This window comes from Nostoc sp. 'Peltigera membranacea cyanobiont' 213 (assembly GCF_002245975.1).
Classification (GTDB): Bacteria; Cyanobacteriota; Cyanobacteriia; order Cyanobacteriales; family Nostocaceae; genus Nostoc.
The window spans coordinates 1-43,386 of sequence record NZ_NOLI01000063.1 but is presented as its reverse complement, the minus strand read 5'-3'; the positions used below and the strand labels follow the sequence as shown (position 1 = coordinate 43,386).

The following is a 43,386-nucleotide window of genomic DNA, read 5'->3' as shown; positions in this document are numbered from 1 at the left end:
CATCTTGCCCGTCCCCAATATTAGGACGGGCAAGATGCCCATCCCACAAATGAATAATTTATTTCTTGGAAAGCCCTAAAAGGCTACAAGCGTTGTATCTGCTCTTGTTAGGTCTGTATTCTATGCAATTGAGAACCGCTATATTACAAGTAATTGAGCGAACTCAATATAAACAGGTAGACGCAAATGATTAAAAATAGTGTATAGTCTGTTGCAGGCTCTGTAATGCACTGCAAACCTGATAAAAAATCTTGGATTGTCGCTAACAAGATTTTCCCTTTGACTCCTAACTCATAAATTCTGCCGGATTTTAATTATTTAATTTTTTAGCTGAAATATTAGCTCAAATTATACAATTTATACGCTACTCAACCACTTAATAACACATGATTTCTAACACTAGGATGTCATGCTGAAAATAATTAGCAAATTACACATAACCAAGTGAAATAAATGGCTGATATTACTGATACTGCCGTTAACGCTGGTTCTTTTAGCACCCTAGTTGATGCAATCAAGGCTGCCAATCTGATAGATACTCTCAAAGGCGTTGACTCGTTCATCGCCTGTGCATCTACAAGCCAAGCGTTTGCAAAGCTTCCATCTGGTACTGTAGAGACGTTGCTCAACAATATTAATAAAATCCAGGAACTCCTGACGTATCACGTTGTTTCCGGTAAGGTAATACCCATAAAGCCGATTGAAGGTTCAAGTTTTAAAATTGATCCTTTCAATAGTATTAATGCAGATTACGATCGGCAGCCTCAAGACTCGATGCTGCTGATGATAACCGTGTCATCCACATCATTATTGATTCCTCAGTAAATATATAGATAGCGAGTAACATCTGTGGGGTAGTGACTATAGATAGTTTCTACCTCATTATTGTCTAGATATATTTTAAGGAACTCAACTTTCATCAAATATCAGACCTCTCTCCTAAGAGGCAAAAGTTTACACACAAGTCTTCTAACAATTGAGGCTTTGAAAATGAAACATTTATTTACGAGTCAAAATAATTTGATTACTGGTTCCAGCCAGAATCATATATCTCCAGAAATCAGTCAATCTATGAAGGCAAAGTATACTTGTCTTTGCTGTTCAAATACTTTACTCCGTCACGTGAGTTCAGGGGTAGCTTACTGGCGTTGTAGCTACTGCTATCAAGAAATGCCAGTTTAGCAATAATGTCTTTAATCAAGTTCAATTAATTATTGGTATCCCTCATGAATTTATTTCAATCTAATCAATCAGAGTTTGCTTGGTGGGTAGAAATTAATACGGCTGTTCCGCGCTGTACTTATTACTTTGGCCCTTTTGATAGTGAAAAAGAAGCACAACTTTCTAGAAGTGGCTATGTCGAAGACTTATATCAAGAAGAAGCCAGAGACATCATTGCACTAGTCAAGCAGTGTCAGCCTGATGTCTTGACGATTTTTCACGAGAAAGAAGAAGTCCATGTATCTAGTTTTTGAAGCCCGTTCCGCAGATATTTTGCTAAAAGGGGTCTTTCGATAATATAAGTGGTTGCATAATTTTGAGGTATAAGCTCTACTACTTGTTTAACCAGATTTAGGAAGTCTTCTAACTGTCCATCTGCTATACCTCGACCTAGCCACATCAGAGCTATTAGCTCTGCTTTTTCTTGCTGGGAAAATTCGTCAATATATTTGTGTAATATATTTACTGAAGACCTTCCTGTAATGTTGAAATCCTCTAAGTAGTTAGATAATTTATCTATAAACATTTCAGGTTTATTTGTTATCCCAGATTCCATTTTTCCATAAACTAATTCAGCAATTTCGATAACGTTACGTATTTTTTTGATTGATAAAAAATTCATGTTTTATATTGATTATGGAGTCAATAACTACAAATTAAAAAATAGAGATTATTCAGTTATTTCTCTGACGATAATTTTCTAAATATAAAGATATATTAAACTAAAACAATGCTTATATAAAGCAATTATAAAGTTGTTCGATAGCAAGTAACCATCTACTAAGCGTTCAAACTGGATTTAAGCATTACAGACAAATGTTTGAATTCAGGTTTTCTAAAAGGTTGAAATGTATAAGATGAATATATAATGTTTGATTTCAACACAAAAGGTTAAAAAAATGAGAGTAGACTTTGGGATTTTGTATAACTTTAAGTGCATAAAATGCTAGAATCACACAAAGGCTATAAGATTGCAGATATTAATAAAAGTTAAAGTCCATGATTTGAGGAGCAGGGTTTTTGTCCTATGGCCAAGCGATCGCTCCAGGCATCACTCATCGGGATTCAAGAAGCTAAAAGAGCATTTGCTCTCAAGGGGTGGACTCAAGATAATCTAGCAGGGGAAGTAAACCTCAAGACTAGACAACCGGTTTGGAGGTTTTTCAGCGGCCGTCCGGTTGAACGTCATACCTTTATTGAAATTTGTTCGGTGTTGTCACTGAATTGGCGGAAGATTGCAACTAATCCGCCGGCAGAATTCATGGAACTAGAAGAATACAGCCAGATCGGTGGGCTGGATATTGATATATTAGTCGAAAAAGTGCGATCGCAACGCTTCGACAAAATTCAAGACCAGTGTGGGATTTTGCAGTTATTGGATATCAGCCGTCCTGTTGCGATCGATGATATATATATTGATGTAAATATTTTAGAGTCAATTGCCAGTCTTCAGTCGTTAGAAATTACTGAACTGCAAAACCTCGATCCAAAAGAATTTAACCGTTTTGGCTTAGGTGAAGTTGACCAAAAACAAATACCTGGTACACAGGCAGTTAAAACATACTCCAAGCTCAGGGTGCTAGGCAAACCAGGAGTAGGTAAAACTACCTTTTTGCAACATCTCGCCATTCAATGTAACCAAGGTGAATTTGCGGCGAATCAGGTGCCAATCTTCATTACCCTAAGAAATTTTACTGAAGAATCTAAAGTAACCAACGAGTTCAGCCTATTAAAATACATCCGCCAGGAGTTCCTCACATCGGGAATTTTAGATCCGTCAGTCATTGAAACTTTACTTAGTGCAGGCAGAGTGTTAGTGTTGCTTGATGGCATGGATGAAATTCTGAACCAACAAAGCAACACTGTCTTAAGCGAAATTCGCAGATTTTCAGATAAATATCACAAAAATCAATTTGTGGCCACTTGTCGAACAGCATCTCGAAAACTCAGCATCAGAGGCTTTACCGATGTTGAGATTGCCCCATTTACCTCAGAACAAATCCGAATCTTCGCTCAAAAATGGTTTGTGACATTTACCAAGACCAACATTCCAGATGGTGAGGCGGAGTCTGTTGGGTTTATTCAGAAGTTAGACTTAGATGAAAACTGGCAATTTCGCCAACTTGTAGTTACACCCCTATTTCTGCATCTTGCTTGTTGGGTGTTTCACGGTCAAGAAAAATTTCCGACTAAGCGGACTGACTTTTATAAGCAAGGTTTAGACCTGCTATTAGGCAAATGGGATGAAGCCAGAGGCATTGAACGGGATGAAGTTTACCGAGGGTTTTTATTACCACAAAAGCTCAAGTTATTGAGTCAGATTGCAGCAGCAACATTTGAGCAAGGTCAGTACTTTTTTGAGCAACGCACTGTTGAGCAATACATTAGTGATTATATTCAGAATTTGACTAAGGTGCCGATGGATGCTGAAGAACTGCAAATAGAAAGTGAAGCGGCCCTGAAAGCGATCGAGGCTCAACATGGGCTACTAGCAGAACGGGCGCGGGGAATTTTTTCCTTCTCCTATCTGGCGTTTCAAGAATACTTCACGGCGAGAAAAATCGTTGCCAGTTATAACCTAGAGGCGTTTGGGCAAGCTCTAGAAGGATTAGTTAGTCACATTACAGATCCGCACTGGCACGAAATTTTCTTGTTAACAGCTACCATGCTCCGAAGCGCAGACTCTCTGGTACAGTTGATGAAACAACAAATTGATGCACTCGTTGCTCAAGACTCTCATTTACAAGAGTTTTTGACCTGGGCGAGCCAAAAATCTCTCACTATTCCAAACCAACCAAAAGAGGCGACAACTAGAGCATTTTACCTTGCTTTGAGTCGGACTCCTCACATAGCTTCTCACTTTGCTCTAGCCAGCAGCCTCGACCAGGGAATGTTTCTGGATGCGGCATTAGATGACTTACTAGTGCAGTGTGCAATTGATGGGAGCCAGGACTTTGCCCACATCCACGCCTGTGGAGATTCTCTAAGCAACATTATGGGCATTGTTCTGGATGTTGGACTCTATAAATCTCTGCAACAACTCTCTGACCAATTCCCAAATTCTCGTCAAAGTCAAGAACGATTGCAACTATGGGGGCAGACAAACTATTCAGCTTGGGCTGAACAGTTAAAGATGACGGTCATTAATTATCGCAACATTAACCACCAGTGGCACTTTAGCCCCGAACAAGAGCAAGTACTGCAACGATACTACGATGCCAATCAGTTACTACTTGATTGTTTGCATAGCAATTGTGAAGTGACGGCTGCTATCAGGCAAGAAATTGAAGCCACCTTATTATTACCTCAAAAGGAACTTGAGGATAGGGAATGGCAATAGCTCTCTTGCTTAATTCCTCAAAGAGGTTTGGATTGCAAAAATAATTTTGATTACATTTTATATCGTAGTTAATCAACTCATTCACAAAATCAAACATCACCATGTTTATAGTATTTCAACAGAACCATTCAAGTGATTGGTTATTTAGTGCCTTTGAAATTAACTATATCTAAGGTAAGTAGAGCGGCGTGAATAATTCAAGGTTTGTAGTGAGGACTTTAGTCCTCTTTTGAGGGCTGAAACCTTCACTACAAAATCATCTCAAGAATTTTTACATTACTTAATCTACTTTGATTTATTCTCGCCTACTTACTTAGACTTTATCCATTTTGCAATGCGATACTCCTGCGGAGTGGTTGTACAAACACCTAAACAGAAACCTTTGCAACTTCATCGAGAATCTGTGACTGAGAAACAGTATTTGCTAAAAAGCCAGGGGTTTTGCCGGATAAAGAAAAATGAATTCTTAATTTTGGATAAAGTTGGGCTAAGGCGAACCTGATAACCTACTCTCAAAAATTTGGATTTTCGCTATCAGGATTTTTATATGGATGACTACAATCAGTTAAACAAAGACAATTTCCTCTATCACCACCATCCATACCTAGGTGAATTCACACCCCAAAAGCTTATATTCAATGCTAATCTTCAAGAATTTTCTCAAAGCGTCTGTTACATCTCTAATCTACAGAATGGAGAGAAACTTTCTTCACAGGAGTGCTACGAAGAAATTGAGTTACTCTGGCAGCAGTTAACACAAAGCTTTAAGGCACTAGGAATGGACAAAAATACAACTGGATGATTCGCTGTTGAGAATTGGATATTTTGGTAAGAAGTAGGATCTGTTACGCCCTTCTCTTACGCACCATCCCAGATTCTCAGTGTATTATGCTAATGTACGCTACTAAAACTACGCGGGTTACATAAGAGCTTAATTTTCTGTTAATCAAACTGGGCTACCCTATAGGAAGCCGCTTTGCATCGATATTTATGCTCACCGCGAATTCTATTGCTCTGGCTCTAAATTGACACTAATGGGCATTGCCATCCATGCCCTTATATTAAAAAGTTTCCTACGTTTTGTGTCGTAGTTAATCAACTCATTTAGGAAATCAAACAACACCCGCCCATAGTACAAGAACAGAACCTAGTAATTTTAACCATTAAATGGTTCTCTGCTAATTTATATCTGACCTATATGGTTGTCTCACCTCCTTAAAAACTACAGATTTTTCAGATTGCTTTGCACTGAAAGTCCTAATCGCAGGTCTTGTTATGAATTTAATCAATGGCTTTTGCTTGACAGATGGGATACTCGAAGGTGTACAAGTACTCGTTGTAGAGAACGATCGCGATAGTAGGGATTTGTACGCCATTTTTCTTCAAGGTCTGAGCGCAAATGTTATTACTGCTGGTTCAGTAAAAGAAGCTTTAGAAATCTTAAGTTGGTTCAGACCCAGCATCGTCGTTTGTGAAATCAGGTTCTTAGGTGAAAGTATTTATACATTACTAAACAAATTGACTGCGATGGAAGCAGACAATGGAAATCATATCCCAATCATTGTGACTTCAACATCTACCACAGGTACTCACGATCAAATTCCAGATGTAGAGTTTGAAGAATATTTACTTAAACCATTCGACCTTGACAAATTTGTTTCCACGATTAGGAATCAAGTACAGAAAAATGTGGCGGAAAATTTTTGCACTGATTTAGTAGTTTTACATCCAGTAGAGATTTTTCCCTTGTGCTATAAAAGTTAGCTTAGTGCTGCAAGCAGATTCCCCCAACAACCCTTAAAAAGCGGTTAGCCACAGGCGGGGGGATCTGCTCGTATGGGGAGCAAATCAAACTATGTTACGCACTAGTAGTCTGTCAAATTCATTTTGACGGTTAGAGAGACGCGATAAATCGCCGTCTCTACAGGAAATTTATCCATCAATTATTTATTGACAGACTACTAGTGGACTTCCAGAAAATAAATTATCCAATTTCATTCCTTCAAAACGAGTTTACCTCCCCCTGCTCCGCTGCTTACACAGCGGTTGATTATCTTTTTTTGGAAGTCCCTAGTGGCTAAAGTCACCCGTTCAGGTGAAGACATACACAAATACTAATGCCTAGTATGAAGTAATATTAAGCAACTATGAAGCTTAATTATGCGTCTAGTTGTTAGTTTAGTAATAAAAATTTAATCCCAAAGTACCGACTCCGTATTCTGCACTTGCCCTTTAACTAAAAGGTACTAGTACCCAACAATATTTACAGGCTTCTATATAATATGGCTACTCACATAGAAATTCCAGTTATTGGCAAAGTTAAGTATCCATTACGCTGGCTAATTGGGGTGATAGCAGGCGGTGCTTTGGTTGTGGGTACTGTGACAACTTACACCCTGGTGAATCAAGGGAGAAGTAAAGAAGATATTGCTCAGTTAACTGTGCCTGTGGCAGCGCAAAACGTTACTTTGCTGATTACAGCTAGTGGTAAAGTCGTGCCGGTTCAGAGCGTAAATATTAGTCCGAAGAACCCCGGAGTTTTATCGCAATTATATGTCGAACAAGGCGATCGCATTCAACAAGGGCAAATCCTCGCCCGCATGGATAGTGCGAGTATTGAGGCTCAAAGGAGTCAGTACCGAGCTAACTTAGCCCAAAGTCAAGCACAATTAGCCGAAGCCCTTGCTGGTAGTCGTCCTCAAGAAATCGCTCAAGCAAAGGCGCGGTTAGCACAAGCTCAAGCCCAGCTAGCCGCAGCGAGAGCCGGTAATCGTCCCCAAGAGATTGCCCAATCTCAATCCCAAGTGGATGCGGCTCAAGCCAAGGCGAACTATACCAGCGAACAGGTAAAGCGTTACCAATACTTATACCAAGAGGGAGCAGAGAAAAAACAATTACTCGATCAAGCTATCAGCGAAGACAAAAGTGCTAAAGCCAGTTTAGAAGAAATAAAAAAACGATTGTCGTTAGTCCAAAGTGGCACTCGAACTGAGGAAATCGACCAACGTCAAGCTGCTGTAAATGAAGCACGGGCGGCATTGACCTTGTTACAAGATGGCACTCGTTCTGAGGAAATTGTTCAGCGCCAAGCGGCTGTTGCCAGCGCTGAGGCTCAATTGAAGGGCGTGCAAGTGCAGTTGGAAGATACAATTATTCGCGCTCCCCTTTCGGGAATTGTGACGCAAAAGTATGCCGAACCAGGGGCCTTTGTGACACCGACAACTTCCGCTTCTACGAGTGCGTCGGCAACTTCCAGTTCAATTGTCGCTGTAGCACGCGGTTTAGAAGTATTAGCTCAAGTTCCCGAAGCCGATATTGGCAGAATTAAACAAAGGCAGCAAGTGGAAATTGTCGCTGATGCCTATCCCGATCGCATTTTTAAAGGTCATGTGCGCCTGATTGCTCCAGAAGCAGTGGTGGAACAAGGTGTGACATCTTTTCAGGTGCGGGTTGCTCTTGATACTGGCATAGATAAACTGCGTTCTGGCTTAAATGTGGATCTGACTTTTTTAGGCGATCGCGTTAATAATGCCTTAGTGTTACCAACTGTGTCAATTGTCACCGAAAAGGGCAAAACTGGCGTACTTATACCAGATGCAAAGAATAAACCCCAGTTCCGCGAAATTACCGTTGGGGCACAAATCAAAAACCAAACTCAAATTTTAGAGGGAGTTAAAGAAGGCGATCGCATTTTTGTTAATCCACCCAAAGACTACAAAATCGAAAAGGCCAAAGAAAAACAGAATAATTCGTAATTATTAAGATATGAATTTTTTAGAAAGCGTCCAAATGGCGGGGAAAACCCTGTTATCAAATAAGCTGCGTAGCGCCCTCACTATGTTGGGTATAGTTATTGGCAATGCCTCAGTAATTGCCATGATCGGTATTGGCGAAGGTGGGCAAAAGTACGTTAATAAACAGTTGGAGTCATTAGGGCCAAATGTGCTATTTGTACTGCCAGGTAATCGAGAAACTCAGCGGATCTCTTTTGAAGTACCAAAAACTCTGGTGTTACAAGATGCGGAAGCGATCGCCTCTCAAGTCCCAACAGTAGTGGGAGTTGCACCAGAGTTAAACACCAGACAGGTAGTTACATACCGCAACCGAAACACCGATGTCAACATCATTGGCACAACTCCCAGCTTTCTATCGGTGCGAGATTTTGAAACTGCTAAAGGCAGGTTTTTCTCTGAGGTAGACATCAAACGAAGTAACCAAGTCGTTGTGCTGGGTGGAGATTTGGCAGAAAAACTATTCGGTAATAGTAACGCGATCGGTCAGCAATTGCGACTTGGAAATACTAGCTTTCAAGTGATTGGGACGTTAACAGCCAAAGGTTCCAGCGTGGGAGCAGATTATGATAATGCTGCTTTAATACCAATCACAACCTCAGCAAACCGACTTGTAGGAAAGAATTCTCCCTATGGTATTTCTTTAGATTACCTCGTTGCAGCCGCTCGTGATTCTGAGAGCGTGGATGCAGCAGAGTTTCAAATTACTAATTTGTTGCGTCTACGGCACAAAATTAATGGTGAAGATGACTTTACTCTTCGCTCTCAAAAGGATGCCTTGCAAACTGTTGGGCAAATTACAGGTGCATTGACAATTATGTTAGCTGCGATCGCAGGTATATCATTATTTGTTGGCGGCATTGGCATTATGAATATTATGCTAGTCTCCGTCACCGAACGCACCCAAGAAATCGGATTGAGAAAAGCGATCGGTGCAACTGAGCAAGATATTTTGCTCCAGTTCATCATTGAGGCAGTGATAGTTTCGGCAGCTGGCGGCTTAGTTGGGACTGCGGTTGGTGTTAGTGGCATTCTGTTAGTGGGAGCTTTGACTCCTTTAGAAGCGAGTCTTTCTCCTCTAGCAATTACTATGGCAGTTGGTGTTTCTGGGGGTATTGGTTTATTCTTTGGCGTTGTTCCTGCCCGTCGTGCGGCTCAACTTGACCCCATTGTAGCTTTGAGGAGTGCCTAGTAATTGCGATGTTTATTCTTCCTGATTCAATTGAGTCAGGGAGATATTCGCTAGGTAATTCAATAAATCACTTTGACTAAAGAAATCCAACATAAGATTAAACCTGCTAATGTTTCAATTATTTGCGAAAGTAAACAAGTTAAAATAATCGACTTCAGTCTTGCATCTTTATTGGATTACTACAAGCTAATCATTCTGTAAAGCCAAATGGTGATTAACCTATATATCTTAATAATAACTCAGTCCAAATCCAATCAGAATAGTATTTTTATCGGTAGCTAATACAGTTGTAGAGATCAATCAAAAACTCGCTCTACCTGTCAAATTATGTCCTTCGCTGAATACATCAATAATTGCCGAAGGAGTTCACTAAAATAGTTATTGCGGCAATTACATACCTGCCAGTTAAACAGACCTAAGAATAATAGTAGATTAGCGGGTTACAATGCAGCTTTAGTAGTAGTAGCATGGAAAAAATGTATGTTATTCGTTGCTACTAACCAGTAATAAAATGCCCTGCCGTTGATGAAAGCCTCCTATACCGTAAACGCCAAAAATACAATTGTATACCTAAATTATTTTTACTCCGTTGAGTCAGGATGGTTTTAGCGGTTTCTACGCCAATGCAGTCTTGAGCTTGGCTTTTAGTTCTAAGACTGCATTGGCTCCTGATGAGGGCGGAAAGCCTGCGGCGAACAACTCAAAGAAACAGTATATTTTTTTATCTATCCTACTCCATTGCGTTTAGTTATGCTCAGGATTGAGCTTAAACGAGAATAATATTGGGTAAGTAGGTAGGCACAAATAAACCTAACTATGTAACAAAATGTAAAAACCTCAAAACCTTTGTGATTGCTTCACTTTGCTGCACTCCGTTCGCAATGACATAGTTATAAATTTTCCCGCATACCTGCTTAGTTAATCGTCTCCTAATAAGTATTTTAAAATCATAACCAATGCTTACTAATTCCAAATACAAAATTATAGAAAAGATTTCAGATGGTCTAGATACTGTAGTTTATCGAGCGCTGGAATTTGCAAATGAAAGAATGGTTATCCTAAAAAGTCTTAAGCAGGAATATTATAATCTTGAATATGTAACAGAGTTTAAACATGAGTATGACATCTCTAAATCATTAAATTTACCAGGGGTTATTAAGGTTTATGGATTAGAGAATTATCAAAATAGTATTGCTTTAGTTTTGGAGGATATCGGAGGGCAAAATCTCAAACAATTTATTGATAGTAGTAAATTGAATATAATAGATTGTTTAAAACTAGCTATTCAGCTTATAGATATTCTTATAGATTTGCACGAGCAACATATTATTCATAAAGATATTAAACCACAAAATATCATTATTAACCCTAAGTCAAAGCAGGTAAAAATTACTGACTTCAGTATTGCATCACGCTTATCAAAAGAAAATGTAATGCTCAGTAATCCTAATTTACTTAAAGGAACACTGGCTTATATGTCTCCAGAGCAAACAGGTCGGATGAATAGGTCGATTGACTATCGCACAGACTTTTACTCTTTAGGCATAACTTTTTATGAAATGCTGACTTCTCAGTTGCCATTTAATTGTAACGATCCCTTAGAAATAGTTCACTCTCACATTGCAAAACAGCCTCTACCTCCTCATCATATCAACTCAGAAATTCCAGAGGCAGTATCTAATATAGTAATGAAACTATTATTGAAAACTCCTGAAGAAAGATATCAAAGTGGTTTAGGGCTAAAAGCAGATATAGAATTTTGTTTAAAACAATTATTAAATAATCGAAAAAACGAAAATTTTATTCCTGGCAAATTAGATAAATTTAGTCAGTTTACCATACCTCAAAAACTCTATGGACGCGAGGAAGAAGTAACATCTCTATTGTCAGCTTTTGAGCGAGTGAGTATTGGAAGAAGTGAGATGATACTAGTTTCAGGCTATGCAGGTATTGGTAAATCTTGTTTAGTTAATGAAATTCATAAACCGATCCTCCAAAAAAGGGGATATTTTATTTCTGGTAAATTCGATCAGTTTAAGCGCAATATTCCTTATGCGGCTCTAATTGAATCATTTCAAGAGTTGACGCAACAGCTATTAACGGAGAGCTACGAAAAAATAGTTATTTGGAAACAGCAGCTTTTAGAAGCATTTGGTGAAAATGGTCAAGTTATTATTGATGTTATTCCTGACATTGAAAAAATTGTAGGTCAACAGTCACCTGTAGCACAATTAGGGACAACTGAATCACAAAGTCGCTTCAATCGAGTATTTCAAAAATTTATTCAGGTATTTGCTCAGAAAGAACATCCTCTTGTTGTATTTTTCGATGATTTACAATGGGCAGATATAGCCTCTCTCAAGCTGATTGAGATGCTGATGGGTGATGATAGCCAATATTTTTTGATGATTGGAGCCTATCGAGATAATGAAGTCATCTCAACTCATTACTTTAATCAAAGCTTAAATGAAATTCAAAAGTCAGGAGCAATTATAAGTAATATTATATTACAGCCTTTAAATATTAGTAATGTTTCTAATTTAATATTTGATACCCTTCATAGCACAACAGACAAAACAAAAATATTAGCTGAATTTGTTTTTAATAAAACTCAGGGTAATCCTTTTTTCTTAACTCAGCTATTGCAAACGATGTACCAAGAGAAACTATTGAGTTTTGATTTTAATCGTGGGGTATGGGAATGGGAAATTAACCAAATTAAAACCATTAGTTTGACAGATTGCGATCCTGTAGAATTGATTACTAGAAATATTAAAAAGTTACCTCACAAGACACAAAAAATCTTAAAATTAGCTGCTTGTATTGGCAATCGTTTTAATATAAATATTCTAGCTATTGTCAATGAAAAGTCTCAGCTAGAAACCGCATCGGAATTATGGGAAGCACTTCAAGCAAGCCTAATTCTGCCACTGAGTGATAACTATAAAGCTCCGCTGCTTTTTGACGAGAATAAATCTATACCCTTAAAATTTCAGGAATTAAAGGTTTCATATAAATTTTTGCACGATCGCGTCCAGCAAGCAGCTTATTCCCTGATTCCAGAATCACAAAGAAAACAAACCCACCTGAAAATTGGGCAATTATTACTAGAATCACTTCCAACAAAAGAAATTGAAGAGAATATTTTTGATATTGTTAATCATCTCAATCTGGGAACTGAATTTATCCACGAGCAATCTCAAAAAGATCGGGTAGCTCAATTAAATTTGATAACTAGCCAAAAAGCAAAAGCATCATCAGCATACGAAGCGGCCCTTAGTTATTCAACGGTCGGCCTAGAATTACTGACACCATCAAGTTGGGAAAGTAATTACGACTTAATGCTAGCACTTCATCTAGAAAGCGTAGAATTAGAGTATTTAAATACTAATTTTAACCGAGCAGCCATTCTCACTGAAACTATTCTAGATAAAGCTAGCAATCTACTCGATCGAGTCAAGGCTTATCAATTACAAGTCCAGTTTTATATGGCTCAAAATCAGATGCTTAAAGCCATTGATACTGGACTAGAAGCGATCGCAAAATTAGGTATATCTCTATCACCAGCACCAAATCAGCAAAGCACTGTAGCTAATTTACCTCAGCTTCAAGATTTAGAAAATTTTCCAGTTGTAAAAGACCCTTATATACTGGCGGCTTTAAAAATGCTTGTTACTGTTGGTGGTGCTGCTTTTATTACTGACACAACAGGTACAACTTTTCCCCAGATAATCTTGACTGTTGTCAATCTCTGCATTCAACACGGTCATTCAGCTTTGGCTGCTGCTGGATATTCTTGTTATGGCATGGTGTTGTGTAGCTATCTAGAAAATATTGATGCTGGATATCACTCTGGTCAAATAGCTTGGCAGATATTAGAGCAGTTTCAAGCCAAGGAACTCAAAAGTAAAGTATATGCGCCATTTTATGGTTTCACCTTTCATTGGAAAGAGCATATTAGGGAAAGTATTACTCCTTTACAGGAGGGGATTCAGAGCGCGTTGGAAATTGGAGATATAGAATATGTTGGCTATTGCTCTATCCACTATTGCGGTCATATATTTTTTACAGGAGAACAACTCGAATCAGTAGATCAACAGCAAATATCATATATTAATTTACTACAAAAATTTAAACTAGATTTTCCCATAAACTACATTAAAATTTGGCATCAATTGACATTAAATTTGCAAGGAAAATCACAAGAAAAATATCACTTAATTGGCGATAGTTTTAATGAAGTAGCAATGCTGCCATATCTCCAAGCTACTAATAATGTTACTTCTTTATTTGCTGTTTATGTTGCTAAATTGATTCTCCTTTACTTATTTAAAGATTATCCTCAAGCAATTGATAATGCCAAACTAGCTTCGGGATATATAAGTAGCGTCATGGGGATGGTGACAGTTAGCATCCACAACTTTTATTATTCTTTAGCTATGCTTAGGTTATATCCCAATGTTGAACCTAACACTCAACAAGAATATATAAATGCCATTAATTTAAATCAAGAAAAAATGCGGGTATGGGCTCGTCATGCTCCTACTAATTATCAGCATAAATATAATTTAGTGGAAGCAGAAAAAGCCCGGGTTTTAGGGCAACCCTTTATAGCTATGGAGTATTATGAGCTAGCTATTCAAGGAGCAAAAGAACAGGGATATTTTCAAGAAGAAGCACTAGCCAACGAGTTAACAGCAGAATTTTACTTTTCCCGTGATAGAGATCAGCAGGCGAGCTTCTACCTGAGAGAATCTTATCATGCTTATGTACGTTGGGGAGCCATTGCCAAAGTAAGTGATTTAGAGTCCAAATACCCTGATTATTGCCCATTAATAGTAAATCAGGAATCATCTAGTTGGAAGGCTAACTTAGTAACTACTTCAAGCAAAATAAACAATTTAGCATCTTTTGATTTGTCTACAGTTTTTAAAGCTTCGCAAGCTATTTCTAGTGAAATTATGCTAGATGATTTGCTAGCCAAGTTAATGAAAATTGTAATGGAAAATGCTGGAGCACAAACTAGTTGCTTGCTTTTAGAGAAAAACGGTCAAATGGTAATAGAAGCATCCGTGGGAGTTAATAAAAATAAGATCCTTTTGGAAACTTCTATGCCTCTAGAAAACAGTCTATATGTACCAATCTCTATATTAAATTATGTTATTAGAACTAAAGAAAGTGTCATTATTGGTGATGCTAGCATTGAAGGAAGATTTGTTAACGATTCTTATATTATTAAAAATAAATGTAAGTCAATTTTATGTACACCAATAATTCATCAAAGTAAACTCATTGGTATTTTGTATTTAGAAAATAATTTAACAACCAATGCATTTACTACTGAACGGTTAGAAGTTTTAAAGATTCTTGCCTCTCAGGCAGCTATTTCTATTGAGAATGCCAAGCTGTATTCTAATCTATCTAAACTAAATGATAATTTGCAAGAGGCTAAACAGGACTTAGAGATTTATAGTAAAGCTCTGGAGCTAAAGGTTGAAGAGAGAACGCAAGAATTACATGATAAAAATTTCCGTTTGGAAGAACAAGCACAACGCTTAGAACTTACACTAAAACAACTACAAACTACACAATTGCAGATGATTCAAAGAGAAAAAATGTCTGCTTTGGGTCAACTAGTTGCTGGTATAGCTCATGAAATTAATAACCCAATTAATTTTATTTATGGCAATATTTCTCATGCTAGTGAATACATTGAAGATATATTATATCTAATTAAAATGTATCAGCAAGGAGCGCCAAACATGACTCCTCAAATGCTGGCTGAACAAGAGGACATAGATTTGGAGTTTTTGCTTCAAGACTTACCTAAATTACTATCTTCAATGAAGGTTGGAGCCGATCGCATCCGTCAGATAGTTCTGAGCTTACGTAACTTCTCCCGTTTGGATGAAGCAGAAATGAAGCAAGTTAATATCCATGAAGGTATTGACAGTACTTTGTTAATCTTGCAGCATCGACTCAAAACTGAATCATTAAAATCTAAGATTCAAATTATTAAAAGCTATGGCTCTTTACCATTAGTAAATTGTTATCCAAGTCAGCTTAATCAAGTATTTATGAATTTATTAGCTAATGCTGTTGATGCTTTAGAAGAATATAAATCTCAGTCTTCATTGGAGGAAACTGAACTTAATTCAAGTTATATCAAAATAACTACTGAATTATTAGATAATAGCCTAGTAGCTATTCGCATTGCTGACAACGGCTCTGGTATGACATCAGATGTACTTTCTCAGATATTTAATCCTTTTTTTACTACCAAACCTATTGGAAAAGGTACGGGATTAGGATTATCTATTAGCTACACAATTATTGTGGAAAAGCATGACGGTAAAATAAGTTGCCAGTCAGTATTAGGAGAAGGAACTGAATTCTTAATTGAACTCCCAATCTATCAAACTAATTCTAAATTACTCGATTAATTCATTATGATTAATGATGTTTCTTCTATCTCAATTTCAGAAGTTCTGATGGCTCTGGTAACAGGAACTATACTAAATGAGCTTTTTGAGCCTTCAAGTATTGGCAAAATATCACGACTAACAACTACACAAAGAGATTTATATCTGGATAATATACTTTATCCTGATAGTAATGTATTTACTTTAGGGATGTCGGTTAAGCTATCACAAAATGTAGACAGATTTGTTTGGGAACAGGCAATCAAAATAGTATGTCAAAAAGATGATATTACAAAAACTAGATTTGTTTTTTATAAAGGCGAAGTTTTTCAATTTGTAGATAAAAATGCTGATGTCAATTTTGAATTTATCGATCAGAATAATCATCATTTTAAGAGTTTAGAGCAAGTTGTCGAAGAAAAAATTAAAACTAAGTTAGAGTTGCAAAAAAATAACTTATTTAAAAATATTTTAGTCAAAGATAGAAAAGGTAACTATACTGCTGTTTTAGGTGCGCCTCATATCCTTTTTGATGGATATTCTGGGAAAATTTTCTTTGAAAGGGTAGGAAAAGTCTACCAAGCTTTAAAAACAGGCAATAATCCTCAAATATTTGAAGGTAATTCTTTTTATGATTTTATTGATGATTATGTTATCCGATTTGATCCGCCAGATATTCAGCAGTACTGGTTGAAAACTTTAAGTAATGTTATTCCTATTACACCTTATACAACAATAGAGAGAAAAAATAGAGCTAACTCAAGAAAAATACAAATCACTGGAGATGAATTAGTACAAATTAGAACATATTGCCAATTAATTAATTGTAGTCTTTCGACATTTTTTAGAGCTATTTATGGCATTTATTTGAGTAAATATTTACAAACACCAGCAGATTTTGTATTTTACGACATTATTGGTAAAAGAGATGAGCCGTTACTGAATGTTCTAGGTTGTATTTACCAAGTAGTTCCCGTTGTTGTACCCCAAAAGAGTATAGATAAAAACTCAAATATTATAAGTTATATTTCTTGGATCAAGAATTATCGAAAAAATCTAGATCGGTTACAAAATATTTCTGTTCTATTCCAAAGAAATTATTTAAAAGACGAACAATTGAAGTTTTTTTATAATTTCTATAATTTTAGTATTATTGACATATTTATAAACGAAGAAGCTTCTAAATTAATTATACATAATTCATTTGCAGAAAATGAAATACATCTTATTGTTAATGACTTTAATGATAATTTAGAAATAGAGCTATTTTACAATGAGAAATATTTTGTTTATCTAAACTCTTTAGAAAGATTACTGTTTATAGCTAATCAAGTTAGTCAAGGAGTCGAGTATTTTGAACAACTGAATATATTACTAGAAAATGAGCGTCAAGAATTAGTAGAAACTTGGAATGATCCCAGTACAGATTACGCATTAGATAAATGCGTTCATCAATTATTTGAAGCACAGGTAGAGCGATCGCCAGAGTCCATAGCATTAGTCTTTAAAGAGGCGCAAAAGCACGAACAATCTTCACTCACCTACCGAGAGCTAAATCAACGTGCAAATCAGCTAGCGCATTATCTGCAATCGCTAGGGATGAAACCAGATATGCCGATAGGAATCTGTGTAGAGAGAACGCTGGAGATGGCGATCGCAGTTTTGGCAGTTCTCAAAACTGGTTGTGCTTACGTACCAATAGATCCAGCCTATCCCCAGGAACGTTTAGCTTTTATGCTTGAGGATACTCAAGTATCAGTATTGCTCACTCAACAACAACTATTAACAAAGCTTCCCGAACATAATTCACAGGCTATCTGTCTAGATACTGACTGGGACAAGATTAGCCAATACAGTCATAAAAATCCTGATAGTGAAGTCACATCTGAAAATTTAGCTTATATCATCTACACTTCTGGTTCTACAGGCAAACCAAAAGGTATCTGTTTAGCTCACCGTCCTTTAGTGAATTTACTGGAATGGCATCTAAACTCACTATTAACAGGTGCACGTACCCTGCAATTTGCTTCTTTAAGCTTCGATGCTAGCTTTCATGAAATGTTTGCTGCTTGGTGTTCGGGAGGGACTTTGTTTCTGATCTCAGAAAACCTACGGCGGGACACTACAGCCTTAGCTGACTTTATTCACAACCAAGAGATTGAAAAAGTTATCTTGCCTGTTGTTGTATTAAAACAAATGGCAGAACTAGCAATATCTCAGTTGGAATTATTTACTAGCTTAAAAGAAGTTACCACCACAGGCGAGCAACTGCAAATCACCCCAGCCATTATCAAATTATTCAAATCGCTGCCATACTGCTCATTTCACAATCACTACGGGCCATCAGAAACCCATGTAGTAACGGCTTTGACATTAGATAAAAATCCTGATTTCTGGCCAACTTATCCCTCAATAGGTCGTGCGATCGCTAACACCCAACTTTACTTACTTGATGCAGACTTAAAACCAGTTCCTATCGGTGTTGCAGGAGAATTATACATTGGTGGCGATAGTTTAGCTAGAGGTTATCTCAATCGACCCGATCTGACTGCCGAACGTTTTATTTCCAATCCTTATGCAAAATCGGATCGCTTGTATAAAACAGGTGATTTAGCTTGCTATTTACCAGACGGGAATATTGTATACCTTGGTCGGATTGACCAGCAGGTGAAGATTCGTGGCTTCCGCATTGAGCTAGGTGAAATTGAAGCAATGCTGTTGCAACATCCTGACGTGCGCGAAGCCGCAGTCATGGCGCGGGAGGATGTACCAGGGGACAAGCGCCTAGTTGGTTATATTGTTTCCAATCTAATTCCAGAGCGAGTACCTTATCAAAGTGTTTGTCGAGTGGAAACTGATGACAACCAGATAGTAGAACTACAAACAGAGGATATTTCCAATGGCGGTGTTTGTTTGGCAGGGGTATCCTTTAGTTGGGAAACAGGTAAGCGCGTCCGTCTTTGCCTACGCTTGCCAGTGACATCGGAAGAACTATGGTTAAATGGCAGCGTTGCTTGGAGTCAGGGTAAACGCGCTGGTATTAACTTGGTTCTAACTCCCACTGAAAAAGTCCTGTTTCACCAAAGCATAGAGCATATCTTAGAAACCCAACATCTATGGAAAATTTTGCAGCGCACAATCAGTGGCAATCTCCGTAAATTTCTTAAGGAGAAGCTGCCAGATTACATGGTGCCTTCCAGCTTTGCGATGTTAAATAAATTGCCACTAACACCAAATGGCAAATTAGATCGGCGGGCATTACCAGCACCCGATCGCACCGGACGGAATCTGGAGCAAGATTTTGTTTCACCTCGTACCCCTGTTGAAGAAGTACTAGCAAAAATTTGGCTGCAAGTTTTGAGATTGGAGCAGATCGGTGTCCACGATAACTTTTTTGAGATTGGGGGACACTCACTGCTAGCCACTCAGGTAATTTCTCGGATTCGGGATACCTATCAGTTAGATTTGCCATTACGGCAGTTATTTGATGCACCTACTGTTGCCACGTTGGCGGAAAGTATGGAGGCACAACTCAAGGAAAATTTAGAATGCCACACTCAAACAATTGTACCTGTAACGCGTAACCAAAACTTGCCCCTTTCCTTTGCCCAGCAGCGATTATGGTTTCTGGAACAGTTTTTACCTAACAATCCCTTATACAACCTACCGCAAACTTTTCACTTGGTTGGTCAGCTAAATCTGAATGCCTTAGAACAGAGCATTAACGAAATTATTCGCCGCCATGAAGTTTTACGCACCACTTTTTCTTTTTTAAATGGGCAGCCAGTACAAATTATTGCTCCTACCCTAACAGTACCTTTGCATCTAAAAGATTTAAGATCGCTGTCTGACTCGCAAAAAGACATAGAAATCCAGCGATTAACGATCGCAGAGTGCCAACGACCCTTTAACCTCGATCGCGGGCCGTTAGTACGAACTACCCTGTTGCAGTTAGGTGCAGAAGAATATGTACTACTTTTGAACATTCACCATATTGTTTTTGATGGTTGGTCTGTCGGGACATTTTTCCGAGAACTGAGACTGCTATATCAAGCCTTCGCCAACGGTCAACCTTCTCCCCTAACTGAGCAAACGATTCAGTATGCAGACTTTGCTCTTTGGCAACGGCAATGGTTACAAGGAAAAGTATTATCAGAGCAACTAGACTATTGGAAGCAGCAGTTAGCCAATCTACCCATTTTACAGTTACCGAGCGATCGCCCCCGACCAGCAAGCCAAACTTATCGCGGGACGCGCCAACCTTTAGCACTCTCGAAATCTCTCAGCGAGACACTAACTCGCTTCAGCCAAGAGGAGGGAGTGACTTTATTTATGACACTCTTAGCAGCGTTTCAAACGTTGCTATTCCGTTACACGAATAGCGAAGATATCCAAGTTGGTTCCGTAATTGCTAACCGTCACTATCAGGAAATTGAGGATTTAATTGGATTCTTTGTTAACACCTTAGTACTACGCAGTGATTTTTCAGACTCTCCCACTTTCCGCCAGTTGCTCAAGCAAGTGCGAGAAGTGACCTTAGAAGCTTATGCTCATCAAGACTTACCCTTTGAAAAATTAGTAGAGGAACTAGAACCAGAACGGGATTTGAGTCGCCATCCCCTGTTCCAAATCGGCTTTGCTCTGCAAAATGTCCCCATACCAGTTATAGAACTTTCTGGTTTGATCGTTAACCATCGTTTAGAACACAATGGCACAGCCAAGTTCGATCTGTTTTTAGAACTATTTGAAACGCCAGATGGGATTAGTGGTTGGTTTGAGTACAGCACCGATTTATTTGACGCTGCTACCATCTCTCGCATCGGAGGACATTTTCAGACTTTAGTGGCAGGTATTGTTGCTCATCCCGATCGGAAAGTTGCAGATTTACCCTTATTAACAGCTACTGAGCGCCAACAATTCTTAGTGGGATGGAATCAAACTCAAGCAGATTACCCGGAACAAAGTTGCATTCACCAACTATTTGAAGCGCAAGTTGAGCGATCGCCTGACTCTGTAGCAGCAATTTTTGCCCAACAACAAATAACTTATCACGACTTGAATGCCAGAGCCAATCAACTGGCGCGTTATTTACAAACTTTAGGTGTACAGTCAGATGTATTGGTAGGGATTTGTGTAGAGCGATCGCTAGAAACGATCGTAGCTTTATTAGCGATTCTCAAAGCTGGTGGAGCTTATGTACCTCTAGATCCCGCCTATCCACAGCAGCGTTTATCCTTAATGCTGACAGACTCTCAAGTAACGGTGCTATTAACCCAGCAATGTTTGTTGGAGCAGCTTCCCGAACATCAAGCTACTATTGTCTGTTTGGATAGAGACTGGAGGGATATTGCTACCCAAGCCCAAAATAACCTGGATATTAATATCCATCCTGACAATTTAGCTTATGTCATCTACACCTCCGGTTCTACTGGTAAACCAAAAGGTGTAGCGATGCCACACCGTCCCTTAGTCAACTTAATTTCTTGGCAATCGCAAACTTCTACAGTTGGCTTTGGCAGCAAAACACTGCAATATACACCGATTAGCTTTGATGTTTCCTTCCAAGAAATCTTTGCCACCCTGACTATAGGCGGAACATTGGTATTGATTTCGGAATCAATGCGTCGCGAACCCACACACCTGCTGCAATTTCTGAATCAAGTAGGGATTGAGCGATTGTTCCTACCCTATGTCGCTTTGCAACAATTAGCCGAAATAGCAAGGATAGAAGGCATAGTACCCTGGAGTTTACGCGAAGTGATTACGGCTGGGGAACAGTTACGCATTACAGATGCGATCGCACATTTATTTCACAAATTACCTAACTGCACTCTCCACAACCACTATGGCCCATCTGAAACTCATGTAGTGACTGCTTTTACCCTTGCCAATTCACCTACAGATTGGTCAGTTTTGCCACCCATTGGACGACCCATTGCTAACAGTCAAATTTATCTATTAGACTCTCAGTTACAACCTGTTCCTGTAGGTGTACCTGGAGAACTTTACATTGGTGGTATTGGTATAGCACGTGGTTATCTCAACCGCTTCGATCTTACAGATGCTCGGTTTATTCCCAACCCCTTCAATAATTCAAAATTATATAAAACAGGGGATTTGGCACGTTATCTACCAGATGGCAATATCGAGTATCTCAGTCGTATCGATCGTCAAGTGAAGATTCGCGGCTTCCGAATCGAGTTAGGAGAAATTGAAGCTTTACTAGCACAACATCCCTCCGTCAAGACAAGTGTTCTCATAGATCGGGAAGATGTACCTGGACAAAAGCATTTAGTAGCTTATGTGGTGCAAAACCAACAATATGAGAATGACAGCCAACTGACATTAGAACTCCGCCACTTTCTCAAACAAAAGCTACCAGAATATATGATACCTACAGCTTTTGTTTGCTTAGAGAAGTTGCCACTAACACCCAGTGGCAAACTAGATCGGCGAGCATTACCTGCTCCCGATCGATCCAGACCAATTCTTGAAGTTGCATTAATTACACCTCGGACTATTAGTGAGCAAAAAATGGTCGGTATCTGGATTAAGATACTTGGCATTGATCGGGTGGGTATTCAAGATAACTTCTTTGAACTTGGCGGTAATTCTCTATTAGCAGCACAGTTAATGATATATGTGCGAGAAACTTTTCAAGTCCAGATGCCTGTAAGATGTATTTTTGAGCAGCAGACTATAGAAGGACTGTGCCAGATAGTTGATAAATTACATCACGGAGGAACTGCTGCTCTCAATACTGTTATTAGTTTCAAAGCTGAAGCCGTACTCGATCCAAACATCTATCCCCAAGGAGTGCTTGTTAAGGACATCAGTCAGCCAAAGCATATTTTCTTAACAGGTGCTACGGGCTTTCTGGGTGCTTTCTTACTACATGAATTGTTGCAGCAAACTGAGGCTAACATATATTGCCTTGTGCGTGCTAATAACGAAAGTGAAGGTTTTAGAAGGTTACAGAAAAACCTAGAAAAATATTTAATCTGGGACGCAAGCCAAAGCTCAAGAATTATTGCCATCCCAGGAAATTTAGATCGGCCTCGTCTAGGACTGTCTTTAGAGCAATTTGGGAGGCTAGCAGAGCAGATTGATGTCATTTATCACAGTGGTGCTGAAGTCGGCTTTGCTAAACCATATTCTCTAATGAAGGCGGCAAATGTTTTTGGCACTCAAGAAGTTCTGAGATTGGCATGTCATGCTCAACTCAAGCCAGTACATTACATCTCAACAATTGCCGTTTTTAGCACAATTGCTTGTTTTAATGGGTTGAAAGTCCTTTATGAGGACGATGATATCGATCCTAGTGAAACTTATCTTTATCAAGACATTGGTTATATCCAAAGTAAATGGGTAGCTGAAAAACTTGTTTGGATTGCTAAATCAAGAGGTATCCCTGTAACAGTCATTAGATCGGGATTTTTAATGGGTCATTCAGATACTGGCGTAACTAATACAGATGATTACATGTCTAGATTGATCGAGGGTTGTATACAAGTAGGTAGTTTTCCAGATTTAGTCAATCAAAAACAAGATTTAATTACTGTTGATTATGCTAGTAAAACTATTGTTCAAATATCTAAAAAAAAGCAATCTCTGGGTAAAGCATTTCATTTAGTGCCTTTAGCTTCGCAAAATATCGATTTAACTAGATTATTTGAGTTGATATCAGCTTGTGGATATCCAGTTAAAAAAGTACCTTATCCTCAATGGACAGATGAGTTGATCGATCGAGCTCGATCCTCTCAGGAAAATTCTTTGTTTCCTCTTATCCCGATGTTAACTGAACAAGTGCATCGAGGGCTGACTGCATGGCAACTATATCAAAATACCCCTGATTTAGATTGTCGCAATACACTAGAGGCAATTGCTGATATTTCCCTTTCCTGTCCATCAATGGATACTGAATTACTCAGTAAATATTTAGCTTATTTTCTAAGTAATAGATTTTTGAATATAAAGAGTATATAGCGAATCTTTAGAGGTTGAATGAATAATTATTTGGCTGTGATTTTAGGCACTTAGTTTGCGATATTCACAAACTAAGTAGGAGTGCTATAGCAGATAAATTTACTAAATAGTTGCACTACATCCTAATGAGAAATACTTAAATCAGTCATGAACAACTTCACAATTTTGTAGTAGTTTAACTCATAAATAAAATATTATTTTTTAAGTATTTTTTGCAATGACTCTATGCTTTAAAAGGTTTAGATTTTAATTATTCATAGAGACAAGATTTTAGTATGTATTTAACAACAGAGCAATTAATAATCTATAAAAATCAAGGATTTATTTTATTACCAGAATATTTTTCTCGCGCCGAAGTTGGAATTATGAAAGCAGAATTATCCACTTTGTCTGTGGAGGATTCACCCAAAAAAATCCTTGAGAAAGATGGTAAAACTGTGCGATCGCTTCATGGCTCCCATGCTAACAATGATGTTTTTAATTCTCTAACACGTCATCCATTTATCGTTGAACCAGCTATGCAAATAGTTGGGAGTCAAGTATATATATACCAGTTCAAAATCAATCTTAAAGCAGCATTTAGCGGCGACCTTTGGAAATGGCATCAAGACTATATTTATTGGCGTAAGGAGGATGGGATGCCAAGACCACAAGTAGTCAATGCTATGTGCTTATTAGATGATATGAATGAATTTAATGGGCCGCTATTTATTATTCCTGGTTCACATAAAGAAGAGATGATCGATGTTTTGGAGCATAATCCTATAGGAGAAACCACAACTTCTCATAATTCTGGTGAGAGTTCTACATGGATATCGAGCTTTAGTGTTAATTTAAAGTATTCTTTGAACCAGAAAACAATTACTAGTTTAGTATCCAAGTATGGAATTACTTCTGTAAAAGCTGCGGCAGGTTCAGTTCTATTTTTTGATAGTAATATTGTTCATGCCTCAACAAATAATATCTCACCTTTTGGGCGTTCTACTGTGATTATTACTTATAACAGCATTGAGAATATTCCTTTAGCGGTTATAAATCCTCGACCAGATTTTCTTGTTGGTCAAAATTATCAAGCAGTTACCCCTCTAGGATCTGATGCGTTATCTCAGAAGAACGGCGAACTCCATACTCAAGATAAACTAGATCGTCGTAATCTTCATCCTCTGCCACATTAGTAATAGTGGTTGGTTTTGGGAGCTTGTTTTGAAGCAAGGGTTAATTCGCCTACCGACGGTATTTGTCGCAAAATCAGGGTTAATCCCGCAGCCACCATCTGTGTCAGGTTGAGAATTCGCGTAGTTTATCGCCGCAGGCATCGCAATCCCAAGCTACTCAAAAACAGTCATAACTAAAGCAGAATGTCTACTGCAAATGGAGTTAAGAAGCTGATGCCGTGGTTTGTCAAAATTGAAGAAGGCAAAGTCGATAAACCTACCTTTGACCAATATGTACCTGCCCACAAAGCCTACATTCAAGACTTGATAGCGAAAGGACACAAAGCGCGAACAGGCTATTGGGCAGAGCAAAGAGGCGGGATGTTGTTGTTTGAGGCTGCCTCAAAGGAGGAAGCAGAAGCAATTGTAGCTGATGACCCGTTGGTAAAACACGGCTGCGTCAACTATCAGCTTTACGAATGGCGAATTGTTTTGGAATAACACACATCTTACTGATTTTTCATGTTATGCTTTTAGAAGACCTGGATCTATGCGATCGCAACACCCAAATCTTGTCAGAACCGGAAGGTAGCAGCAACACGGGAGGCTTGTGGTAGGCGTAGTCTCCGGGTCGCCCTATTTTTAGGAGCGGTCAGCAACAATGCCTGGTTTTGGAGATATTGTTCAAAAAGCTTTTTACCTCGGTGTTGGATTAGCTTCTTACGCAGGTGAGAAAGCAGGGGGAAAATTAGCGCAAGTGCGATCGCAAGTCCAAAAACTGGCAGATGAAATGGTTGCAAAGGGCGAAATGAATACAGAAGAAGCCCGCCGCTTCGTTGAAGATATGATGAAGCAAGCCCAACAAGCCCAAGCATCTGGTGAAACCTCCGAGAAAACACCTCCTTCTGAACCTCGCCGGATTGAAATTTTAGAGGAAGATGAAGAACCAACGGTGAAAGAGGGATCGAGCGATCAGAATGTAGATAAGTTGCGCCAAGAAGTTCTAGACCTACAAAACGAGTTAAAACGATTGCAACGCGATCAATAAAAATTATTCTTTGATCGAGACCATCGGTAATAAGTGGCACTATCAGATGGCACTTTATATAGAAATTTGATAAGATACATTGCCTAGTGTGTATTCTATGCTTCAAGCCGGATAACACAAATCGTCCTGTTTATAGCCTGCAAAGGTGTCAAGTTTATGGAACAGTGGCAAAAAGATTTAGCAGAAATCGTTGAAACAGTGGCTGATGAAGTAGAGCGTTTCTTCCTCGGAATGAGTGAAATGGTGGACGCTTTTTTTGAGCTAACGGAAGAAATCACTGAGCAAGTCCCTAACATTGTTACTGAAGTCGATCAGTATTTACAAGATTTAGCTGAACCAATGTTGGAGGCTTACTGGGAATTGGAAGACATGGTAGCAGATGTAGATCCAGGTTTTCCTTATTCAGTTGAACCTACAGCCGAAAAAAATCCTGCCTGTATCGGTTGTACTCACTATCACGGTCAAGTTTATAGTGGTAATTTGTTAGTTTGTGCTATGCATCCCCACGGTTGTGAAGATGAGAATTGTCCAGATTGGGAGAAGGAAGAGTATTGAAAGGGAGTTAGGAAGCTACAAAATTCCTAAAAGGACGTAAAAATAAGTAAAATAACCAATGACAAATGACAACTGATAAATTCTCTGAAAGTGTATCCCAGGCAAGTCAAGAAATGAAGTATGGCGAACGCGATATTGCGGAAGGTAAACTAATTACCTTTCCTAATCCGCGTGTGGGGAGGCGATATGACATTAACATTACTTTGCCAGAATTTACTTGTAAATGTCCGTTTTCCGGCTATCCTGACTTTGCGACAATTTACCTTACATATATACCTGATGAACGGGTAGTGGAATTGAAGGCGCTTAAGCTTTATATTAACAGTTACCGCGATCGCTATATTTCTCACGAAGAATCTGCCAATCAAATTTTGGATGATTTTGTGGCTGCTTGTGACCCCTTAGAAGCCACTGTGAAAGCAGATTTTACACCTCGTGGCAATGTACATACTGTGGTTGAAGTGCGGCATCATAAGTACCCATAATGAAAACTTGGGTTTTGTAGTCAGGACTTTAGTCCTCTCTACGAAGGTTTTTTACTCAGGTTGATTAACCAGACAGTCCGAGACTGCAATTGCTATTTGAGCTTAGAATCCCCCGTTTTAATAAACGGGGGAGTATGTCAAGAAATACTACGCTTCCAAGTCAACCCGGTGCGCGGAGTCTGCCTGTGTCGCAGCCACAGTCCTAGCAGCAAACCAATTACCACAATTCCGGTGAAATAAGTCAGCGAAATCAACCGAACAGCCATCGGCGGAGCGACACCTTCAACTGGAATATTCTCTGCAACTTGGAATGGCTGAAATTGCTCTTTTGCCTTTGCTTGCGGCGCTACCTCGACAACAACGCTATGGGGGGCACCGTCAAAAAATTCCTGCTCCCACACCAATTTTCCGTTGCTGTCTGGAGTCCCCTCATAAGCAAACGCCACCCAATTATTTTCGAGTTGGGTGGTTGTTACCTTCAACACTACATCTGTCACGGGTTGGCTGGTTTTAGGATCGCTGACGCTGACCTGCAATTTGGCAGGTTGACCCACTGTTGCACTTTTGTCACCCGATAGTTGCATATAAAGTCCTTGAGACTGCAATTTAGCGGGCTTACTAGAGGATGGAACTTCTTCTCCCATACCTGGCATCGACATGTGCGATTCGGCAAGTTCAGCGCTGATATTGACGAGCAGGAGTGCAGCGATCGCTACTACAATCAATCCACTCAACAACAATCGCACCTGTTGCGGGGCAATTTCTCCCGGTTGAATCGGTTGTCTGCCCCCAATCACCCAACCTCCTAGTAGTCCAACTGCCAGTAAAATCACAACCAGGATGCCAAAGTAGCGAAACTTTAAGGGATTTTCCGGCAGCGTCAGCGTCAGAGTTTGCTTTATCGGCTCAAAGGCATTGGCAACGAGCGGAGTAACTGCTACCAAGAGTTGATATGTTCCCCGGATCGGCAGGGTTTGTTGAACCTGCAACTGACCCGTTGGGGCATTGCCCTCAATGTCCAGCAACTTTGTCCCTTCGACGATGGGAAAATCTGTTGTGAACCAAGGGTTTTTAGGAGGGGTGAACAATTGCAAGTGGATTTTGGCATCCTTTAAAGATTGCCCTTGAGCATCAAAGGCTTGCAGCATCAGCTGCACTGGCGGATTGTAGTGCCCCGATCCCAGCACTGTAGTGGCTTCAGCCTCAAGAGGTCGAACCTGATTAATCGGTGGATTAGTTGTTAGCCGCACCGATGGTTGAGGAGATTGGGCAAATCCGATCCAACCATACAGGATAATTGCGATCGCACAAATCGCACCGATCGGTTTAGACCACTTAAATAAGGTCATTTGATTTCTTCACTCCTGCTAATCATTGACTCAATCAACTAATGGCAACTCACCATCAGGGTGTGGTGACGCAGAGTATGAGTCGTGTCATGGATAGCGGGGTATGTAGTGAAATAAATTGTCCACAGAGTCAAAGAACACAGTGCAATATAGAGCGCTGATTGTACAGGCACTGATAGCACTTGAGTGGTGACTTGTTGCTGAATCGAACTAGAAGATTGAACTGTCATTTTGTACCTCGCATTAATGGTTGATTCGGTAGGCATTCTGACTTATACAGTCAGCAGTGAACGGTAAATGACTGAAAACAGATGAATAAGACTCTGTATGAGCCGTCTTAGCATACTGAGCCAGCTATTTCGTTGTCATTCATGAAAATTACTTATATTGACATCGACGTAAGGTTTAGTAAAACCTATCTAAATGACAGACGTATTGCAATCTTATGTCAAAAGTGTGACTAACTGGACAACTGCACTCAGAAAGAATTCCCTAGACAAGCCAATTAGGGATTAGCAAAAAAATTTAGGACTGGGATCGGCTATGCTACTTTTTAGGTTTTATCCTAAAAAAGTGTTAAGTAGAACCGCCGAACTACATATAAGGAAATATACCTGTGAAAAAAACTTTGTTTCTCAGCCCTCCTTCCTTCGATGGTTTTGATGGTGGAGCCGGTTCCCGATATCAAGCCAAGCGTGAGATTACTTCTTTCTGGTATCCTACATGGCTGGCGCAACCCGCAGCCCTTGTGCCTGGTAGCAAGCTTATCGATGCACCTCCACACGGTCAAACAGTAGAAGATGTCATTGAAATTGCTCAAGATTACGAGCTAATTATCATGCACACCAGCACGCCTTCGCTGCCTAATGATGTGAAGTGCGCCGAGACAATCAAGGCTCAAAACCCTAATGTCCAGATTGGTTTGATTGGAGCGCACGTAGCAGTATTACCAGAACAGACGCTGATTGAAAACCCGATAGTTGACTTTGTGTGTCGCCACGAATTCGACTATACCTGCAAAGAAATAGCCGAAGGGAAATCTTGGGAAGAAATCACAGGTCTAAGCTACCGCGATCGCCAGGGTAATATCCGTCATAATGAAGACCGCCCTTTGATTCACGATTGGGATTCTATGCCCAGTGTGTTGCCGGTTTATCACCGCGATTTGGATATTACCAAATACTTTATTGGCTACTTACTGCATCCATATATTTCCTTTTACACTGGGCGGGGCTGTCCGGCAAAATGTACCTTCTGCCTTTGGCCGCAAACAATTGGCGGACACTTATACCGCACTAAAAGCCCAGAAGCAGTTGGGCGGGAGATGGAAGAAGCCAAAGCGATTTTCGGCGACAAGGTGCGAGAATATATGTTTGATGACGACACCTTTACGATTGACAAACATCGAGCGATCGCAATTAGCGAACATCTGCGGCGACTCAAACTGACTTGGAGTTGTAACGCCCGCGCCAATCTCGACTATGACACCCTCAAACAACTACGCGATAATGGCTTACGTCTACTCTTAGTCGGATTTGAATCTGGCAATCAGCAAATTTTGGACGGGATTAAAAAAGGAATCAAGCTGGAAGTCGCGCGGAAGTTTATGGAAAATTGTCATAAACTTGGCATCACCGTACACGGCACATTTATCATCGGTTTACCCGACGAAACCCCACAAACAATAGAAGAAACAGTCCGGTTTGCTTGCGATATTAGTCCTCACACAATTCAAGTTTCCATCGCCGCTCCCTATCCCGGAACAGAACTTTATCGTCAAGCACAAGAAAATAATTGGTTTAGCAACAGTTCTTTAGTTGCTAGCTCAGGAATTCAAATGTCTACACTGCAATATCCAAATCTATCCAGTACTGAGATTGAGGATGCAGTTGAGAAAATGTATCGGAAGTTCTACTTCCGTCCTAGAGCGATTATCCCAATTGTTGGTGAAATGCTTACCGATCCCCAAATGTTAGTACGCCGCTTGCGTGAAGGGCGAGAATTTTTCTCTTACTTAAAAGACCGTCGTACCCAAGCAACAGCAAAAGCAGAATCAGTAGTTGTTGGTTAGTTAGTTTTTGGTTGTTTTTATGGAGGAAGTGACAGGAACCCTGCCAAATAAGTAAATGAACAAAAATATTTACAGTGATTGCGATCGCAATGACACTGTGTAATTAATTCTGTCTTAAAAATATAAAACTTATGCAAGCACAGCGATTCGCCATCATCAATGGTGATGACTTTGGTTTCTCTGAGGGAGTTAATCAAGCAATTATCAAAGCACACAAACAAGGAGTCGTAACTAGTACCAGCCTGATGGTGAGCGCTGATGCTGCAAAAGAGGCTGTCACCTTAGCAAGTGCCCACCCAAATCTGGCTGTTGGTCTACATCTTGTATTGGTATGTGGAAAGTCTGTCTTACCGCCAGAGCAGATTCCCCATTTAGTAGACAAAGAAGGTAACTTTTCCAACAGTCCATTAAACGCTGGATTGCGCTATCAATTTGTTAAGGAAACCCGTCAAGAACTGCGACAAGAAATTCGCGCCCAGCTAGAAAAATACCGTTCTACTGGTTTGCCTCTCTCTCATGTTGATGGACATTTGCATTTGCATGTACATCCGGTAGTCTTGCGTATTTTAGTTGACTTGGCACCAGAATTTGATATTAAAGTAATTCGTCTTCCCAGTGAGGAACTAGGGATTACCTTGAGAGTTAATCGCAGTCATTTACTGACAAAGCTAGTTTGGTCAGCAGTATTTGGCAGACTACGCCGCTATGGTGAGAAGCTGCTAGAGTCTCAAGGTATTAGCTTTACTCAAAGAGTTTACGGCTTATTGCAAACTGGTGGCATTACAGAGGAATATTTACTTGGGTTGATACCCCAAATCCAGGCAAACTTGGTAGAGATTTACTCTCATCCAGCGATGCCTGCGGCGGGCTTCGCCAACGCAAATGGAGAACTAGGCACAGGCGAAGCAGAACTGGCTGCATTATTAAGCGATCGAGTCCGCGAAGCGCTCCTTAATAACGGCTTTGAAATTACCAACCATCATTTCCTATCCCAACGTAAGTAGGTCGGTGTGAATATTTATTGTTGGGATGAGGCAGGAGGCAGAAGGATTTGAGTCTATTTAATTTTTCTTAACATAGTGTGGTTTTTCCACATCGTCCTACTTACTACCTAAATTTGATTTTCTATAATTCAAAAGTAATAGCTTTGTCATCCAAATTACATTTAACGTACATACAAAAATCCTAAACTTCTCGGCAGTGAATCTCGAAAATGCTAATACTAATCGCCTGGTAATCAATGGCTATGTTTGCATCTACTGTCTTAACAAATCTTCACCTATTTTTTATTACTTTTCTGATAATTTTGTGCGTATTATCTATTTTATTTTATTGCTATGCAATTTATGCAGCAATAAATTTTTTTGCCGATCCCCAGCCAATCGATCTAGAGTTTCATCCACCTGTTAGTATCCTCAAACCCATTTGTGGACTTGATAGCAATGCTTATGAAAATCTCGCCTCATTTTGTCAGCAGGACTATCCAAAATATCAAATCATCTTTGCTGTGCAAAACTCTGAAGACCCTTGCATAGAGGTTGTAGAGAAAATTATCTACAATTTCTCAGAATTGGATATTTCGTTAATAGTAAGCGATCGCGTCATTGGTACAAACTTGAAAGTTAGCAACTTAGCTAATGCTGCAACCAAAGCGAAATACGAAATTCTCGTCCTTGCTGATAGTGACATTCGAGTTGGAAGAGACTACTTGCAAAGAGTTATCCAGCCGTTGCAAGATGAAAGTGTGGGTGTCGTTACCTGTATGTATCGCTCCTTAACTCAAGGATGGATATCGATATTAGAAGCTATTGGTACTACGACTGAGTTTCATGCAGGGGTTTTAGTCAGCAATATCAAAGAAAATGGTATAAAATTTGCCTTTGGTTCCACCATTGCCATCCCAAAAAAAGTACTAGAAGCGATCAGTGGATTTGAAGCGATCGCTGATTATTTGGCAGATGATTTCCAACTTGGCTATCTACCTGTGCAAGCAGGTTACAAGGTTGTGCTTTCCGACTACATCGTTGAACACGTACAGATCGGCAACAACTTAGTTGATGCCATCAGGCGACAAATCCGTTGGGCGCGTGGTAAACGAGTTTCTCGTCCTTGGGGTTATGTAGGACTCATTTTTACCTATGGTGTAGTCAGCAGCTTGTTGCTGCTAATTGCCACGGATGGTTCAATACTAGGATGGCTAGGACTATGTATCTGTTGGATAACAAGATTGCTTATGGCTTGGTTCGTTGGTACTATTAGTTTGAAAGATCCAATTGTCAAAAAGTTTCTGTGGCTTGTTCCTGTATGCGACTTGTTCAGCTTTGCTATTTGGTGTTTTGGCTTGATTGGCAACACTATAGAGTGGCGGGGGCAACAACTCAAGCTAACTAAAAATGGAAAGCTACTAGTACAAGAAGACAAGAGTTATGAATTATCAATTATCAATTAAGGTTTTGACTAGTTAGTAATTACTGTTATACCTCTTCAAAGACCATATCAAATTCAAGTTTATCTATGATCGCAAAGCCTTGGGATGCTCAACTTGCTTACTGGCTAGTTAAACCTCTAAAAGATAGTTGGGTAAACCCTAATCATCTCACCACAGTACGACTTGTAACAGGGTTAGCGGCTGCCGTAGCGATGTCTACGACGGGCTACGCCTACGCGGTTGGCGATGTCGTCTGGGCTAACATTGGGGCATGGCTGTTTGCTTTATCCAACTTTCTAGATCATACGGATGGTGAATTAGCTCGTTTGAGTGGAAAAAGCAGCAAATGGGGACATCAGTATGACCTCGCCAGTGACGCTATTATCCACATTATTTTGTTTGTGTGCATTGGATATGGTCTTCGAGAGGGAAAATTTGGTTGGTGGGCGTTGCTGATGGGGATAGTATCTGGGGTGTCTGTTGCTTGCATCTTTCATTTGCGAAACCAAATGGAACAGCGTTTAGGTAAAGACGCTAGCCGTCAACCAAATTTCGCCGGGTTTGACATCGAAGATGTGCTGTATTTGTTTCCCATAGTTACCTTACTAGATGGACTAGAGCCGTTACTAATAGCAGCTACAATTGGGGCACCAACCTTTGCTTTATGGGTAATTTGGCAATTTTTTGCACTCCCACAGTCTGAAGCAAATTAAGGGAATTGGGAATTGGGAATTGGGAATTGGGCACAAAATAAGGTGAGTTCGATGAACTTTTCCCTGCCTTGAACTAAAATTCAATGAATGTTGATTTTTGCAATCTTGTACTAGTATCAAACTATCAATGGAGCTTCAAACTGAAATTGATAAAGCTATAGCAGTTGTTGATTACCAAAAACTTCAAGCTGAGTTTCAAGCACAGAATGAATTGTTGGTGGTTGAGAACTTTCTCCCTAACTCCATCATCAAGCAGTTTCTAACCCTTTTGCCATCTTTGCAACCTGCTATCAACCGCAACTATATTCCCAATTATAAAAAGGGCGGTAGTATCAGCCGCTATAGTTTAGACAGCCTCGCTCCGATTTTTAGAGAGTTTTATCAACTCAGTGCCTTTTTTGAGTTCCTGAACAAAATTACGGCAGAAAAACTCCTTCCCTGTCCTGATACCGATCCCCATACTTACGCGCTGTACTATTACACTGAGCCTGGAGACCACATTCAGTATCATTACGATACCTCTTACTATCACGGGAAACGCTATACAGTGTTGCTTGGTTTAGTTGATAATTCATCCAGTAAGCTGGAATATCAACTCTACAAAGATATTCCTGAACGGGAGACACAAACGCGATCGCTCTCCCTAAGCCCTGGTACTTTAGTATTATTCAATGGTGATAAACTTTACCATCGAGTTACGCCTTTGGGTAACAACGAACAGCGCATTGTCTTGACTTTGGAGTACGTCACCGACACCCGTATGGGTATGTTAAAACGTTTTGTCTCGAATATGAAAGATGCGATCGCTTATTTTGGTTTTCGCCAAGTGTTTCGCAGTTAAGGTAACTAGTACCCAGCCTTCTACTTATATTCTCCAATCACCTCGATTTTACCCACAATATTGCTGTTTAACTCTTCTAGTTCTTCGGCTGGAATCCACCATTCTGTATGATATGAAGCCCCAACTTGATGAACTTCATACTTATCCATGAAAACTTTCTTAACCTCAAATCGTGTAACATAACCCACGCCACTGTCCCTAATATTCCATTTAGTCGCAATTTCTTGGGCATACTGCTTGTTTGTAACTGGGTAGAAAATGGGCTGTTCGGGTAATCTCGGCGGCCATTTGGTGTAATCGCTTTGTTTAACTAGTTCTAGCTCTTCTGGCCCAGTGGGGCGATACAGAGTTACTGTTTCTTCCATGTTAAGAATTAATTAACAAATATTGTCTTGTTCTTCCATGTTAAGAATTAATTAACAAATATTGTCTTGAGCAAAAAACAGTCATTATAAAATACTGGGAAAATTTATAGATTTCCTGGTGTTTTAGCTTTGTTGGTGACTTGACGATGAAGGCAATTATATTAGCTGCTGGCGTTGGACGACGCTTAGGTAAAGACGGGCAAATCCAACCCAAATGCTTGCTGAAATTTAACGGCAAATCTCTATTAGAGCGCCATTTGAACCATCTCCGTCATTACCAGATTGATGAAGTAGTGATTGCTGTGGGTTATCAAGCACAAAGAATTCAGGATGAAATCAAAGCACTGGGAGCCGAAAAGTGGGTCAGTACTGTTTATAATGCTGATTATACCAAAGGTAGTGTAATTAGCCTTTGGACTGTACGTCAGCATCTAGCTGCTGGTGATGACATATTATTAATGGATGCAGATGTGTTGTGCGATCGCCGCATCATCGAACGACTAGTAAAGACAAATGTCCCTAACTGCTTCTTGCTGGATCGAGATTTTGAACCGGGAGATGAACCTGTGAAGCTTTGTGTCAGAGATAATTATCTAGTGGAGTTTCGCAAACAAGTAGCTCCTGGTTTGACTTACGATTTTGCAGGCGAGTCAGTGGGATTCTTTCGTTTTGGAAGTGCTGTTGCTCAACGTCTTGCAACCCGTACAGAACAATATGTTGCAGACGGACGCGATAATGAACCTTATGAAGAAGTAATTCGGGATCTATTGTTAGAAACTCCAGAAACATTTGGTTACGAAGACATCACTGGATTACCTTGGTTAGAAATCGATTTTCCCCAGGATATTGAACGCGCTAAGAATGAGATTTTACCTCAGATAGAAGTTGTAGAAAATCTCTAAAAATATCTTCATCATATATATAGGTTGAAAAAAGCAGAATAGATGCATCAAATATTTGCACCCACAGATACCACTGCAAACTTAAATAAATGTGCCCAATTGCGGCTATTACTAGAATCGCCTCAACTTGACTTCATTATGGAAGCTCACAATGGGATTAGCGCCCGGATTGTGGAAGAGGCTGGATTTAAAGGAATTTGGGCGAGTGGATTAGCCCTTTCGGCTCAATATGGCGTTCGAGATAATAATGAAGCCAGTTGGACTCAAATTGTGGAAATGCTTGAGTTCATGTCTGATGTCACCAACATCCCCATCTTGTTAGACGGAGATACAGGTTATGGCAACTTTAATAATATGCGTCGCCTGGTTAAAAAGTTAGAACAGCGAGGTATTGCTGGAGTCTGTATTGAAGATAAGCTTTTTCCCAAAACCAACAGCTTTATTAACGGTAGTCGCCAACCTTTGGCTGATATTGATGAATTCTGCGGCAAAATTAAAGCAGGTAAGGATAGTCAGACAGACCCAGATTTTTGCATCGTCGCCCGACTCGAAGCTTTGATTGCCGGTTGGGATCTTTCAGAGGCGTTGCGTCGAGCCGAAGCTTACCACGCCGCTGGAGCAACCGCTATTTTAATTCACAGTAAATCATCGCGTCCTGACCAAGTGCTAGCCTTTGCTAAAGAATGGGCGGGTCGTTCGCCATTAGTGATTATACCGACTAAATATTACAGCACGCCTACTGATGTTTTTCGCAAAGCTGAAGTTAATTTGGTCATCTGGGCAAACCATCTGATTCGATCTGCTATTGCTAGTATGCAAGCGATCGCACGCGAAGTAAAAGCTAGTGAAACTTTAATCAACATTGAAGATGATATTGCGCCTGTAAAAGAAATTTTCCGGCTACAGGGTGCGGATGAACTGTTAGAAGCTGAAAAGCGCTACTTCAACAACGGACGACATGATATCCAAGCGATCGTTTTGGCTGCTAGCAGAGGCCAAGAATTAGCAGGATTGACACAAGATAAACCAAAAGTCATGCTACCCCTTGGAGGTAAACCTCTACTCAGGTTGTTGGTGGACAAATTTAAGAAACTTGCCATCAACGATATTACAGTGGTCGCAGGTTACAAAGCAGAAACTATAGATGTTGTGGGGGCTAAAGTCATCCGCAACCCAGATTATGAAACAACGGGAGAATTAGCATCCTTAGCTTGCGCTCAAAGTAGCTTCAGCGAAGAAATGCTGGTGCTTTACGGCGATTTACTATTTAGAAGCTACATCTTGCGTGATTTATTAGAATGTCCCGGAGAAATTGTGGCTGTAGTTGATTCTGTAGCGAACAGCAAGTCTGTTAGCGGTTCACCTGACTACGCTTATTGCTCAATTCCAGACGATCTTTCTCTGTTTGGACAGGATGTTAACTTGTTGGATATTTCTAAAACGACACAAACGCAATTAGGAAAATCTAGCGGACGCTGGATTGGGATGCTGCGCCTGCGGAGTCAAGGTAGAGAGTGGCTGAGTGAAGCACTTAATGAGTTGCAAAAACGACCGGAATTTAACACTTTGGGTTTGCCAGAACTATGCAATTATTTAATCGAGCAAGGCAAACCTATTAAGGTGCTTTATATTCGTGGTAACTGGTTAGATGTTAATTCTTTAGACGATCTTGACCTTGCTTTTCAATTGAAACAATAGGGAGTGGGGAATGAGGAGGTGGAAATTTTGAACTCTGAGGTTCATCGACGAAGCTTTGAGGTTAAAGTTTTGAGTTCTGAAGCGCAAGTTTTGCTTTCTGAAGTCGAAGTAATAATTTTTTATCCCCACTCTCAACTTCCTAATCCCCATCTCAATCGTTTAAATACCTGAAAATTGCTGTAAATTTTTAATTATGATTCAGGCAGAGGAATTTGTAGAAGCTGCGCGTAATATTGGCTTTGGGTGGTACAGTGGCGTACCCTGTTCTTTTCTCACGCCTTTTATTAACTACGTCATCAATGACGTTCAACTTAGATATATTTCCGCAGCCAATGAGGGAGATGCTGTAGCGATCGCAGCTGGAGCCGCAATTGCTGGAAAACCAGCTGTGGTGATGATGCAAAACTCTGGTTTGGGAAATGCAATTAACCCGCTAACTTCCCTCACTTATATATTTCGGATTCCATTGCTGCTGATTTGTACCTTGCGGGGCGATCGCCTATTGCAAGATGAACCCCAACATGAATTAATGGGGCAAATCACAGAGAAATTGCTGGAAACCATGACTGTACCTTGGGAATATTTTCCTACAGATGCAGCAGAAATAGAGCCAGTTCTCCAAAGAGCTACAGCTTACATGCAACAAGAGCGCCGTCCTTATGCTCTAATTATGCGTAAAGGATCGATATCTCCCCATACCCTCATCCGTTCTTCCATCCCCAAACGAGAAGATAATAACACTCATATTTACCAAAGCTTTTTTCGAGATCGTCGCGTTTCCCGCAGCGAAGCACTAGCGCGGATTGTGGAACTTATTGATGCAGAAAACACTGTAATAATTGCCACAACTGGTTACACGGGACGCGAACTATTCGCCAGTAAAGATAGTGCCAATCATCTTTACATGGTTGGGTCGATGGGCTGCGCTTCCTCAATGGGATTGGGGCTATCCTTAGCACGTCCAGACCTCAAGGTTGTGGTGATTGATGGCGATGGAGCAGCACTGATGCGAATGGGTAATTTTGCGACTATTGGCACTTATGGCGGTGCTAATTTGACCCATATTCTCTTAGATAATGAAGTCCACGATTCCACAGGCGCACAAGCCACCGTTTCTGCGGGTATCTCCTTTGCCAAAATTGCCGAAGCGTGCGGTTATGGACTTATATTCGCCGGAGACGATCCAGCGCTTTTAGATGCTTTGTTTACCGCAGATATTAACACTAGACCGAAATTTGCTCATCTAAAAATCCGTCCAGGGACTTTAGAAAAGCTACCCCGTCCCAACCTCACCCCAGAAGCGGTTTTGCAACGTTTTATGAAACACATTGGTTCTGAGCTATAGCCGTTCTCTATTGCATGAAATATGGATAGCTTTACAAGGGGGGCAAAGTCTCTAAATTGTACCCGCTCAATTAATTGCTTTGCTTCCGGTGCGATCGCGTTGTCTGAGGCAATTGTCAATTGCATTAAATAGATTGGTTATTAATTATTAAAGATTACTAAATTGGTGTTCTCAAGCCAAATCACTGAATTGCTCGTTGCCGTTGTCACAAGTAGCTGCTAAAGCCGTACTTCCTCGCCAAGATCGCCCAGGTGGAAGACAGCTTAAGCCTGTTTCCTACTTCAAGATTTATTGACTCTCGCGTTATCATCTGAAAAAGATAAAACTTTTGCGATCGCGGGGAGGTCTTTCTCACTTTGAGAGTTCCAACAACTAAATCATCCCGTAAAATGGACAGGCGGAAACCCTGCCCTATATAAAAAATATGGGAAAATTTTTTGGGAATCCCTCAAGACTCAGGAATCGCTACTTATCTGCTCACTCAGGAATCAGGACTCTTTATGTTAGCAGGCACAATTTTGCAGGATGGAAAATATACCCTAATTCAAGAAATAGGGCGGGGTGGCTTTGGCATTACGTTTAAAGCTACCCATCACTACTTGGGTCAGGAGGTGGTGATGAAAACCATCAATGAACGGCTGCGACAACATCCTGATTTTGCGAAATTTGAGCGCCAGTTCCAAGATGAAGCCAGACGATTAGCTACGTGTATCCACCCAAATATAGTCCGAGTCAGTGACTTTTTTGTGGAAGCCGGATTGCCTTACATGGTGATGGAATACATTCGTGGCGAAACCTTGGGAGACGCATTTGTATTACCAGGAATAACCTTACCTGAAGCCACAGCAATTCATTACATCCGGCAAATTGGGGCAGCTTTGCAGGTAGTACATAATAATGGTTTGCTACACCGAGATGTCAAACCAGATAATATTATCCAACGCCTTGGAACTGAGGAAGTAGTACTAATTGATTTTGGCATTGCCAGGGAATTTAATGGCAGCGTCCGGCAGACTCACACTGGTTTAGTTTCTGAAGGCTATTCTCCAATTGAGCAGTATTTGACGCAAGCGCCGCGCACACCCGCCACCGATGTTTATGGTTTAGCCGCAACCTTGTATGCACTGTTGACAGCCCAAGTTCCAATGCCAGCATTATTGCGCGATCGCGAACAAATGCCTTCTCCCCGCGAACTGCAACCACACTTGAGTGCTGCTCTCAACCAGGCAGTAATGCGCGGAATGGCGGTGGAATCTCGTTTTCGCCCAGCTACAGTTGCTGAATGGTTACAACTGCTACCTGGAAATGAGGCGAATCTGTCAGCGCAAGCCTTAGCCACTTATGCAGTCCCAACTGTCAATTTATCTGCCCAACAAGCCGTAACTTTGCTGGGGAAAACTGCCCAAAATGGCATTCATAAACCATCTGTGTTGGTGCAGCCCAACCCAGGTATCGCCAAGGAAAATGTACTGACTAAAAAACCTGGCTCATCAATATTGATTGCTATGGGTGTAGCCCTGGTTGCTGCTACGGCAGGTTTTGGCATCACTAGCATCTTACCGAAATCTCAGCCGCAGCCAACCACAAAGCCGCTTTTTGAACAGCCAACTCAAGAACCAGATGCGAAAGTACCTAACTCCGAGAATGGGAAAGAGACTAACGCCACCTCAACAACCGAATCAAGACCTGTTTCTAATTCCAAGCGGCGGCGTAATCGCCGTTCTTCCCCCCAAGAAACTCCCAGCAGCCCTACACAAGAATCACAACGCAGCGATTTGGAGCAATCTGCACCATCACCTAGCGTTTCCCCCACACCCTCGCTAGTAGAGAAGTTACGGGCAATCAGGTCATCTCGGAGTGCTTCGCCCGCACCATTGCCACAAAAGAACTTACCCACTTCTAATCAGAATTCTGCTTCCCCTCAACCGGTGATTCCGCCAAATTCTGTGGTTATACCAACAACACCACCCACACAATCCAAACAGTCAGATCCTTCGGCTGTGGTAGTACCAACACTGGAAAAGCAAAATTCACAGACTGATAATCAACCGCAGAGCGATCGCAAATTGCAGGAAAAGCTACAAGATGATAACAATTAGTCAATTTTAGATTTTGTCTTTAATCTAAAATTAATCTCACCGAACAAGGCAAAAGTAAAAAGTTAAAAGGCACTCATAAAGAAAAGCAAAACGGTCTTACGCCGAAAGGAATATTTTTCAACGGAGAGGGGGGGATTCGAACCCCCGTTGGGTTTCCCCAAAACGCATTTCGAGTGCGTCACCATGAACCGCTCGGACACCTCTCCAGGTACTTTCCACACATTTGAATATCTATCTCTATATTCAAATGTCGTGAATTGAGGGAAATGTTAGTGCATTGCCTACACTACTATAACATTACTCTCAATCAGGCGATCGCTTCAGTCCAGATTTTCGCGCTCTCCCTTTAGCAGTCTCTCCTGCAAGAATTGCCTTTACCTGTTCAAATACTACTGTTTTTCGATATCATTACAGTAATTTAGGTAAATATAAAGCTACCCAAACCTTCACTATCTCCAAGTTAGGGTAGTCAATTACAGATTTGTGACTTACCTATATGCCTGTACGCTGGTTCATTCAGGAACTTGCTACTTATTGGTAATGAGCGTTTGTTACCTTGTCTAAAGTGAGATAAAAATTGACTTAGAGCCAAAGTTATAAGAGCATGACGGGAAGAAGCTTACAACTCCTAAATATGTGTCTCTATGCAAGACGCATACATGTTTCACACAGATGATAAAAAATACAACTTTTAACAGTGCCGGTAAACTGACTGCTCTTTTATTCCTGATAACTCTCTTTCTCACACCTTGTGTGATTGTAAATGCAGGCGAACGTGGTGTATTGATGAAATTTGGTGAAGTACAAAACCAGATATTAGGAGAAGGACTTCACTTAATTATTCCTGTAGTCAATACTGTAAAAAAGTTGAGCATTCGAGTCCAAAAACAGGAAATTTCGGCTGAGGCTTCTTCTAAAGATTTACAAAATGTTTTCGCCGATGTCGCTCTCAATTGGCATATTATTCCCCAGGAAGCAAATGTCATTTTTCAAGAAATTGGAGATGAACAAGCTGTAGTTATGCGGATTATTAACCCAGCAGTTGAAGAAGTACTAAAAGCAATCATGGCAAAGTATACTGCTGAAGAAATTATTACTAAACGAGGAGAAGTCAAAGGCGGAGTAGATGATGCATTGTCTACACGACTGAGTAGCTATCACGTTGCAGTTGATGATATTTCTCTAGTTCATGTCCATTTTTCAGAACGGTTTGGTGAGGCGGTGGAGGCGAAGCAGATTGCTGAACAAGAAGCAAAACGAGCAGAGTTTATCGCGCTGAAAGCAACAAAAGAGGCTGAGGCAAAAGTTAATTTAGCCAAAGGTGAGGCGGAGGCGCACAGATTATTACGTGATGGTTTAACTCCACCAATCCTGCAAAGGCAAGCAATAGAAAAATGGAATGGTAAGCTGCCATTAATTGTAAGTAAGGATGCTCCAAAATTGTTGAATTTCAGTGAGCTTTTAAAATTTGACTAATTAAATAGTTTGCTCTCTATCCAAAGGCTAAAATACCCGAATTTTTGAAGAATTCGGGTATTTTTTTGTTCTGTATAAATTCGCTCGACTAAATTAATTGTTGGAGAATATTGGAGAATCGAGAATCTTCAACTGGATCAATAGTATAATCAGCAGGGTATAAGCTGTTGAAGAAATTAGACCAGTAAATAATTCTTTTTTGAGGTTATGCTCTTGAGGTTCTTTTTGAAAAATGTCCTTAGAACCGAATTGCATCAAGAGAATTCCCACAATATTAGAGAGCCAGTATCCTATAATTGAACAAGGTAGAAGTAATTTTGGGGAAAGTAAACTACATGCATACCCAAAACCATAAGCTATTGGCAGATTGAATAGTAGGTCATTCCACCAACATAGTGGTGACAATAAATATCCCAGTACCAGAAAAAATCCACCTCGGAGTTTTTTGAAAATATCTTTTTTGAACTCTTCTGGAGTAGACTGTTGTAAATCCTCTAGGACTGTTTCTCCTGTTACATTCAATTCTTGACTGACGTTTTGGACGCTTTCCATAAAACCACTATTCCTATCGGCTTAGTGTATTTTAATATATAAACTAAACTAAAGTCTACTACAGGAGGAATAAAACTTGGGATTTTTGATGCTGAAAGCATTACGAGCGAAGCAATCCTAACCCTTGCGATTGCTTCATTACGCTTCTCTACGAGACGCTACCGCGAACGCTTCATTCGCAATGACATTGTGTAATTAATTCTGTCCAAGTACTTAGCATAGCGTCATATCCAACACCGATACTGCAATGGCCAGATTCTCATTAGGTTAGGGTGGGTGGATGTTGATCGACAATTTTTTTTGCATATAGCGGTTCTCAGTTGAGTGAGGTATAAGAACCCCACCCCCAACCC

At 40.1% G+C, this 43,386-nt stretch carries 29 protein-coding genes, 1 tRNA gene, 1 other RNA gene and 1 pseudogene; 26 read left to right on the top strand and 6 right to left on the bottom strand.

Annotation, left to right across the window (positions count from 1 at the left end):
* The first annotated feature begins 453 nt into the window (after positions 1-453).
* Both CDG77_RS18135 and CDG77_RS18125 read left to right on the top strand, forming a co-directional pair.
* Positions 454-833, top strand: a pseudogene (locus tag CDG77_RS18135) (fasciclin domain-containing protein).
* Positions 834-1,226: 393 nt separating this feature from the next.
* Positions 1,227-1,475, top strand: coding sequence for a DUF1816 domain-containing protein (locus CDG77_RS18125; RefSeq protein ID WP_094330736.1), 249 nt, complete (start codon positions 1,227-1,229; stop codon positions 1,473-1,475).
* Here CDG77_RS18125 and CDG77_RS18120 read toward each other — a convergent pair.
* The gene (locus CDG77_RS18120) at positions 1,439-1,843 is read right to left on the bottom strand and encodes a DUF3775 domain-containing protein (RefSeq protein WP_094330735.1); all 405 of its coding nucleotides are present in this window, start codon (positions 1,841-1,843) and stop codon (positions 1,439-1,441) included. The genes CDG77_RS18125 and CDG77_RS18120 overlap by 37 nt on opposite strands.
* A 405-nt stretch (positions 1,844-2,248) precedes the next feature.
* Here CDG77_RS18120 and CDG77_RS18115 point away from each other — a divergent pair, with 405 nt between their 5' ends.
* The 13 genes from CDG77_RS18115 (at position 2,249) to queF (ending at position 27,194) form a co-directional block, all read left to right on the top strand.
* Positions 2,249-4,561: an NACHT domain-containing protein gene (locus CDG77_RS18115; RefSeq protein WP_094330734.1), complete on the top strand. Its 2,313-nt coding sequence runs from the start codon at positions 2,249-2,251 to the stop codon at positions 4,559-4,561.
* Positions 4,562-5,108: 547 nt separating this feature from the next.
* Positions 5,109-5,363 carry a DUF7219 family protein gene (locus CDG77_RS18110; protein WP_094330733.1) on the top strand — a complete coding sequence of 85 codons (255 nt, stop codon included), beginning with the start codon at positions 5,109-5,111 and terminating at the stop codon, positions 5,361-5,363.
* A gap of 473 nt (positions 5,364-5,836) precedes the next feature.
* The gene (locus CDG77_RS18105; RefSeq protein WP_094330732.1) at positions 5,837-6,325 is read left to right on the top strand and encodes a response regulator; all 489 of its coding nucleotides are present in this window, start codon (positions 5,837-5,839) and stop codon (positions 6,323-6,325) included.
* A gap of 518 nt (positions 6,326-6,843) precedes the next feature.
* The gene (locus CDG77_RS18100; protein WP_094330731.1) at positions 6,844-8,316 is read left to right on the top strand and encodes an efflux RND transporter periplasmic adaptor subunit; all 1,473 of its coding nucleotides are present in this window, start codon (positions 6,844-6,846) and stop codon (positions 8,314-8,316) included.
* A gap of 10 nt (positions 8,317-8,326) precedes the next feature.
* Entirely contained in the window at positions 8,327-9,544 is a 1,218-nt protein-coding gene (locus CDG77_RS18095; protein ID WP_094330730.1) for an ABC transporter permease, read from the top strand.
* 956 nt (positions 9,545-10,500) lie between these two features.
* Positions 10,501-15,987, top strand: coding sequence for a trifunctional serine/threonine-protein kinase/ATP-binding protein/sensor histidine kinase (locus tag CDG77_RS18090; protein ID WP_094330729.1), 5,487 nt, complete (start codon positions 10,501-10,503; stop codon positions 15,985-15,987).
* A 6-nt stretch (positions 15,988-15,993) separates the two neighbouring features.
* Entirely contained in the window at positions 15,994-23,952 is a 7,959-nt protein-coding gene (locus CDG77_RS18085; RefSeq protein WP_094330728.1) for a non-ribosomal peptide synthetase, read from the top strand.
* 275 nt (positions 23,953-24,227) lie between these two features.
* Positions 24,228-25,127: a phytanoyl-CoA dioxygenase family protein gene (locus CDG77_RS18080; RefSeq protein WP_094330727.1), complete on the top strand. Its 900-nt coding sequence runs from the start codon at positions 24,228-24,230 to the stop codon at positions 25,125-25,127.
* A 213-nt stretch (positions 25,128-25,340) separates the two neighbouring features.
* Positions 25,341-25,607, top strand: a complete 267-nt coding sequence (locus tag CDG77_RS18075) for a YciI family protein (protein ID WP_094330740.1) — start codon at positions 25,341-25,343, stop codon at positions 25,605-25,607.
* A 38-nt stretch (positions 25,608-25,645) separates the two neighbouring features.
* An RNA gene (ffs, locus tag CDG77_RS18070) (signal recognition particle sRNA small type) lies at positions 25,646-25,742 on the top strand.
* A gap of 25 nt (positions 25,743-25,767) precedes the next feature.
* A complete protein-coding gene (locus CDG77_RS18065) occupies positions 25,768-26,154 on the top strand; it encodes a phasin family protein (protein ID WP_094330726.1) in 387 nt (128 codons plus the stop codon).
* A gap of 156 nt (positions 26,155-26,310) precedes the next feature.
* Positions 26,311-26,709, top strand: a complete 399-nt coding sequence (locus CDG77_RS18060) for a hypothetical protein (protein WP_094330725.1) — start codon at positions 26,311-26,313, stop codon at positions 26,707-26,709.
* A 65-nt stretch (positions 26,710-26,774) separates the two neighbouring features.
* Positions 26,775-27,194: a preQ(1) synthase gene (gene queF, locus CDG77_RS18055; protein ID WP_094330724.1), complete on the top strand. Its 420-nt coding sequence runs from the start codon at positions 26,775-26,777 to the stop codon at positions 27,192-27,194.
* Positions 27,195-27,331: 137 nt separating this feature from the next.
* On the opposite strand, the gene CDG77_RS18050 is transcribed toward queF, so the two are convergent.
* Together CDG77_RS18050 and CDG77_RS18045 are read right to left on the bottom strand one after the other, a co-directional pair.
* On the bottom strand, positions 27,332-28,543 hold the full coding sequence (locus tag CDG77_RS18050) for a hypothetical protein (protein WP_094330723.1): 1,212 nt from the start codon (positions 28,541-28,543) through the stop codon (positions 27,332-27,334).
* Positions 28,544-28,581: 38 nt separating this feature from the next.
* Positions 28,582-28,773, bottom strand: a complete 192-nt coding sequence (locus CDG77_RS18045) for a CbtB-domain containing protein (protein WP_094330722.1) — start codon at positions 28,771-28,773, stop codon at positions 28,582-28,584.
* A gap of 386 nt (positions 28,774-29,159) precedes the next feature.
* On the opposite strand from CDG77_RS18045, the gene hpnJ reads away from it, so the two are divergent.
* The 5 genes from hpnJ (at position 29,160) to CDG77_RS18020 (ending at position 34,596) form a co-directional block, all read left to right on the top strand.
* Positions 29,160-30,614 carry a hopanoid biosynthesis associated radical SAM protein HpnJ gene (gene hpnJ, locus CDG77_RS18040; protein ID WP_094330721.1) on the top strand — a complete coding sequence of 485 codons (1,455 nt, stop codon included), beginning with the start codon at positions 29,160-29,162 and terminating at the stop codon, positions 30,612-30,614.
* Between the two features lie 131 nt (positions 30,615-30,745).
* Positions 30,746-31,618, top strand: a complete 873-nt coding sequence (hpnK, locus tag CDG77_RS18035) for a hopanoid biosynthesis-associated protein HpnK (RefSeq protein ID WP_094330720.1) — start codon at positions 30,746-30,748, stop codon at positions 31,616-31,618.
* A gap of 236 nt (positions 31,619-31,854) precedes the next feature.
* Positions 31,855-33,063: a bacteriohopanetetrol glucosamine biosynthesis glycosyltransferase HpnI gene (gene hpnI, locus CDG77_RS18030; protein ID WP_442946429.1), complete on the top strand. Its 1,209-nt coding sequence runs from the start codon at positions 31,855-31,857 to the stop codon at positions 33,061-33,063.
* Between the two features lie 65 nt (positions 33,064-33,128).
* Positions 33,129-33,755: a CDP-alcohol phosphatidyltransferase family protein gene (locus CDG77_RS18025; RefSeq protein WP_094330718.1), complete on the top strand. Its 627-nt coding sequence runs from the start codon at positions 33,129-33,131 to the stop codon at positions 33,753-33,755.
* A 127-nt stretch (positions 33,756-33,882) separates the two neighbouring features.
* Entirely contained in the window at positions 33,883-34,596 is a 714-nt protein-coding gene (locus tag CDG77_RS18020; RefSeq protein ID WP_094330717.1) for a 2OG-Fe(II) oxygenase, read from the top strand.
* A 20-nt stretch (positions 34,597-34,616) separates the two neighbouring features.
* On the opposite strand, the gene CDG77_RS18015 is transcribed toward CDG77_RS18020, so the two are convergent.
* Entirely contained in the window at positions 34,617-34,961 is a 345-nt protein-coding gene (locus tag CDG77_RS18015; RefSeq protein WP_094330716.1) for a hypothetical protein, read from the bottom strand.
* Between the two features lie 146 nt (positions 34,962-35,107).
* On the opposite strand from CDG77_RS18015, the gene CDG77_RS18010 reads away from it, so the two are divergent.
* The 5 genes from CDG77_RS18010 (at position 35,108) to CDG77_RS17995 (ending at position 41,005) form a co-directional block, all read left to right on the top strand.
* Entirely contained in the window at positions 35,108-35,863 is a 756-nt protein-coding gene (locus CDG77_RS18010; RefSeq protein ID WP_094330715.1) for a phosphocholine cytidylyltransferase family protein, read from the top strand.
* A gap of 42 nt (positions 35,864-35,905) precedes the next feature.
* Positions 35,906-37,561, top strand: coding sequence for a phosphoenolpyruvate mutase (aepX, locus tag CDG77_RS18005; protein WP_094330714.1), 1,656 nt, complete (start codon positions 35,906-35,908; stop codon positions 37,559-37,561).
* Between the two features lie 27 nt (positions 37,562-37,588).
* Positions 37,589-37,732, top strand: coding sequence for a hypothetical protein (locus tag CDG77_RS36600; RefSeq protein WP_190233998.1), 144 nt, complete (start codon positions 37,589-37,591; stop codon positions 37,730-37,732).
* Between the two features lie 22 nt (positions 37,733-37,754).
* Positions 37,755-38,906 carry a phosphonopyruvate decarboxylase gene (gene aepY, locus CDG77_RS18000; RefSeq protein ID WP_094330713.1) on the top strand — a complete coding sequence of 384 codons (1,152 nt, stop codon included), beginning with the start codon at positions 37,755-37,757 and terminating at the stop codon, positions 38,904-38,906.
* 500 nt (positions 38,907-39,406) lie between these two features.
* The gene (locus CDG77_RS17995) at positions 39,407-41,005 is read left to right on the top strand and encodes a serine/threonine-protein kinase (RefSeq protein ID WP_094330739.1); all 1,599 of its coding nucleotides are present in this window, start codon (positions 39,407-39,409) and stop codon (positions 41,003-41,005) included.
* Between the two features lie 121 nt (positions 41,006-41,126).
* Here the strand turns inward: CDG77_RS17995 and CDG77_RS17990 are convergent.
* Positions 41,127-41,211, bottom strand: a tRNA-Ser gene (locus tag CDG77_RS17990).
* Between the two features lie 466 nt (positions 41,212-41,677).
* Between CDG77_RS17990 and CDG77_RS17985 the strand changes: the two genes are divergently transcribed.
* The gene (locus CDG77_RS17985) at positions 41,678-42,481 is read left to right on the top strand and encodes a prohibitin family protein (protein WP_094330712.1); all 804 of its coding nucleotides are present in this window, start codon (positions 41,678-41,680) and stop codon (positions 42,479-42,481) included.
* Positions 42,482-42,574: 93 nt separating this feature from the next.
* Here CDG77_RS17985 and CDG77_RS17980 read toward each other — a convergent pair whose 3' ends face one another.
* A complete protein-coding gene (locus tag CDG77_RS17980) occupies positions 42,575-43,033 on the bottom strand; it encodes a hypothetical protein (protein WP_094330711.1) in 459 nt (152 codons plus the stop codon).
* Positions 43,034-43,386 lie beyond the last annotated feature (353 nt).

Excerpts from the sequence above, each read along its gene's own strand:
- CDG77_RS18125 (WP_094330736.1), top strand. The coding sequence starts at position 1,227 with ATGAATTTATTTCAATCTAATCAATCAGAGTTTGCTTGGTGGGTAGAA.
- CDG77_RS18120 (WP_094330735.1), bottom strand. The coding sequence starts at position 1,843 with ATGAATTTTTTATCAATCAAAAAAATACGTAACGTTATCGAAATTGCT.
- CDG77_RS18115 (WP_094330734.1), top strand. The coding sequence starts at position 2,249 with ATGGCCAAGCGATCGCTCCAGGCATCACTCATCGGGATTCAAGAAGCT.
- CDG77_RS18110 (WP_094330733.1), top strand. The coding sequence starts at position 5,109 with ATGGATGACTACAATCAGTTAAACAAAGACAATTTCCTCTATCACCAC.
- CDG77_RS18105 (WP_094330732.1), top strand. The coding sequence starts at position 5,837 with ATGAATTTAATCAATGGCTTTTGCTTGACAGATGGGATACTCGAAGGT.
- CDG77_RS18100 (WP_094330731.1), top strand. The coding sequence starts at position 6,844 with ATGGCTACTCACATAGAAATTCCAGTTATTGGCAAAGTTAAGTATCCA.
- CDG77_RS18095 (WP_094330730.1), top strand. The coding sequence starts at position 8,327 with ATGAATTTTTTAGAAAGCGTCCAAATGGCGGGGAAAACCCTGTTATCA.
- CDG77_RS18090 (WP_094330729.1), top strand. The coding sequence starts at position 10,501 with ATGCTTACTAATTCCAAATACAAAATTATAGAAAAGATTTCAGATGGT.
- CDG77_RS18085 (WP_094330728.1), top strand. The coding sequence starts at position 15,994 with ATGATTAATGATGTTTCTTCTATCTCAATTTCAGAAGTTCTGATGGCT.
- CDG77_RS18080 (WP_094330727.1), top strand. The coding sequence starts at position 24,228 with ATGTATTTAACAACAGAGCAATTAATAATCTATAAAAATCAAGGATTT.
- CDG77_RS18075 (WP_094330740.1), top strand. The coding sequence starts at position 25,341 with ATGCCGTGGTTTGTCAAAATTGAAGAAGGCAAAGTCGATAAACCTACC.
- CDG77_RS18065 (WP_094330726.1), top strand. The coding sequence starts at position 25,768 with ATGCCTGGTTTTGGAGATATTGTTCAAAAAGCTTTTTACCTCGGTGTT.
- CDG77_RS18060 (WP_094330725.1), top strand. The coding sequence starts at position 26,311 with ATGGAACAGTGGCAAAAAGATTTAGCAGAAATCGTTGAAACAGTGGCT.
- queF (WP_094330724.1), top strand. The coding sequence starts at position 26,775 with ATGACAACTGATAAATTCTCTGAAAGTGTATCCCAGGCAAGTCAAGAA.
- CDG77_RS18050 (WP_094330723.1), bottom strand. The coding sequence starts at position 28,543 with ATGACCTTATTTAAGTGGTCTAAACCGATCGGTGCGATTTGTGCGATC.
- CDG77_RS18045 (WP_094330722.1), bottom strand. The coding sequence starts at position 28,773 with ATGACAGTTCAATCTTCTAGTTCGATTCAGCAACAAGTCACCACTCAA.
- hpnK (WP_094330720.1), top strand. The coding sequence starts at position 30,746 with ATGCAAGCACAGCGATTCGCCATCATCAATGGTGATGACTTTGGTTTC.
- hpnI (WP_442946429.1), top strand. The coding sequence starts at position 31,855 with ATGGCTATGTTTGCATCTACTGTCTTAACAAATCTTCACCTATTTTTT.
- CDG77_RS18025 (WP_094330718.1), top strand. The coding sequence starts at position 33,129 with ATGATCGCAAAGCCTTGGGATGCTCAACTTGCTTACTGGCTAGTTAAA.
- CDG77_RS18020 (WP_094330717.1), top strand. The coding sequence starts at position 33,883 with ATGGAGCTTCAAACTGAAATTGATAAAGCTATAGCAGTTGTTGATTAC.
- CDG77_RS18015 (WP_094330716.1), bottom strand. The coding sequence starts at position 34,961 with ATGGAAGAAACAGTAACTCTGTATCGCCCCACTGGGCCAGAAGAGCTA.
- CDG77_RS18010 (WP_094330715.1), top strand. The coding sequence starts at position 35,108 with ATGAAGGCAATTATATTAGCTGCTGGCGTTGGACGACGCTTAGGTAAA.
- aepX (WP_094330714.1), top strand. The coding sequence starts at position 35,906 with ATGCATCAAATATTTGCACCCACAGATACCACTGCAAACTTAAATAAA.
- aepY (WP_094330713.1), top strand. The coding sequence starts at position 37,755 with ATGATTCAGGCAGAGGAATTTGTAGAAGCTGCGCGTAATATTGGCTTT.
- CDG77_RS17995 (WP_094330739.1), top strand. The coding sequence starts at position 39,407 with ATGTTAGCAGGCACAATTTTGCAGGATGGAAAATATACCCTAATTCAA.
- CDG77_RS17985 (WP_094330712.1), top strand. The coding sequence starts at position 41,678 with ATGATAAAAAATACAACTTTTAACAGTGCCGGTAAACTGACTGCTCTT.
- CDG77_RS17980 (WP_094330711.1), bottom strand. The coding sequence starts at position 43,033 with ATGGAAAGCGTCCAAAACGTCAGTCAAGAATTGAATGTAACAGGAGAA.